This window comes from Burkholderia stagnalis (genome assembly GCF_902830275.1).
In the GTDB taxonomy this organism is placed as follows: domain Bacteria; phylum Pseudomonadota; class Gammaproteobacteria; order Burkholderiales; family Burkholderiaceae; genus Burkholderia; species Burkholderia stagnalis.
In genome coordinates, this window is the sequence record NZ_CADESW010000001.1 from 115344 (window position 1) to 171982 (window position 56639).

The 56639-nt window shown below is 68.5% G+C and carries 49 protein-coding genes and 1 pseudogene (1 of these 50 only partly in view); 24 read left to right on the top strand and 26 right to left on the bottom strand.

Features of this window, described 5'->3' with window-relative positions:
- The first annotated feature begins 543 nt into the window (after nucleotides 1–543).
- The 9 genes from HWY45_RS00485 to HWY45_RS00525 all read left to right on the top strand — a co-directional run bounded on the left by HWY45_RS00485 (nucleotide 544) and on the right by HWY45_RS00525 (nucleotide 13065).
- Nucleotides 544–1533, top strand: coding sequence for a LysR substrate-binding domain-containing protein (locus HWY45_RS00485; protein ID WP_059808222.1), 990 nt, complete (start codon nucleotides 544–546; stop codon nucleotides 1531–1533).
- A gap of 785 nt (nucleotides 1534–2318) precedes the next feature.
- Nucleotides 2319–2732 (top strand): hypothetical protein, encoded by a 414-nt coding sequence (locus HWY45_RS00490; protein WP_059883145.1) that lies wholly within the window; start codon nucleotides 2319–2321, stop codon nucleotides 2730–2732.
- 30 nt (nucleotides 2733–2762) lie between these two features.
- Complete coding sequence (locus HWY45_RS00495; RefSeq protein ID WP_155634914.1) at nucleotides 2763–3635, top strand: hypothetical protein; 873 nt, start codon at nucleotides 2763–2765, stop codon at nucleotides 3633–3635.
- Between the two features lie 177 nt (nucleotides 3636–3812).
- A complete protein-coding gene (gene pgaA / locus HWY45_RS00500) occupies nucleotides 3813–5810 on the top strand; it encodes a poly-beta-1,6 N-acetyl-D-glucosamine export porin PgaA (RefSeq protein ID WP_175038320.1) in 1998 nt (665 codons plus the stop codon).
- A gap of 17 nt (nucleotides 5811–5827) precedes the next feature.
- Nucleotides 5828–7918: a poly-beta-1,6-N-acetyl-D-glucosamine N-deacetylase PgaB gene (gene pgaB / locus HWY45_RS00505; protein ID WP_059883106.1), complete on the top strand. Its 2091-nt coding sequence runs from the start codon at nucleotides 5828–5830 to the stop codon at nucleotides 7916–7918.
- Nucleotides 7915–9186, top strand: coding sequence for a poly-beta-1,6-N-acetyl-D-glucosamine synthase (gene pgaC, locus HWY45_RS00510; RefSeq protein WP_059883108.1), 1272 nt, complete (start codon nucleotides 7915–7917; stop codon nucleotides 9184–9186). Before pgaB ends, pgaC begins: the two co-directional genes overlap by 4 nt.
- On the top strand, nucleotides 9164–9715 hold the full coding sequence (locus tag HWY45_RS00515) for a Biofilm PGA synthesis auxiliary protein PgaD (protein ID WP_167361399.1): 552 nt from the start codon (nucleotides 9164–9166) through the stop codon (nucleotides 9713–9715). Before pgaC ends, HWY45_RS00515 begins: the two co-directional genes overlap by 23 nt.
- Before the next feature lie 264 nt (nucleotides 9716–9979).
- Nucleotides 9980–11803: a glutamine--fructose-6-phosphate transaminase (isomerizing) gene (gene glmS / locus HWY45_RS00520; RefSeq protein ID WP_059883110.1), complete on the top strand. Its 1824-nt coding sequence runs from the start codon at nucleotides 9980–9982 to the stop codon at nucleotides 11801–11803.
- Nucleotides 11803–13065: a hypothetical protein gene (locus HWY45_RS00525; protein WP_059883147.1), complete on the top strand. Its 1263-nt coding sequence runs from the start codon at nucleotides 11803–11805 to the stop codon at nucleotides 13063–13065. The genes glmS and HWY45_RS00525 overlap by 1 nt, the downstream gene beginning before the upstream one ends.
- Before the next feature lie 21 nt (nucleotides 13066–13086).
- On the opposite strand, the gene HWY45_RS00530 is transcribed toward HWY45_RS00525, so the two are convergent.
- Genes HWY45_RS00530 through HWY45_RS00540 form a run of 3 tightly spaced genes read right to left on the bottom strand, consistent with a single transcriptional unit; the run spans nucleotide 13087 to nucleotide 16077 of the window.
- The gene (locus tag HWY45_RS00530; RefSeq protein ID WP_059561518.1) at nucleotides 13087–14346 is read right to left on the bottom strand and encodes a Zn-dependent hydrolase; all 1260 of its coding nucleotides are present in this window, start codon (nucleotides 14344–14346) and stop codon (nucleotides 13087–13089) included.
- The gene (locus tag HWY45_RS00535) at nucleotides 14336–14878 is read right to left on the bottom strand and encodes an L-2-amino-thiazoline-4-carboxylic acid hydrolase (RefSeq protein WP_059808244.1); all 543 of its coding nucleotides are present in this window, start codon (nucleotides 14876–14878) and stop codon (nucleotides 14336–14338) included. The genes HWY45_RS00530 and HWY45_RS00535 overlap by 11 nt, the downstream gene beginning before the upstream one ends.
- 32 nt (nucleotides 14879–14910) lie before the next feature.
- Nucleotides 14911–16077 carry a branched-chain amino acid ABC transporter substrate-binding protein gene (locus HWY45_RS00540; RefSeq protein WP_059883112.1) on the bottom strand — a complete coding sequence of 389 codons (1167 nt, stop codon included), beginning with the start codon at nucleotides 16075–16077 and terminating at the stop codon, nucleotides 14911–14913.
- Nucleotides 16078–16254: 177 nt separating this feature from the next.
- Between HWY45_RS00540 and HWY45_RS00545 the strand changes: the two genes are divergently transcribed.
- From HWY45_RS00545 to ahpF, 3 genes are all read left to right on the top strand, one after another.
- On the top strand, nucleotides 16255–17151 hold the full coding sequence (locus HWY45_RS00545) for a LysR substrate-binding domain-containing protein (RefSeq protein ID WP_059808250.1): 897 nt from the start codon (nucleotides 16255–16257) through the stop codon (nucleotides 17149–17151).
- 126 nt (nucleotides 17152–17277) lie between these two features.
- Nucleotides 17278–17841 (top strand): alkyl hydroperoxide reductase subunit C, encoded by a 564-nt coding sequence (gene ahpC / locus HWY45_RS00550; RefSeq protein ID WP_010089952.1) that lies wholly within the window; start codon nucleotides 17278–17280, stop codon nucleotides 17839–17841.
- 119 nt (nucleotides 17842–17960) lie between these two features.
- The gene (gene ahpF, locus HWY45_RS00555) at nucleotides 17961–19556 is read left to right on the top strand and encodes an alkyl hydroperoxide reductase subunit F (protein WP_059883114.1); all 1596 of its coding nucleotides are present in this window, start codon (nucleotides 17961–17963) and stop codon (nucleotides 19554–19556) included.
- 97 nt (nucleotides 19557–19653) lie between these two features.
- Here ahpF and HWY45_RS00560 read toward each other — a convergent pair whose 3' ends face one another.
- Entirely contained in the window at nucleotides 19654–20076 is a 423-nt protein-coding gene (locus tag HWY45_RS00560) for a VOC family protein (protein WP_059883116.1), read from the bottom strand.
- 108 nt (nucleotides 20077–20184) lie between these two features.
- Nucleotides 20185–20739, bottom strand: coding sequence for a carboxymuconolactone decarboxylase family protein (locus HWY45_RS00565; protein ID WP_059883118.1), 555 nt, complete (start codon nucleotides 20737–20739; stop codon nucleotides 20185–20187).
- 116 nt (nucleotides 20740–20855) lie between these two features.
- On the opposite strand from HWY45_RS00565, the gene HWY45_RS00570 reads away from it, so the two are divergent.
- Nucleotides 20856–21908, top strand: coding sequence for an RNA-guided endonuclease InsQ/TnpB family protein (locus HWY45_RS00570; RefSeq protein ID WP_060080839.1), 1053 nt, complete (start codon nucleotides 20856–20858; stop codon nucleotides 21906–21908).
- 40 nt (nucleotides 21909–21948) lie between these two features.
- Here the strand turns inward: HWY45_RS00570 and HWY45_RS00575 are convergent, their stop codons facing one another.
- The 6 genes from HWY45_RS00575 to HWY45_RS00600 form a co-directional block, all read right to left on the bottom strand.
- Nucleotides 21949–23283 carry an aspartate aminotransferase family protein gene (locus HWY45_RS00575; protein WP_059884199.1) on the bottom strand — a complete coding sequence of 445 codons (1335 nt, stop codon included), beginning with the start codon at nucleotides 23281–23283 and terminating at the stop codon, nucleotides 21949–21951.
- A gap of 8 nt (nucleotides 23284–23291) precedes the next feature.
- A complete protein-coding gene (locus HWY45_RS00580) occupies nucleotides 23292–24353 on the bottom strand; it encodes a C45 family autoproteolytic acyltransferase/hydrolase (RefSeq protein ID WP_059884200.1) in 1062 nt (353 codons plus the stop codon).
- A 17-nt stretch (nucleotides 24354–24370) separates the two neighbouring features.
- Complete coding sequence (gene glnQ / locus HWY45_RS00585) at nucleotides 24371–25099, bottom strand: glutamine ABC transporter ATP-binding protein GlnQ (protein ID WP_059884201.1); 729 nt, start codon at nucleotides 25097–25099, stop codon at nucleotides 24371–24373.
- Complete coding sequence (gene glnP / locus HWY45_RS00590; RefSeq protein ID WP_230942283.1) at nucleotides 25096–25803, bottom strand: glutamine ABC transporter permease GlnP; 708 nt, start codon at nucleotides 25801–25803, stop codon at nucleotides 25096–25098. The genes glnQ and glnP overlap by 4 nt, the downstream gene beginning before the upstream one ends.
- Before the next feature lie 15 nt (nucleotides 25804–25818).
- Nucleotides 25819–26571, bottom strand: a complete 753-nt coding sequence (glnH, locus tag HWY45_RS00595) for a glutamine ABC transporter substrate-binding protein GlnH (protein WP_059884202.1) — start codon at nucleotides 26569–26571, stop codon at nucleotides 25819–25821.
- A 343-nt stretch (nucleotides 26572–26914) separates the two neighbouring features.
- On the bottom strand, nucleotides 26915–30451 hold the full coding sequence (locus HWY45_RS00600; RefSeq protein ID WP_059884203.1) for an ABC transporter ATP-binding protein/permease: 3537 nt from the start codon (nucleotides 30449–30451) through the stop codon (nucleotides 26915–26917).
- 120 nt (nucleotides 30452–30571) lie between these two features.
- Here HWY45_RS00600 and HWY45_RS00605 point away from each other — a divergent pair, with 120 nt between their 5' ends.
- Nucleotides 30572–31522 carry a LysR family transcriptional regulator gene (locus tag HWY45_RS00605; protein ID WP_059561574.1) on the top strand — a complete coding sequence of 317 codons (951 nt, stop codon included), beginning with the start codon at nucleotides 30572–30574 and terminating at the stop codon, nucleotides 31520–31522.
- 68 nt (nucleotides 31523–31590) lie between these two features.
- On the opposite strand, the gene HWY45_RS00610 is transcribed toward HWY45_RS00605, so the two are convergent.
- Complete coding sequence (locus HWY45_RS00610) at nucleotides 31591–31962, bottom strand: MAPEG family protein (RefSeq protein WP_059808276.1); 372 nt, start codon at nucleotides 31960–31962, stop codon at nucleotides 31591–31593.
- Between the two features lie 309 nt (nucleotides 31963–32271).
- Between HWY45_RS00610 and alr the strand changes: the two genes are divergently transcribed.
- Nucleotides 32272–33387, top strand: coding sequence for an alanine racemase (alr, locus tag HWY45_RS00615; RefSeq protein ID WP_059884204.1), 1116 nt, complete (start codon nucleotides 32272–32274; stop codon nucleotides 33385–33387).
- Nucleotides 33388–33451: 64 nt separating this feature from the next.
- Here alr and HWY45_RS00620 read toward each other — a convergent pair whose 3' ends face one another.
- The 8 genes from HWY45_RS00620 to HWY45_RS00655 all read right to left on the bottom strand — a co-directional run bounded on the left by HWY45_RS00620 (nucleotide 33452) and on the right by HWY45_RS00655 (nucleotide 40461).
- On the bottom strand, nucleotides 33452–34246 hold the full coding sequence (locus tag HWY45_RS00620; RefSeq protein WP_059808281.1) for an enoyl-CoA hydratase: 795 nt from the start codon (nucleotides 34244–34246) through the stop codon (nucleotides 33452–33454).
- A 105-nt stretch (nucleotides 34247–34351) separates the two neighbouring features.
- Nucleotides 34352–34717, bottom strand: a complete 366-nt coding sequence (locus tag HWY45_RS00625) for a response regulator (protein ID WP_017329799.1) — start codon at nucleotides 34715–34717, stop codon at nucleotides 34352–34354.
- Between the two features lie 29 nt (nucleotides 34718–34746).
- Nucleotides 34747–35706 (bottom strand): chemotaxis protein CheX, encoded by a 960-nt coding sequence (locus HWY45_RS00630; RefSeq protein ID WP_059884205.1) that lies wholly within the window; start codon nucleotides 35704–35706, stop codon nucleotides 34747–34749.
- 49 nt (nucleotides 35707–35755) lie between these two features.
- On the bottom strand, nucleotides 35756–36304 hold the full coding sequence (locus HWY45_RS00635; protein WP_059884206.1) for a hypothetical protein: 549 nt from the start codon (nucleotides 36302–36304) through the stop codon (nucleotides 35756–35758).
- Nucleotides 36301–37038 carry a methyl-accepting chemotaxis protein gene (locus tag HWY45_RS00640; RefSeq protein ID WP_081063255.1) on the bottom strand — a complete coding sequence of 246 codons (738 nt, stop codon included), beginning with the start codon at nucleotides 37036–37038 and terminating at the stop codon, nucleotides 36301–36303. The genes HWY45_RS00635 and HWY45_RS00640 overlap by 4 nt, the downstream gene beginning before the upstream one ends.
- A 2-nt stretch (nucleotides 37039–37040) precedes the next feature.
- Entirely contained in the window at nucleotides 37041–39440 is a 2400-nt protein-coding gene (locus HWY45_RS00645) for an ATP-binding protein (RefSeq protein WP_059884207.1), read from the bottom strand.
- Nucleotides 39441–39820: 380 nt separating this feature from the next.
- Complete coding sequence (locus HWY45_RS00650; protein WP_059884209.1) at nucleotides 39821–40222, bottom strand: type II toxin-antitoxin system VapC family toxin; 402 nt, start codon at nucleotides 40220–40222, stop codon at nucleotides 39821–39823.
- A complete protein-coding gene (locus tag HWY45_RS00655) occupies nucleotides 40219–40461 on the bottom strand; it encodes an antitoxin (RefSeq protein WP_059884210.1) in 243 nt (80 codons plus the stop codon). The genes HWY45_RS00650 and HWY45_RS00655 overlap by 4 nt, the downstream gene beginning before the upstream one ends.
- Before the next feature lie 212 nt (nucleotides 40462–40673).
- On the opposite strand from HWY45_RS00655, the gene HWY45_RS00660 reads away from it, so the two are divergent.
- On the top strand, nucleotides 40674–41354 hold the full coding sequence (locus HWY45_RS00660; protein WP_059884211.1) for an alpha/beta hydrolase: 681 nt from the start codon (nucleotides 40674–40676) through the stop codon (nucleotides 41352–41354).
- 39 nt (nucleotides 41355–41393) lie between these two features.
- On the opposite strand, the gene HWY45_RS00665 is transcribed toward HWY45_RS00660, so the two are convergent.
- Together HWY45_RS00665 and HWY45_RS00670 are read right to left on the bottom strand one after the other, a co-directional pair.
- Nucleotides 41394–42902, bottom strand: coding sequence for an amino acid permease (locus HWY45_RS00665; RefSeq protein ID WP_059808296.1), 1509 nt, complete (start codon nucleotides 42900–42902; stop codon nucleotides 41394–41396).
- 72 nt (nucleotides 42903–42974) lie between these two features.
- The gene (locus HWY45_RS00670) at nucleotides 42975–44381 is read right to left on the bottom strand and encodes an aspartate ammonia-lyase (protein ID WP_059884212.1); all 1407 of its coding nucleotides are present in this window, start codon (nucleotides 44379–44381) and stop codon (nucleotides 42975–42977) included.
- Between the two features lie 209 nt (nucleotides 44382–44590).
- Between HWY45_RS00670 and HWY45_RS00675 the strand changes: the two genes are divergently transcribed.
- Complete coding sequence (locus HWY45_RS00675; RefSeq protein WP_059884213.1) at nucleotides 44591–45565, top strand: LysR family transcriptional regulator; 975 nt, start codon at nucleotides 44591–44593, stop codon at nucleotides 45563–45565.
- A 42-nt stretch (nucleotides 45566–45607) separates the two neighbouring features.
- Here HWY45_RS00675 and HWY45_RS00680 read toward each other — a convergent pair whose 3' ends face one another.
- The 3 genes and pseudogenes from HWY45_RS00680 to HWY45_RS37380 all read right to left on the bottom strand — a co-directional run.
- Entirely contained in the window at nucleotides 45608–46675 is a 1068-nt protein-coding gene (locus tag HWY45_RS00680; RefSeq protein WP_059884214.1) for an asparaginase, read from the bottom strand.
- 253 nt (nucleotides 46676–46928) lie between these two features.
- Entirely contained in the window at nucleotides 46929–47951 is a 1023-nt protein-coding gene (locus HWY45_RS00685; RefSeq protein WP_059884483.1) for a DUF2891 domain-containing protein, read from the bottom strand.
- 105 nt (nucleotides 47952–48056) lie between these two features.
- Nucleotides 48057–48182 (bottom strand): annotated as a pseudogene (locus HWY45_RS37380) (hypothetical protein); the annotation flags it as partial.
- Nucleotides 48183–48242: 60 nt separating this feature from the next.
- On the opposite strand from HWY45_RS37380, the gene HWY45_RS00690 reads away from it, so the two are divergent.
- Entirely contained in the window at nucleotides 48243–48467 is a 225-nt protein-coding gene (locus HWY45_RS00690) for a hypothetical protein (RefSeq protein WP_017329817.1), read from the top strand.
- 183 nt (nucleotides 48468–48650) lie between these two features.
- Here HWY45_RS00690 and HWY45_RS00695 read toward each other — a convergent pair whose 3' ends face one another.
- A complete protein-coding gene (locus HWY45_RS00695) occupies nucleotides 48651–48995 on the bottom strand; it encodes a hypothetical protein (protein WP_150998764.1) in 345 nt (114 codons plus the stop codon).
- A gap of 55 nt (nucleotides 48996–49050) precedes the next feature.
- Between HWY45_RS00695 and HWY45_RS00700 the strand changes: the two genes are divergently transcribed.
- The 6 genes in view from HWY45_RS00700 to cheB are tightly spaced (at most 14 nt apart) and all read left to right on the top strand, a layout consistent with a single transcriptional unit that may run on beyond the window.
- On the top strand, nucleotides 49051–50727 hold the full coding sequence (locus tag HWY45_RS00700) for a methyl-accepting chemotaxis protein (RefSeq protein WP_059884215.1): 1677 nt from the start codon (nucleotides 49051–49053) through the stop codon (nucleotides 50725–50727).
- A gap of 14 nt (nucleotides 50728–50741) precedes the next feature.
- A complete protein-coding gene (locus HWY45_RS00705) occupies nucleotides 50742–51242 on the top strand; it encodes a chemotaxis protein CheW (RefSeq protein WP_059884216.1) in 501 nt (166 codons plus the stop codon).
- A gap of 8 nt (nucleotides 51243–51250) precedes the next feature.
- A complete protein-coding gene (locus HWY45_RS00710) occupies nucleotides 51251–52687 on the top strand; it encodes a CheR family methyltransferase (protein WP_059884484.1) in 1437 nt (478 codons plus the stop codon).
- Entirely contained in the window at nucleotides 52668–53372 is a 705-nt protein-coding gene (locus HWY45_RS00715) for a chemotaxis protein CheW (RefSeq protein WP_059884217.1), read from the top strand. Before HWY45_RS00710 ends, HWY45_RS00715 begins: the two co-directional genes overlap by 20 nt.
- Nucleotides 53369–55762 carry a hybrid sensor histidine kinase/response regulator gene (locus tag HWY45_RS00720; RefSeq protein ID WP_059884218.1) on the top strand — a complete coding sequence of 798 codons (2394 nt, stop codon included), beginning with the start codon at nucleotides 53369–53371 and terminating at the stop codon, nucleotides 55760–55762. Before HWY45_RS00715 ends, HWY45_RS00720 begins: the two co-directional genes overlap by 4 nt.
- On the top strand, nucleotides 55759–56639 hold the 5' portion of the coding sequence (gene cheB / locus HWY45_RS00725; protein ID WP_059884219.1) for a chemotaxis response regulator protein-glutamate methylesterase. Its footprint extends 127 nt past the window's final position; the window shows 881 of its 1008 coding nt (coding positions 1–881); it begins with the start codon at nucleotides 55759–55761; its stop codon lies beyond the right edge, outside the window. The genes HWY45_RS00720 and cheB overlap by 4 nt, the downstream gene beginning before the upstream one ends.

Genomic DNA, 56639 nt, shown 5'->3' on the forward strand with positions numbered 1-56639 from the left:
ACATGCCGCACCACGGCGGTGCACTGCGCGGCGCGATTCGCGTCATCGGCGCGCCAGCGCCACGCACCGATGTTGTGCCGCACCTGTCGAACATACTTCTCCCGCGTGTCACGAATGCGCAAGCTGCACCGCAACATGCGTGACCGGCCGGCAAGCCGCCCTCGTCCCCCGCGCCGCGGCACCGGCGCGATGCGCCGCACACGGGATTGCTGCGGCGCGTCAACGAACGGGCGCGCGCCGGCCGCCCGCCTCCGGCGGGAGAAGCGGGCCCGACACGCGCAGCGCGCGGCCGAGCCCGGGGGGAAGTACCGTCCACGGCGGCGGGAAAGTTCAGACGCGAAGTGAACTAACCGGTTAGCCTTGTCCGGCATGACAACGTTAAGCAGCCGAATTTCTCGCGACAACGCTCATGCATATTTCGACTGATACCCATCGAAAAAAAACATCGGTATGCTCGAAGCCAGGCGCGGTACGCTAAAAGGTTCGTGCAACGAAACGGCGCCGGCAACGGCCAGGCGCCCGACTATAAAGAAGACGATCGATATGGAAGCAAAGTGGCTGGAAGATTTCCTGAGCCTTGCGGATACCAGGAGCTTTTCCCGGGCGGCGCGTAACCGGCATCTGACGCAATCGGCATTCAGCAGGCGGATCGCCGCGCTCGAAACCTGGATGGACGCGAAGCTGGTCGATCGCAGCATCACCCCGATCGTGCTCACCCCGGCCGGACAGATGTTTCGCGGGCTGGCCGCGGACATCCTGCGCAGCATGTATGCGGCGCGCAACCTGGTGAACGGCTACGACCAGTTCGCGGCGAGCGATCAGGTCGTGCGCTTCGCGGTCGCGCATACGCTCGTGTTTACCCTGTTCCCGGAATGGCTGAAGCAGCTCAACGGCGAAGTCGGCCACGTGACCGCCCGCGTCAACGCCGTGAACGTGCCGGAAGGCGTGCAGCAGCTCGTCGAAGGCGAATGCGACCTGCTGCTCGGCTATCACCATCCGCAGTTGCCGATCGTGCTCGATCCGAACCACTTCCCGTTCGTGGGCCTCGGCGTCGAACGGATCCTCCCCGTGTCGATTCCCGACGCGAACGGCAAGCCTCTGTTCAGGCTGCCGGGCGCGCAGGGCGCGCCGCTGCCGCTGCTCGCGTATTCGTCGGGCGCGTTCCTCGGCAACGTCGTCGAGATGCTGCTGCTGAATGCCGCCGAGCCGTATGCGCTGCATCGCTGCTTCGAGACGCACATGTCCGAAGCGCTCAAGGGAATGGTGGTGGCCGGGCACGGCATCGGCTGGCTGCCGGAAAGCTGCATCGCGAAGGAGCTGGCGGACGGCGCGCTCGTGTGCGCCGGGTCGGCGGACTGGATCACCGAGCTCGAAATCCGGCTGTATCGGTCCGCCCGCAAGCGCGGGCTGGCGGCCGAGCAGCTGTGGGCCTACCTGATGAACCGTCCGCGCAACGCGGCCGCGGGAACGGCCGAGCAAGCCGCACCGGCGATGCGGATCGCGAGACGGACGGCGGGCGGCAGCGGGCGATAAGTCCGGAACGGGAGCGCGCGGCGCCGCTCCCGACCATTATTCAGTCGATATTCACACCCCGTGAGTAAATACCCGGGGTGGCGTTATCACCGATATTCTCCGCCCGATGAAAATATGACTCAGGCGCGAATATTCCATTTTCATAAAAATGACAGCGCATTTTATTCAGCCCTGCATTTCACGACGCCTTCACAAATATAAATAACCGACGCCACGAATATCAGACATGAAACACCCGGCCTGTAAAAACGTTTCCCTTTTGAAACCACGCACCTCCACTCAATCCGGCACCCCGGCCGCACAAAATACAATCGGCCCAATCATTTGAAAATCCGTTTGTCACGTGACGGAAAATTTTCGATTCATCAGCCGTTTAGAATTACGCAAATCAACTGCAACCCCAATATCGAACCCCGCGCTACCGCCCTGTCGTGCGATGCAAGGCCCTGCACGAATGCAGGAAAAAATTGCTTTTATCAGCCATTTACATCGGTATTTTTCCGCCTGCAACCTTCATTAGATAATATGTTCCCGGGGTATCCCGATTTCCCTGCGGCACCGCATCTCGGCGGAAATTCCGCGCTTTCCCGCCGATCACCCTGCTCACAAACCCGCTTCAATCCTACTTAAATAGTATTTTTCATAACCTCACTCACTCCCGCCGCATGCGCGGTTTTTTATTAATCACTCTCTGCGGATGAATAGCGTGTTGCGAAATTACGAATAGCCGTTGCGTTTTTTTATTCTGAATGTATGCTTGCTATCAATCACGAACGGAGGGCATGATGCATTCTTCACGTCGAAGTCATGCTCTCCCCATTACAGCCATTGCCGCATCGATACTTTGGACGAATCCGGCGGCAATCGCCCAAACCCCTGCGTCCGATCCGGCCGCACCGCGCTACGTGGTGTCATACATTTGCGGCGACGCCCGGATCGACGGGACGGCGCCGCTTCCACCCGACGGGCGCCCCTATAACCTGGGCGTGTCGTTTGCTACTCAAACCGGGAGCCCGCTCGCGAATGTCCAGGTACGGCTGAGACGCCACGGCCGCGTCCTCGTCGAGTTCAACGCCACGGGGCCGCGGTGCCTGTTCAGCGTCCCGGATGCGAGCTACCGGATCGAAGGCACCTATCAGGGCGAGATGAAATACGGAATCGTCGAGACAGGTTCGCTGAATACCGAGCTACGGTGGTGAGCGTTCCGCCTGGCGGCCTGTCGCGGATGCATGCGTCCGGATCATTCACGGCAACGGCACGGAATCGAGGAGCAATGCATGACCAGTGTGAATCGACCGAGTACCCACGCCACCAGCCAGCCGAAGCCGACCTGGGGCCCGGGAAAGAATGCGGCGCTCAGCCTCGTCGCATTCGCCGTGATCTTCGGACTATTCGCGTACCTCGAGCGCGATGCCCGGGACGAGCGCGGGAGCGCGACGCACGAAGCGTCCGGTGTCGTTGCCCGATCGATCGGTAAAGCCGAAAAATACGCGGCCGCCGCAAGCATCCGGCCGGATCTCGTTTCAACCGGAACCGCGGCCCTTGCAGCATCGACGCCCGCCATGAGATCGCCGGTGACGGTCCAGATCGAACCGGAGGCCGCGCCGCGCAGCGAGAGCCGGGCGTCGGCCGCACCTGCCGCATCCGCCGCGCATGCCGCACCTGCCGCGCCTGCTACACCCGCCGCACCTGCCGCACCTGCCGCACCTGCCGCGCCACCGCTGCCCGCGCCGCCCGTGGTCGCGGCCAACCGCGCGCCCGCCGCGCATGCCGCGCCGGCCGCCGGCCCCGTCAAGGGAAGAATGGCCGATGCGCACCGCGCCCATCCGCATCCGCGGGCGCACGAGGTGGCGAACGCAAGAAAACACGTGACCGTGGCATCGAAGCCGCATGCATCCGGCGCCGGCGCCGCGCGCATGCAGACGGCCAGCGTCACGCACCGGGAGCTGGACGGCGCGCGGGCGCTCGCACGGGCACGCCTGTGTGCGCAGCTCGACGACTGGGGATGTGTGGAACAAAACGCAAGCCGGGCGCTCGCGATCGATCCGCAGAACAGCGAATCGCGCGCACTGCTGGAGCGAGCCGTCCGGAACCGTTCCTGAGAGGTGCATTCGCATTCGGGGAAACAGCATCACGCAGTAGCTCGACGTCAGATCGAGCACAACGATCGGCACACAACCGACATAACCGTTCGAAGTGAGGACCCCGTGGCCAACATCAATAATTGCAGACTCACTGCCCTTCCGCGCAACCGGCGGATTCTTCTTCACGCCCCGCTGATGCTGCTGCTGATGGCATCCGGGACATGCGTCGCCGCCGAAGGCGATGCCGATTCGACCAAGCCGGCCGAAGTCGCCGCGACGCAGGCGCCAGCGGCCGGCCAGCCGGCCGACGCCACCGCCGTGCGCAACGAGGTGTTCGGTCTCGCCACCAGCGGCGGCGCCGTCAAGGCGCTCGACGAGGCGAAAGCCCGGCCCGACATCTTCTCGGCATTCGACCTCGCGCAGCTGGAGGAGTTGTCGATCCGCCAGCAAGTGCGCGGCGGGCGCGACAAGGCGCGCGCGATGACCAGCGCCGACCGCTTCGACGGGCTCGACGCCGCGCTGCGCGCCGCCGACGAACTCAATGCGAGATTGCCGATCACGCCCGAGTATTCGCCGGTCAGGACAGCGCTCGCCGGCGACCGCACGGTGGCCCACGCGGCCCGCGGCGACATGAGGCAGGCGGTGGCATCGTTCGAAACGATCCCGCCCGATGCCGAGGTGTCGATCGATGCGCTGGCCGGCGTCGGCGACGCCTACCTGTACCTCGGCGAGCCGGGCAAGGCCGAGGCCGTGTATCAGCGCGCGCTGAAGCAGGCGAGCACGCCGGCGCCCGACCGCGCGACGCGCGGTTATCAGTACGGCGCGCGCACGCGCCCGATCGAGCTGCGCGAAGGCCTGTTCTGGTCGTATATCGACCAGGGGCGCACGAACGATGCGACGCGCGTGGTCAACGACATCGGCCAGTCGCTGCCGCCGGCAGCGCAGATTCGCCCATTGGACCCGGCCAACGACGATTACCTGCGCTACTACCGGCTGCGCGCGCAGCTCCTGCTCAACACCGGCCGGACCGAGGAAGGGATCGCCGAGCTGGAAAAGATCGAGAAGGAAGTGCCGTTCAACTCCGAGGTCAGCGCCGCCCATGCCGACGCGATCTCGAACCAGGCGCACCCGCGCCAGGCCATTGCGATGTATCGCGGGACGCTCACCGACCACCCCGACAGCGTCGAAAACCTCGCGGGGCTCGGCCGTGCGGCGCTTGCCGCCGACGACTACGAAACCGCGCAGAAAGTCGACCAGACCGTCGACAACACGTTTCCGGACAACGGCGCGGTGCGCCAGTTCAAGCGCGACTACAACGCGTACCGCAGCCCGGTGCTGACCACGGAAATGAGCTTCGAACACGGCAACAGCGCACTGGCGGACAACAGCTTCACGTCGGATACGTATCTGTATTCGCAACCGTTCGGCAACAACTGGCGCGTGTTTTCCCATACGTTCTTCGGGCACGCGCAAACCGATGCCGGCAGCATCAGCCGCACGCGCACGGGGGTCGGCGGCGACTATCGGCACGGGCCGCTGACCGTGCTGGGCGAAGTCACGCGCTCGTTCGGCACGGACGGGCGCACCGGCGGCCGCGGCACCGTCAGCTACGACTTCAACGATTACGTGTCGGTCTCGGGCGGGGTCGACAGCAACGACAACTCGCTGCCGTGGAAGGCCTATGCCGCGCACGTGTGGGGCCGCTCCGCGAATGCCGAGGTGAAATACCGCCAGAACGATCGTCGCGAAGTCAGGCTGAACTACGGCGTGAGCCGCTACAGCGATTCGAACTTCCACCAGGAGATCTCGGCCACCGGCACGCAGCGCGTGTTCACGGGTGCCAACCAGCTCGTCAACGTGTCGCTGAATCTCGGCACCGACAGCAACACGCGGCAGGACGTCGCCTACTTCAGCCCGTCGCGCGACTACGCGGTCGCGGCAACGGTCATGCATCAATGGATGATCTGGAAGAAGAGCGACATGTCGATGCGGCAGCGCATCTCCGCGTCCGGCGGCGCATACAACCAGCGCGGCTTCGGCACCAGCGCGCTGTGGAGCGCGCGCCTCGAGCACGCGTGGACCTTCAAGCACGACATCACGCTGACCTACGGCATCGAGGTCAGCAGCCATGCATACGACGGCCAGCGGGAGCGCTCGGAAACGGGCTTCCTGGCGCTCAACGTGCCGTTCTAGAACCAGGAGCTCACCGAATGCAATCCAGACGGACCTTCATGTGTGGCTGCCTCGGCACCTTCACCGCGTGTTCGCTGTTTCCGGGCGTGACGCAGGCGAGGATGATCGACCTGCTTCCGCCGTCGGACCCCGCCGACGGCAAGACCTTCCGCGTGATCTGCATGCACGACGTGCGCGACAACCTGCTGTCGACGTTCGCGTCGGCCACGATGGTCGACCCGTATGCGATCGACACCGGCACGCTGACCGCCATTTTTTCCTGGTTGCAGACCAACAACTACCACACGATCACCGTCAAGCAGATCGAGGCGTCCCGGCACGGCGGCAAGCCGTTGCCGCCCCGCTCCGTGCTCCTCACGTTCGACGACGGCTACCGCAGCCACTTCACGAAGGTGCTGCCGCTGCTGAAGCGGTTCAAGTATCCGGCGGTGATGGGCATCGTCACCGCATGGATCGACGCCCCGATCGACACGCCGATCCGCATCAGCGACCGGGTCCAGATGCCGCGCGAATACTTCATGTCGTGGGACGAGGTGCAGCAGATCGGTTCGTCGGACCTGATCGAGCTCGCGTGCCACACGCACAACCTGCATCACGGCGCGGTGGCCAATCCGCAGGGCAACGAGTTGCCGGCGACCACGTCGCACCTCTACCTCAACGCGGAAAAGCGCTACGAAACCGATGCGGAATTCGATGCGCGGGTGCGCAGCGACCTGCAGACCTGCATCCGGCAGATTCGCCAGCGCACGGGACTCGTCGCGCGCTCGATGGTGTGGCCGTACGGCGCGGAGAACCAGCCGGTGCGCAAGATCTCGACGTCGCTCGGCATGGATATCCAGTTCAGCCTCGACGCGGGGCCGAATACGCCCGACGTGCCGCTCGATCGGCTGCGCCGGATCCTGATGATGTACGACGTCGATGTCGGCGGGTTCGAGCGCTCGATGCGCGAACCGGCGACCAATCGCGGCGAGGTCGAAGGCGCCGAGCGGATCGTGCAGGTCGATCTCGACCAGGTGTACGACCCCGACCCGGCGCAGCAGGAAAAGAACCTCGGCGTGCTCGTCGAGCGCATCTACCGGATGCAGCCGAAGTCGGTCTACCTGCAGGCATACGCCGACCCGAAGGGCACGGGCGTCGCGGAAGCCGTCTATTTTCCGAACCGGCACCTGCCGATGCGGGCCGACCTGTTCTCGCGCGCCGCGTGGCAGCTCAATACCCGCGCCAACGTGCAGGTGTATGCATGGATGCCGGTGCTGGCGTTCCGTCCGCCGCCGGACAAGCTGCGCGGCCTCGAGGCGATCAGCGCGTACAGCGGCGCGCCGGCGCGCGAGAACGGCACGCGCATGTTCCGCCTGAGCCCGTTCGATCCGAACGCACGGTTGCTGATCGAGCAGATCTACGAGGATCTCAGCAAGTACGCGTCGTTCGGCGGCATCCTGTTCGGCGACGATGCGGTGCTCGACGACTACGAGGATGCGGGCCGGCATGCGCTGCAAACCTATGCGCAATGGGGGCTGCCGCGCGACGTCGGGCAGATTCGCGCGAAACCCGAGCTGATGGATCGATGGACCCGGCAGAAGACCCGCTACCTGCTGGACCTGACGCGCCAGCTCGAGCAGATCGTCCTCGCGAACCAGAACGCCGGCGACGTGCTCACCGCGCGCAACATCTTCGCGCAGCCGGTGCTGAACCCCGCGTCCGAAGCGTGGTACGCGCAAAACTACGACGATTTCCTCAAGGCCTACGATTTCGTCGCGCTGATGGCGATGCCTTACATGGAGCAGGCGTCGGATCCGGACCGCTGGCTGGACAAGCTCGCCGACGTCGTCGCCACCAAGCCGCACGGGTTCGCGAAGACCGTGTTCGAGCTGCAGGCCTACGACTGGCACGCGCACAAGGACATTCCGGGCAGCACGCTGCGCGCGCAGATGGGGCGGCTGCGCAGCCGCGGCGCGCTGAGCTTCGGCTATTACCCGGACAATTTCCTGCACGACCAGCCGTCGCTCGCGACCATTCGCAGCGCGATGTCGCTCAAGGCGCGTCTCGACCCGACTTCGATCAATGCGCTGATGCAGGGGCAACCGAACAAAGGGGCGCCAGCAAAATGACGACACACGACATCATTCGACGGCTGCAGGATTTCGTCTTCTACTATCCGTTCTTCATGTCGTATCTGTGGATGATCGGCGGCGTCGTGCATTTCCTGCTGCTGGAGGAAGGGCGCGTGCTGTCCCGGCGCGTGCTCGCGGCGAGCGGCATGCCGAAGGTGTCGATCGTGGTGCCCTGCTTCAACGAGGAAGCGAACGTGCGCAGCGTGATCGAGCACCTGAACGCGATGGAGTATCCGAACTACGACATCATCGCGGTCAACGACGGCAGCAAGGATCGCACCGGCGAAATCCTCAACGCGCTGGCCGCCACGATGCCGCGGCTGCTCGTCATCCATCACGCGCGCAACGAAGGCAAGGCGGTGGGGCTCACCACCGCGGCGGCCGTCGCGAATGCGGAATACCTGCTGTGCATCGACGGCGATTCGCTGCTCGCGCACGACGCGATCGGCTGGATGCTCGAGCACTTCGTCACCGACCCCGGCGTCGGCGCGGTGACCGGCAACCCGCGCATCCGCACGCGCACGTCGCTGCTCGGCCGCATGCAGGTGGGCGAGTTCTCGTCGATCGTCGGCCTGATCAAGCGCACGCAACAGGTGTATGGCCGCATCTTCACGGTGTCCGGCGTCATCACGATGTTCCGCAAGACCGCGCTCGCCGATGTCGGCTTCTGGAGCACGGACATGCTGACCGAGGACATCGACGTGACCTGGAAGCTGCAGTGCCGCGACTGGTGCGTCGTGTTCGAGCCGCATGCGCTGAGCTGGATCCTGATGCCGGAGACGGTCAAGGGGCTCTACCACCAGCGGCTGCGCTGGGCCAAGGGCGGCATCCAGGTGCTGCTCAAGTACGCCGGCACGGTCGCGCGGCCCGCGATGATGATGATGTGGCCGCTGTACGTCGAGTACCTGATCGGCATCGCGTGGGCGTATTCGATGGCGTTCATCCTGCTGCTGTCGATCTTCGGCCTGTTCCATCCGCTGCCGGCGGACTGGCAGGTCTCGCTCGTCCCGCACTGGCACGGCATGCTGCTGGTCGCCACCTGCGTGCTGCAGCTGATCGTCGGCTGCATGATCGACCGCCGCTACGACGAACGGCTGCTGATGTATTTCCTGGATACCGTCTGGTATCCGGTCGCATTCTGGTTGATCAGCATGATCACCACCGTGGTCGCCCTGCCCGCCGTCGTGTTGCGCGGCCGGGGCAAACGCGCCATCTGGATCAGTCCCGACCGAGGAATTCAACATGAAGAACGCGCCGATTATTGACCTCTCCCTGCGCTCCCCGAACCGGATGATCGCCGATCGCGGCGTCATCGTCGGATGCACGCACATCGCGTGGTTTCGCTTCATCCGGCCAGCGCTGGTCGGCGCGGTGTGGGCGTCGATCTGCATCTATACGTACCGCTACCTGCTGCCGATCAACGATGCCGAGATGCCGATCGAACAACTGTTCTTCTATGTGACCTGCATCGCGGTGATGGGCGGCTCGCTCCTCGCATGGCTGATCGCCGCGCGCGTCGTGCACCCGCTCACCAATCGATGGCACGTGACGAAGATGCTGCGGCGCTCGGCCAGCCTCCGGTCGAAATCGGAGCCGACGACGGCGCTGGCCGAAACCGCGCAGCCCGACGACGAACAGGCCGCGCGCATTCTCATCGCATCGCACGACGCGAACGGATCGATATCCGCGATCGAGTGGACGACCCACGCCGCGCCGCCGGCACGCGAACGGCCCGCCAGGAAAACCGGCGGGCCCGTCTGGCGTGGCGTCGGCCCGACGCGCCACGGCACCTGATGCCGACATCCATCGCACGCGCGGCGCGCGTGCGGCAATCGCGCCGGCGCAGCCGCCGGGCGCCCCGGCGTGTCGCGCATCGCGCGGGGCCGTCCGCGATCGCGGTCTGGCTCGGCCGCCCCGCGCGGCACCGCGCATGCCGCGACCGGCGCTGAACGGGATTCGCGAATCCTCCACCGATGCCGCGCGGGCGACAGCGCCTGCATTCGATTGCGCTGCCGCGCCGCCGGGCATTCCGATTACTTCTTCTGGGCGAGGTGAACCATGTGCGGAATCGTCGGAGCAAGCGGCCAGAACAACCAGGTGCCGCAACTGGTCAAGGCGTTGAGCCGGCTCGAATATCGCGGCTACGATTCATGCGGGATCGCGCTGCAAAGCGGCGGACACATCCGCAGCGAACGCACGCTGCGCCGTGTGACGGACCTGCAGGAACGCGTGACGACGCTCGGCCTCGAAGCGGGAACCTGCATCGCGCACACGCGCTGGGCCACCCACGGCGCGCCGTCCGAGACCAACGCCCACCCGATCATGTCGGGCGACACGATCGCGGTCGTGCACAACGGCATCATCGAGAACCACGACGCGCTCAGGGCCGAGCTGAAGCAGCGCGGCTATACGTTCCGCGGCGAAACCGACACCGAGGTAATCGCCCACCTGATTCACAGCGAGTACCGCGACGACCTGTTCGACGCCGTGACGCGCGCGGTCAAGCGCCTGCGCGGCGCCTATGCGGTCGCGGTGCTGAGCGCGCGCGAACCGCAGCGCCTGGTGGCCGCGCGCGCCGGCTCGCCGCTCGTGATCGGCATCGGCGCGCAGCAGAACTACCTCGCGTCCGACTGCGCGGCCCTCGGCGACCTGACCGACCGCTTCATCTACCTGGAGGACGGCGATATCGCGCTGATCACGCCGGAGCGCATTCAGATGGTCGACGCGATGGGGCGCGAAGCGAAACGCCCGCTGTGCCAGATCAAGGCGCGCGACGCCGAGGCCGGCCTCGGCCCGTACCAGCACTTCATGCAGAAGGAGATCTTCGAACAGCCGACGGCGATCGACAACACGCTGGCCGGCATCGATGCGATCTCCCCCGCATTGTTCGGCGCCGCGCGGGACGCGCACGCGCTGCTGTCGCGCGTGCGAAGCGTGCTGCTGCTCGGTTGCGGCACCAGCTATTACGCGGGGCTCACCGCGAAATACTGGCTCGAGGGCATCGCGGGCATCCCCGCGCAGGTCGAGATCGCGAGCGAATACCGTTACCGGGAATCCGTCGCGGATCCGCACACGCTGGTGGTCGGCATTTCGCAATCGGGCGAGACCGCCGACACGATCGGCGCGATCGAGCACGCGCGCGGCCTCGGCCAGGATCTGTCGCTGGCGATCTGCAACGTCGCGACGAGCTCGATCGCACGCGGCGCGTCGCTGCGCTTCCTGACGCAGGCCGGCACCGAGCTGGGCGTGGCATCGACCAAGGCGTTCACGACGCAGCTGGTCGCGCTGTTCCTGCTGACGCTGACGCTCGCACAATTGCGCGGCCGGCTCGACGCGGCGCGCGCGGCGGTCTACCTGCGGCAGTTGCGTGAGCTGCCCCCGCGCATCGGCCACGCGCTGGCGCTCGAGACGCAGGTCATGGGCTGGGCCGCCGATTTCATGCAGATGGAGAACGCGCTGTTCCTGGGCCGCGGCATTCATTTTCCGATCGCGATGGAAGGCGCGCTGAAGCTCAAGGAGGTGTCGTACATCCACGCCGAGGGCTACCCGGCCGGCGAGCTGAAGCACGGCCCGCTCGCGCTCGTGACCAGCACGATGCCGGTCGTCACGATCGCGCCGGACGACGGCCTGTTCCAGAAGCTGAAATCCAACATGGCCGAAGTGCGCGCGCGCGGCGGGCGACTCTACGTGCTGGCGGGCAGCCAGCTCGAAATCGACGACGCCGACGACACGCGCGTGATCCGCCTGCGCGAACCCGGCGACGCGCTGTCGCCGATCATGCACGTGGTGCCGTTGCAACTGCTCGCCTATCACGTCGGTTGCGCACGCGGCGCCGACGTCGACAAGCCGCGCAACCTCGCCAAATCGGTGACCGTCGAATGATGCGGCGGGCAGTGCGGATCGCTGCTGCTGCGGCCTGCGTCGGCGGCTGTCTCGCCGCGGCGTCGGGCCTCGCGCCGCAACACGCGCTCGCCGGCGCGGCCACGCCGCACAAGGCGGCGCCCCGCCCGGCGCCCCAGCAGAAGGACAGCGGCGATCCGCGGCGCTTCATGCACGGCATCGGCATGGCCAACGCCGGCAACGGCAAGCGCTGGGTTTTCTTCAGCAGCTCCGGCCTCCCGCCGCATGGCGCGCTGCCGAACGGCAACTGGCCGCACGACGTGTACGTCGGCGAATGGTCACCCGGCAGCGCGCATCTCGCGCATGTGCGCGTCTTCATCCGGCGGCCCGAGGCGCAGGAGCCCGTATCGATCGCGCAGAACGCGCGCGGCGACATCTTCGTCACGTTCGAGGACGGCTGGAACGCGCCGCAGGAAGTGAGCCAGCGGTACGGCGTGTATCGGCGCGACCTGACGCCGGTGAAGCCCTACCCGAACGACGTCGAATCGGGCGGCCATTCGGGGCACGCGGCCACGGCCGGCGAGCGCTTCGTGGTGTTCTATTCCGCCGACTGGGTCGACGGCGGCGGCGTCGACAACCTCGGCACCGGCGGCGGCGTCTATCTGAAGACCTACGACGCCGCCGGGCGGCTGCTGAACCGCGTCGCCGTCGCGCCGCACAGCCGCGAGTGGTGGCCCGTGATTGCCGGCTCGCCGCACCGCGCGTTGCTGGTCTGGCAGAAATACATCGAGGGCAGCACGAACGCGAAGCTCGAATACGCGCTGTTCGATCCCGAAACGGCCAGGCTGGAGAAACTTGGCGAATTGAGCGACGCGATTCGGTACTACGTGTACGCCGCGGCCTATGTGCCCGCGATCGACCGCTTCATCGTCGTCGCCACGACGGCGAACGACCGCGGCGTCGCGATGCTGATCGATCCGGACGGCCGCCGCACGGCGAGCCGGGATTGCCTGCCGGCCACGGTGCGCGAATCGGGCGTGGCCGTCGCCGGCGCCAGCGCGTATGTGCCGACGCAGGACGGGCGGCTGCTGGCGCTCGCGCTTGCGCCCGAACAGATCACCGCGCGTGGCGCGCAGCGCGCGCCGATTCCGTGGGGCACCACCGGCATCGTCGGCTTTCCGGCCAGCGACACGGCGCTGCACTTCGTGTCGCTGACGCCGTCGGGCGTGCGGGAAGCCGATGTCGAACCGGCGCGGGAAACCGCGCTCGAAAAGCCCGACGAACCGTGCGCCGCCCGTCAATGACGGCGCGTCGCCGGGCCCTCGTCAGGCGCCCGGCTCCTGCGCGCTGCGCAGCACCGCACGCAGCAGCACGTCCGCCCCCGCCGTCGCCCATTCGGGCGTGATCGCCTCGGCTTCGTTGTGGCTCAGCCCGTCGACGCACGGCACGAAGATCATCCCGGCCGGCGCCACGCGCGCGAGATAGCACGTGTCGTGGCCCGCGCCGGACACGATGTCCATGTGCGGCAGCCCGAGCGCGTCGGCCGCGTCGCGCACCGCGTCGATGCAGCGCGGCGCGAACGGTATCGGCGGATACGTGAAGATCTGCTCGATCTGCGCGCCGAGGCCCGCGTCGGCCGCCACGCGCGCGAGTTCCGCGCGCAGCGCCGCATCCAGCGCATCGAGCACCGCGTCGTCCGGATGCCGGAATTCGACCGTGAAGAAGCAGCCGCCCGGCACCGTGTTGCGCGAGTTCGGCCGCGCCTCGATCATCCCGACCGTCGCGCGCGCATGCGGCGCGTGGCGGCGCCCGAGCGCATCGACGAACTCGATCATCCGCGCCGCGCCGACCAGCGCGTCGCGGCGGAATGCCATCGGCGTCGTGCCGGCGTGCGCGTCGACGCCGCTCAGCGTCACCTCGTACCAGCGCTGCCCCTGCCCGCCCGTGACGACGCCGATCGTTTTCCCGGCGCGCTCGAGAATCGCACCCTGCTCGATGTGCAGCTCGTACACCGCGTGCACCGGATAGCCGCCGACGGGCTCGCTGCCCGCATAGCCGATCCGCGCCAGTTCCGCGCCGATCGTCCTGCCCGCGGTGTCGGTGCGCGACAGCCCGTAGTCGAGCGTATAGACGCCCGCGAACACGCCGGCCGAGACCATCGCCGGCGCGAAGCGCGAGCCTTCCTCGTTGGTCCAGATCACGACGTCGATCGGCCGCTCGGTCTCGACGCCCGCGTCGTTCAGCGCGCGCACCACTTCGAGCCCGCCGAGCACGCCGTAGATGCCGTCGTAGCGGCCGCCGGTGGGCTGCGAATCGGCGTGCGAGCCGGTCATCACCGGCGCGGCGCCGGGGTTGCGGCCCGCGCGGCGCGCGAACACGTTGCCCATCCGGTCCACCCGCACCGTGCAGCCGGCGTCGCGCGCCCATTGCACGAACAGGTCGCGCGATTCGCGGTCGAGGTCGGTCAGCGCGAGCCGGCACACGCCGCCCTTCGGCGTCGCGCCGATCTGCGCCATCCGCTCGAGCGAAGCCCACAGACGTTCGCCGTCGACGCGCGGCACGCTCATGGTGTCGTCACGCCGCATCGCCCGCTCCTTGCGTGCCGGCCTGCGCGGTTTCCTGCAGCCGATAGCGGAAATCGCAGCGCTGGCCGCCCTGCATGATCGTGCTGGTGCGCGTGAGCGCGATGCGCGGGTCGTAGCCCTGGATGAAATAGCTGTCGCGCGCGCAGCTCAGCAGGTGGCCGATCTCGCCGAGCCCCATCGCGTGATACATCTCCGCGTAGCTGCAGCGGTGCACGTCGTAGTCGTAGTGCGCGTCGTCCACGCGCTGCACCTCGACGTCGAGCGCATCGTCCTTCTCCCACAGCACCTGCAGCGCAACGAACGACTTCACGCTCGTGCCGTCGGGTTCCTGCGCGGCGAACGTGCGGCCGGCGTCGACGGCCGCGCCGCGCACCGCTTCCGCGATCACGGCCTGCGCGCGCTCGGCGCCGAATTCGCGCTTCATGATCTCGTAGATCGGCTTGATGATTTCCGCTTCGATGCGGCGCCGCGCGAGAATGCCGAGGCGCGCGTCCTCCGTGGTGGCGGCCTGGGCCTGGGTCGGTTCGGTCATGGGGATCGTCTCCTGCAAGGCAGTCGTTTCGTTTACTTCGTCGCGGTGCGCGTGCCGCCGAGCACGTCGACGACGGTCCACTTGCCGCCGCGCACCTGGTAGATCGTGAAGGCCGGGTTCTTCAGGTTGCCCGCTTCGTCGAACGCGATCGCGCCGGTCACGCCGGATCGATTGATCGCATGCACCGCCGCGACCAGCTTCGCGGGCTGCGTCGTGCCGGCCTGTTGCGTGGCCGCGATCAGCGTCGCCGCCGCGTCGTAGGCGAACGGCGCGTGCAGCTCGATCGGCTGGCGGTAGCGCGCCCGGTACTGCGCGTCGAACGCGCCGCCGCCCGGCATCCGCGCGAGCGGCAGGCCCGGTTCGAGCGCGGTCACGCCGTCGCCGTCCTTGCCCGCGAGCGACAGGAAGGTCTGGCTCACGAAGCCGCCCGCGCCGAGCAGCGGCGCGTTCACGCCGAGCTGGCGCATCCGGCGCGCGATCGGCGCGGCCTGCGCGTCGAGCCCGCCGAAGAACACCAGATCCGCGCGCTTGCCCTTGATCGCGGTCAGCACGCCGCTGAAATCGGTGGTCTTGTCGTTCACGTACTGGCGATCGACGATCGTGCCGCCGTTCGCCTCGACGCCCTTGATGAACTGCGTGGCGAGGCCCGAGCCGAACGACGTGCGATCGTCGATCACCGCGATGCGCTTCGCCTTCAGCGTCTTCACCGCATAGGCGCCCGTGTACATGCCGCCCGCGTCATCGTGGCCCATGATGCGGAACGCCGTCGTGTAGCCTTGCTGCGTGTACTGGTGGCCGGTGGACGCGGGTGCGATCTGCGGAATGCCCGCGTCGCGATAGACGCGCGACGCCGGCACGCTGCAGCCCGTGTTCCAGTGGCCGACGACGCCGGCCACGTGCTGGTCGACGAGCTGCTGCGCGACCGTGACGGCCGTGCGCGGATCGGATTGATCGTCGGCCGCGACCAGCTTGTAGACGACCGGCTTGCCGCCGACGCTCGGGTGCTTCGCGTTCGCGTCGTCGATCGCGAGCTGCGCGCCGTTGCGCAGATCCTGGCCGATCCGCGCGGACGGGCCGGTCAGCGGCGCGGCAAGGCCGATCAGGATCGTCTGCGGCGCGGCTTGCGCGAGGGCGGGCGCGGAAGCGATCAGCGCGGCGGCGGACAGCGCGAGGCTGGCGGGAACGAAGGAGATTTTCATGTGGAGGATCGGGGGAATCGAATCAAAACATGAAAAATATTAAAGAGTTGATGCCTGCACCCCAAATATCCAATTGTTGGATGCTTATGCCATTCCCGACACAATAGCTCAAACGCCTGTAAACACAAGATATTTTATGTTTGCCGCCCGCCTCGACTTTTCGATAAAATTCCATACATGAAAAATATCGAACAATTGCCACATGATCCGCCGCTGCGCGCGGTCCGCGCGTTCGAGGCGTTCGCGCGCCTCGGGTCGGTCACCGCGGCGGCGGCCGAACTCGACATTACGCCGTCGGCGGTCAGCCACCAGCTGCAATTGCTGGAGGCGTTCATCCAGACGCCGCTGACGGTGCGCGAGGGGCGCTTGCTCGCGCTCACCGACGAAGGGCGCGACTATTACCGCTCGATCAGCGCCGCGTTCTCGGTGCTGCGCAGCGCGACGCGCTTCGTGCGCGACCGCTCGTCGCTGCGGCAAATCACGATCAGCCTGATACCGCTGTTCGGCATCGGCTGGTTCATCCCGCGCCTGCACGGGTTTCTCGCGGACAACGCCGACGTCGACGTGACGGTGCTGTACGCGAACCATCGCTACTATCGCAGCGACGCATCGGATCTCTCGATCCGCTTCGGCACCGGCGACTGGCCCGGCTACCGCTGCGAGCGGCTGCTGCCGGGCGCGATGGCGCCGATGTGCAGCCCGTCGTTCCTGCAGCGCCACGGGCCGTTCCGCACGCCGGCCGATCTCGCGCACGCGCCGCTCGTGCACGACGAGGATCGCAGCACGTGGGTCAACTGGCTGCAGGGCGCGGGCGTGTCGCACGTATCTCACGCGGTCGGGCCGATGTTCGAGGACGGGCAGCTGACGCTGAGCGCGGCGCGCGCGGATCTCGGCGTCGCGCTGCTGCGGCCGCCGCTCGTCGAACGCGAACTCGCGAGCGGCGCGCTCGTGCGGCTGTTCGAGCACGCGCTCGACGACGGGCGCGACTACTACCTGTGCACGCGCGACGATGCGGACTTGCCGGATGGCGCGCAGCGGCTGGCGGCGTGGTTGCGGAGGATGGCGGCGGAATGACGCACCCCCACCGGCACGCATAGAAATTCCCGATGCCGCGGATTGAAACAAGCAATTTCACAAACTCAGGGTGAACCCGGATACTGGCGTCACTCCATTCACTCCCGACGCAAAGGAAATCACAAGATGCCGATCATCAACACCCAAATCAAACCGTTCAAGGCAACCGCATACCACAACGGCGATTTCGTGCCCGTCTCCGACGAGAACTTCAAGGGCAAGTGGTCCGTCGTCGTGTTCTACCCGGCCGACTTCACGTTCGTCTGCCCGACCGAGCTGGGCGACCTCGCCGACCGTTACGCGGAATTCCAGAAGCTGGGTGTCGAAATCTACGCGGTGTCGACCGACACGCATTTCACGCACAAGGCATGGCACGACACGTCGGACACGATCGGCAAGATCAAGTACCCGATGATCGGCGACCCGACGCTCACGCTGTCGCGCAACTTCGACGTGCTGATCGAGGAAGAAGGGATGGCGCTGCGCGGCACGTTCGTGATCAACCCGGAAGGCGAGATCAAGCTGTGCGAGATCCACGACAACGGCATCGGCCGCGACGCGGGCGAACTGCTGCGCAAGGTGCAGGCTGCGCAATACATCGCGGCGCATCCGGGTGAAGTGTGCCCGGCCAAGTGGACCCCGGGCGCGGAAACGCTGACCCCGTCGCTCGACCTGATCGGCAAGATCTGACGATCGCCCCGCGCGCCCCACACGAGGCGCGCAGCGGCGGGCTGCCGCATCGCGCAGCCCGCCCGCCCCTTCGGCACGACGTGCCCGACCATAATCATTAATACGGAATCCGAATCGCCATGCTCGACGCCAATCTCAAGAACCAACTCAAAGCGTACCTCGAAAAGATCACGCGCCCGATCGAACTCGTCGCGTCGCTGGACGACAGCGCGAAGTCGCAGGAGCTGTTTGCGCTGCTGAACGAGATTGCGTCGCTGACGGCTCGCGTGACCGTCGTCGAACGCCGCGGCGATGCCGAGCGCACGCCGTCGTTCACGATCGGCGAACCGGGCAAGCCGGCCGGCATCCGTTTCGCCGGCATCCCGATGGGCCACGAATTCACGTCGCTCGTGCTCGCGCTGCTGCAGACGGGCGGCCACCCGATCAAGCTCGACGACGACGTGATCGAGCAGATCCGCGCGCTCGACGGCGATTACGCGTTCGAGACGTATTTCTCGCTGTCGTGCCAGAACTGCCCGGAAGTCGTGCAGGCGCTGAACGTGATGTCGCTGATCAACCCGCGCATCCGTCACGTCGCGATCGACGGCGCGCTGTTCCAGGATGAAGTCGAGGCGCGCCAGATCATGGCGGTGCCGACCATGTTCCTGAACGGCGAAACGTTCGGCCAGGGCCGCAGCAGCGTGAAGGAAATCCTCGCGAAGCTCGACACGGGCGCCGGCGCCCGCGCCGCGAAGTCGCTCGAGAACAAGCCCGTGTTCGACACGCTGATCGTCGGCGGCGGCCCGGCCGGTGCGGCGGCCGCGATCTACTCGGCGCGCAAGGGCATTGCGACGGGCGTCGTGGCCGAGCGTTTCGGCGGCCAGGTGCTCGACACGATGGCGATCGAGAACTTCGTGTCGGTGCAGGAAACCGAAGGGCCGACGTTCGCGACGGCGCTCGAGCAGCACGTGAAGCAATACGACGTCGACATCATGGACGTGCAGCGCGCCGAGGCACTGATTCCCGGCGACGTGCACCAGATCCGCCTCGCGAACGGCGCCGTGCTGAAGGCGAAGACGATCGTGCTCGCTACCGGCGCGCGCTGGCGCGAAATCAACGTGCCGGGCGAGCGCGAATACCGCAACCGCGGTGTCGCGTACTGCCCGCACTGCGACGGCCCGCTGTTCAAGGGCAAGCGCGTCGCGGTGGTCGGCGGCGGCAACTCGGGCGTGGAAGCCGCGATCGACCTGGCCGGCATCGTGAAGGAAGTCACGCTGGTCGAATACGGCGCGCAACTGCGCGCGGACGAAGTGCTGCAGCGCAAGCTGCGCAGCCTGCCGAACGTGACCGTCGTCACGCAGGCCCAGACGACCGAGCTGACCGGCGACGGCAGCAAGCTGAACGGCCTCGTCTACACGGATCGTCAAACGGGCGACGTGAAGCGCATCGAGCTCGAAGGCGTGTTCGTGCAGATCGGCCTCGTGCCGAACACCGAATGGCTGAAGGGCACGATCGAACTGTCGAAGCACGGCGAGATCGTCGTCGATGCGCGCGGCGCGACGTCGGTGCCCGGCGTGTTCGCGGCCGGCGACGTGACGACGGTGCCGTTCAAGCAGATCGTGATCGCGGTCGGCGAAGGCGCGAAGGCCTCGCTCGGCGCGTTCGATCACCTGATCCGGCAGGATGTCGCGGCGGCCGCGCCGCAGCCGCGGGCCGAGGAAGCCGTGGCCGCGTAATACACAAGGTGTCTCTCTTGGCCCCGCATGCCCTGGTCGGTGTGCGGGGTCCTTTTTTTATCGATTTTTACCTGCTCACCGCGCGAACGGGCGGCGCTCAATCCTCGGGAACGAAGGCGGGATTGAACACGATCTCCCACAGATGGCCGTCGGGATCCTGGAAATAGCCGGCGTAGCCGCCCCAGAACGTCTTGCCGGCCGGCTTCACGAGCCGCGCGCCGGCGGCGAGCGCCTGCCGCATCACGTCGTCGACTTCCTGGGTGCTGCCGACGTTGTGGCCGATCGTGAACTCCGTCGCGCTGCGCGCGGCAACCGGCAGTCCGCTGTCGTGCGCGATGTCGTGACGACCAAAGAGCGCCAGCTTCAGGCCGCTCTGGAGATCGAAGAACGCGACCGCGCCATGTTCGAATTCCGTGCCGATGATGCCGTCCGTCGCCAGGCCCAGGCCGTCGCGATAAAACCGCACGGCCGCGTCGAGATCGTCGACGCCGATTGTCAGCACGCTGATTCTGGGTTTCATTTCCCCGCCTCCGATGTCCGATGCCGCCCGTTCGATGCGGAAACGGGCGCCGAACGCGCATCGTAATCGATCGCCGAAGTCGCTGCCCGCCACGCGGTGCCGCGGCGATCACTCCGGAAACGGCAACTCCGTCTGCCCTTCCGCGCGCATGCCGAACGTGTTGAGCGTCATCGCCACGAGCGCGTAATAGCCGAGCAGCGCGACGAGGTTGACCACGACCGCGTGCCCGAAGCGCTCCTCCGCGCGTGCGAACGTCGCATCGCTGACGCGCCGCGTGTCGTACAGCTCGTTCGCGAACGCGTAGACCAGCGCATCGTCGTCGGACTCGAACCCGGGCTCGACGCCGTCGCGGATCGCTTCCGCGGTCGCGGCCGGCAGGCCGGCGTCGAGCGCGATCGGATGATGGATGTGCCATTCCGCCTGCGAGCGCCAGCGCGCGGCGGTGACGAGGATCGCCAGCTCCGACAGGCGCAGCGGCAAGCCGGTGCGATACCGGCAGAATGCACCGAGGCGCTGCGCGTGCTGCGCGAGCTCGGGGCTCGCGATCCAGCCGAGGAACGGGCCGTTCAGGTTGCCGCGCGGGCCGCTGAGGATTTCGTCGAGCACGGCCTTCTGCGCATCGGTCGCCGATGCCGCGTCGAACGGGGGGAGTCTGTCGGTCATCAGTTGCTCTGAGAAACCTCGCCATTTCCATCAAGGGGACTTCCTTCGGGGCGCATGGCGGGGAGGAAAGGAGCGCGCTTGACAGGCAGCTTCTTCCATTGGTTAGGATAGCCGGCATGATCCTTGTTTACCGCTACCGGGTGAAGTCGCTCAACGGACTGCTGAACCAGCAGAGCCGAGCGGTGAACTACGTGTGGAACTTCTGCAACGACACGCAGAAGCACGCGCTCAAGTGGCGCAAGAAATGGCCGACGGGGTTCGACCTGAACGTGCTGACGACCGGCAGCAGCAAGGCACTCGGCATCCACTCCGGCACGGTCAACGCGACGTGCGAGCAATACGCGAAGTCGCGCAGCCAGCGTCGTCGCCCGTACCTGCGCTATCGCGGCCGGAAGTCGCTCGGCTGGGTGCCGCTGAAGGGCCGTGACCTGAAGCGCGAGGGCAACGCGTTTCGCTTTGCCGGCCACACCTTCCGCGTGTTCAGCAGCCGCCCGCTTCCCGACGGCAAGATCAAGGACGGCACCAACTTCGCGCAGGATGCGCGCGGCCACTGGTTCCTCAACATCGTGATCGAGATACCGGATGTTCCGGCCCGCCCGATCCGTTCCGGCGTCGGTATCGATCTCGGCCTGAAAGACTTCGCCACACTTTCGACCGGCGAAAAACTGCCTAATGACCAGTTCGGCCGGCGCGCGGCCGACAAGCTGGCGAAAGCGCAGCGGGCACGCAAGCACAAGCGGCATATCGCGAAGCTGCACGCCAAAGTGGCGAATGCCCGCGCCGACTTCCAGCACAAGCTCGCGCTCGATCTGGTGCGGCGATTCGATTACATCGCGGTCGGAAATGTGTCGGCCTCGAAACTCGCCGAAACCAGGATGGCGAAGAGCATCTACGACGCATCCTGGTCGTCCTTCCGAAACAAGCTCCGTTACAAGGCGATCGCGCACGGAGCCACGTTCGAGGAAGTGGACGAAAGCGGTTCGACCCAGTCCTGTTCGGCGTGCGGGTCGAAAGACAGCACGACGCGGCCGAAAGGTATCGCGGGACTGCGAACAAGAGAGTGGGCCTGCGATGGCTGTGGTGTCGTGCATGATCGTGATACCAACGCTGCGTTGAACATTCTCCGATGCGGACGTGCATCGCCAGTGGTGGGAATCGCCCGCATTTAGGCGGGCGAGGACGTCAAGAAATTTCCGTCTGCTGATTCCGTCATGCGCGAACCGACGCGATCGCCGCGTCGACCGCCGCCGCAAGACGCTCGACGATGGTCTCGATCTGCCGCGCCGTGCAGATGAACGGCGGCGCGATCAGCACGTGATCGCCCTGCCGCCCGTCGATCGTACCGCCCATCGGATACACCATCAAGCCGCGCTGCATCGCCTCGCGCTTGATCACCGCGTTCAGCTTCAGCGCCGGATCGAATGCCGCCTTGCTGTCGCGGTCGCGCACGAATTCGACGCCGACGAACAGCCCCCGCCCGCGCACGTCGCCGACGTGGGGATGCGCGGCATAACGCTCGCGCAACGACGCGCGCAACTGCTCGCCGCGCGCCTGCACGTTGTCGAGCAGCTTCTCGTCGGCGATCACGCGCTGCACTTCGAGCGCGGCCGCGCAGGCCGTCGCATGGCCGATGTACGTGTGGCCATGCTGGAAGAAGCCCGACCCGCCGACGATCGTCCGGTAGATCTCGTCGCTGACAAGCGTCGCGCCGATCGGCTGGTAGCCCGCGCCGAGCCCCTTCGCGATCGTCAGCAGGTCCGGCGCGACGCCGTCCTCCTCGCAGGCGAACAGGTAGCCGGTGCGCCCCATCCCCGACATGATCTCGTCGAGGATCAGCAGCACGCCGTACTTGTCGCACACCGCGCGAATCTTCTTCAGGTAGGTGCGCACCGGCGGCACCGCGCCGGCCGTCGCGCCGACCACCGTCTCCGCGACGAACGCGGCGACGCTGTCCGCGCCGAGCGCGAGGATCTTCCGTTCGAGTTCGTCCGCAAGACGCTGCGCGAACGCTTCCTCGGTTTCGTCCGCGCGCTGCTCGCGATACGCGTAGCACGGGCTCACGTGATGCGCTTCGATCAGGATCGGCAGGAACGGCTCGCGCCGCCACGCGTTGCCGCCGATCGCGAGCGCGCCGAGCGTGTTGCCGTGGTAGCTCTGGCGGCGCGCGATGAAGTGGCGCCGCTGCGGCTCGCCCTTCTCGACGAAATACTGGCGCGCGAGCTTGAGCGCCGCCTCGATCGCCTCGGAGCCGCCCGACACGAAGTACACGTGATCGAGCCCGGCCGGCGCGGCGTCGACGAGCCGGTCGGCCAGTTCCTCGGCCACGTCGGTCGTGAAGAACGACGTGTGCGCGTACGGCAGCTGCTGCGCCTGCCGCTTGATCGCATCGATCACGCGCTGGTTGCTGTGCCCGAGGCACGACACGGCCGCGCCGCCGCATGCGTCGATGTAACGCTTGCCGGTGGAATCGATGATCTCGATGCCGTCGCCGGCCACGGCGACAGGCAGGGTCGCGCGGGGCGCGCGATGGAAAACGGTAGTCATGCGTTGCCTCATTGAATGGATCGGGACGCGTCTGCCGCGCGTCTGTCCGGCACGATGCGCGTCGCGAAGCGCTGCGTGCCGTGTTGATGAACCGTCATGTCGATGCCCGCGTCGCGGATCGCGAACACCGCGGTGGCGAGCGTGTTCTCGTCGTCGGGATCGTGCGGATCGTCGCGATAGATCGGCAGGCCTTCCGGCGCGCGATCGCCGAGCACGCGCAACAGCGCGGCTTCGTCGATCGCATCGATGCCGGGCGCGAGCGCGTCGACGCGCCGCTGGCGATCCGCCGACGACTGCGTGACGATCTGCGCTTCCGCGTCGCAGCCCGCATGCACCATGTGATTCGCATGGCCGGACAGCCGCGCGACGTCGATCACCGAGCAGCGCGCGACGCTCGCCTCGATGCTCAGCAGCCGCGCGTCGCCGGTCGCACCGAGCGTGTGATGAAAGCCGCTCGCCCGCGCATGCGTGCGCAGCACGTCCACGGCCGCATCGAGCGACGCGGCGTCGAGCACCGCGCGCGCGAGGATCATGCGCGGCACGCCAACAGCCGGCGCCTTGATGCGCAGGTTGTTGATCGCCTGCGCGATGCCCGCGCGATTCGCGGCAAACGTGTGGCCCGGCAGCGAGCCCGGGTAATAGAAGCTGATGAAACCGGGCTTGCCGGTGGGCCGCACGTCGACGAGCAGGCAGCGCTCGCGCAGGTACGGATCGCCGTCCTCGTTGTGCGCGATCCAGCGCGCGCCGTCGGCGCCGCGCGCGGCCAGCGTCGTGCAGCCGTCCGGCGCGTTATGGATCAGCTCGCCGCGGCAATTCCACAGAAAAACGTCTTCCGCCGGCCAGCCGAGACCGGCCGCCATGCCGTCGAGCTCCGCGACGAGATCGGGATACGCGGCGAGCGCCGCCTGCCGCAGCGCCTGCACGAACGGACGGCCGCGCCAGCGGCTGACCGCCTGCCACGCGCTGCTCTGCTGCATGTACGCGTCGAACACCGGGCGCGCGAGTTCGCCGAGGCGCACGCCGATGTCGAACGGCGTGCCGGCGATGACGGGAGAAAGGGAAAGCGGCATGTCGAACGTTGGCGTGCTCAGGACACGTGTTTCAGGAATTCCTTCAGGCGCGGCGTCGGCGGCCGGTCGATCAGGTCGGCCGGGTGGCCGTCCTCGGCGATGCCGCCCTGATCCATGAACAGCAGCCGCGTGCCGACCCGCTTCGCGAAGCCGATCTCGTGCGTGACGACGATCATCGTCATCCCCTCGTTCGCGAGATCCTGCATCACTTTCAGCACTTCGTGGCGCAGTTCCGGATCGAGCGCGGAGGTCGGCTCGTCGAACAGCATCAGCCGGGGCCGGATCGCGAGCGCGCGCGCGATCGCGACGCGCTGCTGCTGGCCGCCCGACAGCTCCGACGGGTAATGATTCGCGCGCGATTCGAGGCCGACCTTGTCGAGCAGCGCCATCGCCTGGTCGCGCGCGTCGGCGCGCGACGCGCCGCGCACCTGCATCGGCCCGAACATCACGTTCTCGAGCGCGGTCATCTGCGGAAACAGGTTGAACTGCTGGAACACCATGCCGGCCTCGAGGCGGATGTTGCGGATCGTCGCCGCGTTGCCGCGCACGCTCTGGCCGTCGACGAGCAGCTCGCCGCCCGTGATCTTCTCGAGCGCGTTGATACAGCGCAGCATCGTCGACTTGCCCGAGCCCGACGGGCCGATCACGACCACGACCTCGCCCGCGTCGATCTTCAGGTCGATGTGATTCAGCACCGGCACGTGGCCGAAGCTCTTCGACACGTTCTGGAATTCGATCATGCTCATAGGATCCTCATCCGCTTCTCGACCACACGCAGCGTCAGCGTCATCGCGCCCGTCAGCATCAGGTAGATGGCCGCCACCGCAGTCCAGATCTCGACCGCCTGGAAATTGCCCGCGATGATCTCCTGCCCCTTGCGCGTCAGCTCGCCGACGCCGATCACGATGAACAGCGACGTATCCTTCAGGCTCACGATGCACTGGTTGCCGAGCGGCGGAATCAGCCGCCGGAACGCCAGCGGCCCGACCACCTTCAGCAGCACGCGCGGCATCGACAGCCCCATCGCGAGCCCCGCTTCCGTCAATCCCTTCGGGATCGACAGCAGCGCGCCGCGCACCACTTCCGCGAGATACGCGCCGGAGTTCACGGTGATCGCGATGATCGCGGCCGTCAGCCCGTCGATGCGGATGTGCGCGAGCAGCGGCAGCGCGAAATACAGGAACATCACCTGCACGACGATCGGCGTGCCGCGGATCAGCTCGATGTACACCTGCGCGAGCACGTTCATGAACTTCGGCCCGTACGCGCGGAACATGCCCGCGACCATCCCCACGACGAAGCCGCCCAATAACCCGAACAACGCGATGAACACCGTCAGCCGGACCCCTTCCATCAGGTCCGGCAGCGCCGCCCAGATCGCTGACCAATCGAAATTCACTTGCCGCTCCCCATTCGATTCAAGACCGGCGCGGCCCGAGGGCCGCGCCACCGTGCGCCGTCACGCTCACATCTTCGGCGGCTCGGCGCCGAACCATTTCTTGTAGATCTGCGCGTAGCGGCCGTCGGACTTGATCTTCACGAGCGACGCGTTGACCTTCGGCACGAGCGGGCTGCCCTTCGGGAAGCCGATCCCGTACTTGTCGCCGCTCACCGGCTGGCCCGCGACCTTCACCTTGCCCTTGCCTTCGTTGTTCACGAAGAACAGCACGTTCGGCGTGTCGTGCATGGCGGCGTCGACGCGGCCGGCCTCGAGCGCGAGGTACGCCTGGTCGATATTCGGAAACTGGCGGAGCTCCTTCGGCTTCAGGTGCGCCTTGATCCAGTCGATCGTTGCGGTGCCCGTCTTCGCGGCGATCACCTTGCCGTTCAGGTCGTCGATCGACTTGATCGCCGTGTTGTCCGTCTGCACCATCGCCGCGAGGCCGCTGTCGTAGTACGGCGCGGAGAAGTCGATCGCCTTCCTGCGCTCTTCCTTGATCGTCATCCCCGACAGCGCGACGTCGATGTTCTGCGTCTGCAGCGCTGGAATCAGGCCCGCGAAATCCATCGGCTGGATCGTGTATTTCCAGCCCTGGTCCTTCGCGATCTCCGCCCACAGGTCGAGATCGAAGCCGACGTACTTGTCGCCCTGCTTGAATTCGAACGGCATGAACGACGTGTCGGTGCCCACGACGAGCGTTTTCGTGTCGGCATGGGCAAGGCCCGCGCCGAGCATCGCGACGACCACGGCAGTTTTCAGGAAGGAACGGCGACTCATGGCATTTCTCCGCATTGATTGGCGATGGGCCCGGCACCTCGGCCGGGTGAAGCGACGAACAGCAAGCCGCACCGCAACATGCGATGTCGAATTAGAACGTAGTGCAACATGTGTTGTCAACGCCGATACTACGACAACAAAAAAATGTGCAACAGGCAAATGCATGGAGACAAACCCGAACCGGGTTGATCGGAGGAATGGGCGGTATGGCGGGAGAAAGGCGTCCGGGGCGGGCCGGGCGGGAATGGGTCGGGCGGGAATGGGCCCGGCGGCAGCACGCCGGGCGGGCGCGCGCACGGGTGAAGCGAGGACGCCGGCCGGCGGCGCCCCCATGGTGTTGCGATCAGGCCGCGATCCCGCTCGCCTGATGCGCGACGAGGCGGGCATACGCGCCCTGCCGCGCCATCAATTCCGCGTGGCGGCCGGCCTCGACGACCTTGCCGTGCTCGATGACGAGGATCAGGTCCGCGTTCCGGACGGTCGACAGCCTGTGCGCAATGATGATCGACGTCCGCTGCGCCATCAGGCCCTCCAGCGCCGCGCGAATCTGCTGCTCGCTGATCGTATCGAGGTGCGAAGTCGCCTCGTCGAGAATCAGCACCGGCGCATCCTTCAGGAATGCGCGGGCGATCGCCACGCGCTGGCGCTGGCCGCCCGACAGCTGCACGCCGCGCTCGCCGACGCGCGTCGCGAGCCCGTCCGGCAGCCGCGCGACGAACTCGCCGAGCGCCGCGTGGTCGATCGCGCGCTGCACGTCCGCTGCCGATGCATCGTTCGCGGCGAGCCGGATGTTGGCTTCGAGCGTGTCGTTGAACAGATAGGTATCCTGCGCGACGAGCGCGATGTGCTGCCGCAGATCGTCCAGCCTCAAGTCGCGCAAGTCGACGCCGCCGAGCGTCACGCGCCCGTGCTGCGGATCCCAGAAGCGCAGCAGCAGGCTCGCCACCGTCGATTTGCCTGCGCCCGACGGGCCCACCAGCGCAACCGTGCTGCCGGGCGGCACGTCGAAGCTCACCCGGTCGATCGCGGGCACGCCGCGGCCCGGATACGTGAAGCGCGTTTCCTCGAAGCGCACCGTTGGATGGCCGGGCATCGCCTGCGTGCCGTCGACGACCGTCACCGGTTCCTTCTCGAGCGCGCGCAGCCGCCGCGTCGACGCGATCGTGTCGGCGAGCTGGCGCGCGACCTGGCCGATCTCAGCCACCGGCATGAACGCGGCCACCGCGACCAGCACCAGCAGCGGCAACGCTTCGCGCGGGAACCCGCCGTGCGCGCACAGCAGCGCACCGAGCGCCGCGATGGCCAGCCCGCCGAGCCCGCTCGCGATTTCGAGCGCGGCGCTTTGCGCCGACAGATCGTCGAGCAGCTTCGCACGCTGCTTGCCGTACGCGTCGACCTCGGCCACGAACGCTTCCCTGCGGCGGGCGAGCGCCTGGAACGCGGTGAGCTCCGCAAGCCCCTGGATCGTTTCGGTCAGGTGCGCGCCGAGCTGGCCGAGCGCGTCGCGCGCACGGCTGCCGAGGCGGTCGACGTCGCGACGCGCCAGCACCGGCGCGAGCCCGGCCCACAGCAGGAACGGCAGCAGCACGAGCGCAAGCGGCCACGCCACCGACGCGAGCAGCGCCAGCACGCCGGCCGGCACGAGCAGCGCGACGAAGGCCGGCGCGAGCGTGTGCGCATAGAAATACTCGACGGTCTCCACGTCCTGCGTCGCCAGCGCGACCAGGTCGCCGGAACGGCGGCGCAACAGCCCGGCCGGCGCGAGGCGTTCGAGCGTCGCGAACAGCGCGATGCGCATCTCCGCGAGCAGCCGGTAGGCCATGTCGTGCGCGAGCCACGATTCGAGCCAGTGCAGCACGGCGGCGAGCGGCGCGACGGCCAGCAGCGCCGCGACGAGCGCCGCGCTCGGCTGCCCCGCCGACACGGCCCCGACCACCCGCGCCCCGATCACGCCGACGCCGATGAACCCGAGCACCCGGCCGATTCCGCACAGCACGGTCAGCGCGACCTTGCCCTTCCACGGGCGCACGAAGCGCAGCAGCGTCCGCAGCGTTTCCGGCCAGCCGATCGTCGCGGCATCGTCGTCCAGCGGCCGGACCTGCGGGCCCGCCGATGCGCGCGCGGCGGCGCCGGCCGTCGCCGCCGCGCCGACGGCGTCGGCCGCCGCCTCGAGCTGCGGCCCCATCAGCCGGCAATAAGGGCCGTCGCGCGCGATCAGCGCCGCGTGCGTGCCCGTGTCGACCACCTGCCCCTGGTCGAGCACCAGGATGCGGTCGGCGCCGATCACGCTCGACAGCCGATGCGCGAGCACGAGCGTCGTGCGGCCGCGCGTGAGCCGGTCGAGCGCCTGCTGGATCAGCGCTTCGTTTTCCGCATCGACGGACGACAGCGCCTCGTCGAGCAACAGGATCGGCGCGTCGCGCAGCAGCGCGCGGGCGATCGCGATGCGCTGGCGCTGGCCGCCCGACAGCATCAGCCCGCGTTCGCCGATGCGCGTCGCGTAGCCGTCGGGCAGCGCCATGATGAAATCGTGCGCGTTGGCGGCGCGCGCGGCCGCGATCATGTCGGCGTCGCTCGCATCGGGCCGGCCGAGCCGCAGGTTGTCGGCGACGCTGCCGTCGAACAGCGTCGCATCCTGCGCGACGACCGCGATCATCTCGCGCACCTGGTCGGGGTCGAGCGCGCGCACGTCGTGGCCGCCGATGCGGATCGCGCCGCCCTGCGCATCGTGCTGGCGCAGCAGCAGCCGCACGATGGTCGACTTGCCCGCGCCGCTCGGGCCGACGATCGCGACGGTCTCGCCTTCGCGCACGGCGAAGCTCAGCGCCGCGTGCGCATCCGCGCGCCGCCCCGGATAGGCGAAGCGCACGCCGTCGAAGACGAGCTCCGGCCGCAGGCCCGTCACGCGCGGCGCGGCGGCGGGTGCCGTGCCGGGCGCGTCGAGCAGCGCGTGGATCGCGTTCGCCGCCGACTGGCCGATCATGCCCTGATGCAGGACGCCGCGCAGGTCGCGCAGCGGCCGGAAGATTTCGCTGCCCGCCATCAGCACGATCAGCAGCGCCTCGAGGCTCATGTCGCCGTGCCGCACGCGCCATGCGCCGACCGCGATGGCCGCGGCCGCGCCGAGCCCCGTGCCGAGATCGGTGAAGAAGCGCGTCAGCAGGCCGAGCGCGAGCACCCAGAAGGTGCTGTCGGACAGCGCGCGCGCCTTGCGCGCCAGCTTCTCGCCGAACGCGGCGCCCTGCCCGAACGCCTTCAGCGTCGGCAGGCCCTGCACCGCGTCGAGGAACTCCTCGCCGAACGCGTTGAACGCTGCCGAGCGTGCGAGCGCCGCGCGCCGGTCGGCGCGATGCACGAGCTGCGGCAGCGCGAGCGTGACGAGCGCACCGGCCAGCAGGATCGCGGCCGTCGGCACGTCCCACCATGCGAGCACCGCGAAGATCATCACGGGTGCGCACGCGGCGATCACGAGCTGCGGCAGGTAAACGCCGAAGAAGGTCTGCAGCTGCTCGACGCCGTCGACGACGGCGAGCATCACGCCGCCCGTGCGTTCGCCGCTGAACCACGCGGGGCCGAGCGCGGCGATCCGGTCGAACAGCCGCGCGCGCAGCCGGGCCTGCACCTGCCCGGCCGTGTGCTGCGCCAGCACCGTGCGGCGATGGTCGAGCCATGCGCGCAGCAGCACGCAGGCCGCCGTCGCCGCAGCGGCCCCGGCGATGCTGCGCACCGGCGCGCCGTTGAAGACGAGCGCCAGCATGCGCCCGAGAAAGACGAAACGGAGGATGCCGACACCCATCGCCACGAGCCCGAGCGCGACCGCCGCGGCCACCCGCCAGCGCACCCCCGCCATCATCGCCCATAGTCGTCCATCGAAATACATGCGTGCCCTCCGGTCGGTTTTCGTTACGGTTTTTCTTGACCGGACAGAGGCTACGCGCGCCGTCGCCACGCGGCAAAAGATGATTTTTCAAGGGGTGTTGAGTCAACTACAATACCCCGCATGTCGCAGCACCTCCCTCCCCTTGGCGCACTGCGTGCCTTCGAAGCGGCCGTCCGCCTCGGCGGTTTCGCACGCGCGGCGGCCGAGCTGAACGTGTCGACCAGCGCGGTCAGCCACCAGATCCGTGCGCTCGAGGAAGCGCTCGGCGCGCGGCTGCTCGAACGCAGCACGGGGCTCGGCGGCATTGGCCTCACGCCGGCCGGCGCGCGCCTGCTGCCAGCCGTCAGCGACGCGCTGTCGCGCCTCACCGACGCCTGCGCGGAGATTCGCGGCACCGCGCACCGGTTGACGGTGTCCGCCAACGCGCCGTTTTCGTCAATGTGGCTTGCGCGCCGCCTCGCGGAATTTTCATCCCTTCATCCCGAAACGCCGCTGCATGCGGTCGTGCTCGACGACGAGCCCGATTTCGCACGCGGCAGCGTCGATCTGGCGATCGTGCACGTGCCGGCGCACCGGCTGACGGCCGACGACGACGTGCTGTTGCAGGAGAGCGTGTTTCCGGTGTGCAGCCCCGAGCTGTATCCGTTCGCGTCGGGGGCCGTGTGCCGCTGCCGGCTGCTGCAGGAAATGCACGAGAACAGCCCCGAGATCGACTGGCGCAACTGGTCGGCGGAGTTCGGCCTGCCGGGCGACTTCGAGACGAAAATCGTCCGTTACAGCAGCTTCAGCCAGGTGATCGGCGCCGCCGTCGGCGGCGCGGGCATCGCGCTCGGCCGCGCGCCGCTCATCGAGCCGGAATTGCGCAGCGGGCGTCTCGTGCCGCTCGTGCGGGGCCTGGAGCGCGCCGCGTCATGGCGTTTCGTGCTGCGGCGCAATCCGTCCACGCGGCATCGGCTGCTCGATCCGCTCGTCGCATTCCTGCGACAGGAAGCGGCGGCGACGCCGGTCGCCGCCACGATGGTTGCGCCCGCATCCAATGATGCGCATGCGAGAAACGCGGGCGGCGCATAACGCGCGACCGGCCCGCCAATGAAGGAAGCCGGCGCGGGCGATACCGCCCTGCCGCCGGCCCCGCGCGGTCACGGCGCGGCGAAGAACAACCCGACGACGCAGGCCATGCCGGCAAACCAGGTGAGCGAGCGCAGCGCGGCCCAGTTCAGCAGATACAGCAGCGAGTAAACCACACGGATCACGACGAACGCGATCGCGAGCTGGTCGACGCGATGCGCGTTCGCGCCTGACTGCCATGCAATGACGAGGCCGGCCGTGAACAGCGCGAGCGCCTCCCATCCATTGTGGTGCGCGGCCGCCGCGCGGGCGCGCCAGCCTTCGAGCTTCGCGAGGTAGTCGCGCGGCGCGTGGTTGTCGTAGCCCTTGTTCGCCTTCGCGAGCAACGTCAGCGGGAACGGCAGCACCGCCACGATGAACAGGCACAGCTGGGACGTGGTCATCTAAGCCTCCTCCTTTTGTTTACATCGTTCAATGACAAGATCGCCGAGAGCTTAGCATCGCGCCGCCGCAATCGCGCACCGGTTTTCTAGACGGGGGACTCTGCCGGACGGCCGCCGGCCCTGCTTCTCCGGCCATGCGCCGCAAAAACTTCCACCAAATTGCCGACAAATACGTTAATTAAAACTGGTCATTCCCCAATACCATAGCGCTCGACACTGGCCGGATGCGCTCCGACGCCAGACCTGCTCACCCGCGCGGCGCGCCATCGCGGCGCTGCGCTTCGATCGACATCCGCCCGAGCCCACGCCATGCCCCGTCCCATCGTCGCCCATATTCGTCCCGACGCCGTCCGCCACAACCTCGAATTCATCCGCCGCACCGCTGCGCAGTCGCGCGTGTGGGCCGTCGTCAAGGCCAACGCGTACGGCCACGGCATCGAGCGGATCTATCCGGGCCTCGCGCCGGCCGACGGCATCGCGCTGCTCGATCTCGACGAAGCGGTGCGCGTGCGCGCGCTCGGCTGGGACAAGCCCGTGCTGCTGCTCGAAGGGATCTTCGAGCCGGACGACGTCGAGCTGGCCGAGCGCCACGAGCTCACGGTGACCGTCCACTGCGACGAACAGCTCGACCTGCTGATCGCCGCGAAGCCGCGGCGGCCGATCGACATCCAGCTCAAGATGAATTCCGGCATGAACCGGCTCGGTTTCCGCCCGGCCGCGTTCCGCGCCGCGTGGGAGCGCGCGGCGGGCGCGCCGTCGATCGGCAGGATCACGCTGATGACGCACTTCGCGAACGCCGACGAGGGCGAGATCGACTGGCAGCTCGACCAGTTCGACGCGGCGGCGGCCGGCATCCCGGGCGAGCGCTCGGTGTCGAACTCGGCCGCCGTGCTGTGGCACCCGCGCGCGCACCGCGACTGGGTGCGCCCCGGCACGATCCTGTACGGCGCGTCGCCAACCGGCGCAGCGCGGCACATCGCCGACACGCCGCTGCTGCCCTCGATGACGCTGACCAGCAAGCTGATCGGCGTGCAGACGCTCGCGCCGCAGGAAACTGTCGGCTACGGCCGCCGCTTCACGGTCGAGCAGCCGATGCGCGTCGGCGTGGTCGCGTGCGGCTATGCGGACGGCTACCCGCGCCACGCGCCGGCCGGCACGCCGATCGCGGTGGACGGCGTGCCGACGCGCGTCGTCGGCCGCGTGTCGATGGACATGCTGACCGTCGACCTCACGCCCTGTCCGAATGCCGGCATCGGTTCGCACGTCGAGCTGTGGGGCGACCAGGTGAAGGTCGATGACGTCGCCGAAGCGAGCGGCACGATCGGCTACGAGCTGATGTGCGCAGTTGCACCGCGCGTGCCGGTCGTGGTCGTGCCACCGGGCGCGTCGGCGGCGCCGCTGCGCACCGGCAGCTACGGGCGGTAAGTCGGACGTCGGACGTCGCAGCGCTACGCAGCGCCGCGACGGCCCGCTTCATGCGCCGCGCGCGTCAGCTGCGCCAGCGCGGCGCGCGTTTCTCGAGGAACGCGTCGATGCCTTCGCCCGCATCCTCTTCCATCATGTTGCGCGCCATCACGTCGCCCGCGTACGCATACGCGTCGTCGAGCGTCATCTCGCGCTGCCGGTAGAACATCGTCTTGCCGTAGCGCACCGCGGCCGGGCTCTTCGCGACGATCTCCGCGACCTTGCGCGCGACGGCCGCATCGAGCGCATCTTCCGGCACCGATTCATTCACGAGGCCCCATGCGGCGGCCGTCGGCGCATCGACGAAGCGCCCCGTCACGAGCATGTCGAACGCGCGCTTCGCCGTCACGTTGCGGCTCAGCGCGACGGCCGGCGTCGAGCAGAACAGCCCCACGTTGATGCCGGACACCGCGAAGCGTGCCGTGTCGGCCGCGATCGCGAGATCGCACGCGGCGACGAGCTGGCAGCCCGCGGCCGTCGCGATGCCGTGCACGCGCGCGATCACGGGCACCGGCAACGCGCGCATTGCGAGCATCACGCGGCTGCATTGCGCGAACAGCGCGCGGTAGTAGTCGAGGTCGGGCTTGCCGCGCATCTCGCGCAGGTCGTGACCCGCGCAGAACGCCTTGCCTTCGGCCGCGAGCACGACGCAGCGCACGTGCGGATCGGCGGCGAGCGATTCGAATGCGTCGTGCAGGCTCGCGAGCATCGCCTCGGACAACGCGTTGAATTGCCGGGGCCGGTTCAGCCGCAGCGTGACGACGCCGTCGTGGGCTTCGCGCAGCAGGATGGGGTCCGACGAAGAGGGATTCGCTTCCATGATGGGTCCACCTGATTGAAATCGATCGCGGTGCGCTAACGGATCAATATAGTCCAATCGGGGCCCCGGTGGAGGCTGCCGCTTCAGCGCGGCAGCTACGCGCCCTCACCCCGCCAGCTTCTTCAGCGCCTCCACCACCGCATCGCCCTTGAACGGCTTCACGATCCAGCCCTTCACGCCGGCCGCCTTGCCGCGCTCCTTCATCGCCGGGCTGCTTTCCGTGGTCAGCATCACGACGTTGACCGCCGCGTTCGCGAGCTCGCCGCGAATCTTCTCGACCATCGTCAGGCCGTCCATGTTCGGCATGTTGACGTCGCTGATCACGAGCCGGATGCCGGGCGTCGCCTTCAGCTTCGCGAGCCCGTCCTTGCCGTCCACCGCCGTCGCAACATCCAGCCCGTGATTGCGCAGGAAGCCCGCGACCTCGTCGCGCACCGTGCCCGAATCGTCCACCACCAGAATCTTTGCCATGCGAGTTTCCCCTTCTCTTGCTTGAATGCCTAGAACAATTCGAGTTCGCCGGACTCGACCATCGGGCCGACGTCCTGCACCGATTCACGAAAATCCTCCGGCGACCAGCTCAGGCTGAACACGAAACGCTGGTCGATGCACACCGCCTGCCCCGTTGCCGGATCGGTCATCCAGTACTTGAAGCAGAGCTGCGGGCAGTCGCCGCCGAACGAGATGAATTTCTGCTTGTGATTGACGAGCAGCGGCACTTCCGCCTGATGGCGCGCGAGCGCCTCCGCGTCGCCGAGGTAGCGGTTCTTGAACGCGCCCCACACGAGGTTGGTCAGCTCGCCGAGCACGCCGTTCACGTCGCGGAAATCCGGCGTGCGGCCGTCGGCGCGCACGCCGCCGAGCCTGTCGAGCAGCGGCTGCTCGCTCGTCTGCAGCATCATGTAGCCGCGGCACCACGCGCTCTCCAGCGCGATCAGGCTGAACACCTCGCCGAAGATGATCTGGTCGCGCACGATGCACGGCGTGTCGCAGCGGATCGTCATGCCCGGAAACAGGCCGTCGAGCCGCGCCTCGGTGATCTCCGCGATGCCGCGCACGAGTGCGTTCGGATAGTCGCGGCTGAAGATGAATTCGTCGATCACGCGCCGCAGCGGCGTCATGTCGTCGGCGACGTAGGTCGCGCACGCGACGCGCGCGAGCGCGTCCGGCAGGCCGTCGCGCGACGCGTGCGCATCGCGGCGCAGGATGATCGGCAGCTCCGGGCGCAGCGCGTCGATCTGCGTCGCGACGATCGCGCTCTCTGCGCACGAGCCGCCGTAATCCTCGGCGAGCAGGATCGCGCCGAGATCGATGTTCGAGCGCAGCACCTGCAGCAGCCGGTTGCGGCGCACCGTCAGGCCGATCAGGTTGTGGTCGTCGCAGAAGCGCTTGATCGCGTCCGCGTGCGCGCGGCTGTCATCGAGCACGAGCACCTTGCTGACGGGTTTGCCTTCGGTCATGGCGCGGATTCCTTGGGTTCGGTTTCGTCGACCGGTGCGGTCAAAACAGTCAAAACAGTTCGAGTTCGCCGCCGGTATCCACCGCCGCCGCTTCCGGCGCGTGGAAATCGAACGGCGCGTTCGCGCACACGCACAGCGTCGCGCCGATCCGCACGCCGTCGTCGAGCGTCACGTCGAACGCGGCAACGTGATCGGGGTTGAGCGCGGCGAAGTAGCCCATGCTCGCGTCGGTCAGCAGGTATGGCGTCGACATGCCGAGATCCGGGAAGTACGCGGTCAGCGCCTGGTTCATCGCGCCGCAGCACAGGTTCGCGACTTCCATGAACGCTTCCTGCAGCGGCAGTTGCGCGGCGCCGGCGAAGTAGCGGCGCGTCGCATCGTCGTCGCTGAAGCGCAGCGCGAGCAGCAGCCGGAAATCCAGCGCGGAGATCGTCAGCACGGCGACCTGCGCGGCCGGCTTCGAGCGCGGGCGGCGCTCGACCTGCGGCTCGCCCGCGGCCGGCGCGATGTCGCACGCGCCGCCGCCGGACGCCAGCCGCGTATGCGCCGCGTCGAAGAAGATCCGCTCGAAGCTCGCCTTCGCCTGCGCGCCGATCACGCCGCCGCCCCTTCCAGCCGCGCATGCAGCTGCCCGGCCAGCGTCTCGACGGTCGCGAGCGCGGCGGTGATCATCTTGCCGCCCGCCTGGATGTCCTGGAACGTCGCCGCCGTCACGAGATCGTTGCGGTTCAGGCTGTCGCGATAGCTGTTCGACAGTTCCTGCGAGCGTGCGGCGAGCCCGCGCACCTCGCTCGCGACGATCGAGAAGCCGCGGCCGGCCGTGCCGGCGCGCGCGGCCTCGATCGACGCGTTCAGCGACACGATCGACACGTGCGCGACGATCGCGGACAGCTCCAGGTTCTTCGCGCGCATGTCCTGGTTCTGCGTGGTCAGCGACGTCATCTGCTCGTGCCAGCGCTCGAACGTGCCGGCGAGGCCGCGCAGGCGCGCCGCCTCGTGCACGATCTTCTCGGCCTGCTGCGTGAGCGCGCCTTTCTGCGCGAGCGCCGCCTGCCGTGCGTCGCGCTGCGCGTCGGCCTCGGCCGCCTGCCGCGCGAGCGATTCGGCGAACCCGGCTTCCTTTTCCGCCCAGGCATCGGCCTGCGCGCGGTGTGCCGCGTCGATTTCGCCGGCGCGCGTCTGCGCAAGCTCGAGCGCATCGCGCAATGCATCCGCATCGGCGGCCATCCGCGCGACGAGCCGCGCGCGCTGCATCCGGAACACGATCGCCGCGACGATCCCCGCCACGAGGGCGCCGGCCAGCGCGGCGCCGATAAGCATCCATGCCTGCACGATCACTCCGCTGCGCCGGCGTCCGCCATGCCGGCGCGCACGCGCGCGCGGTCGGCCGACGCGTCGATGCCGGCGCCGTCCACCGCGAACGTGTCCGGCAGCGACACGATCGTGCGGAACGCGCGATAGGCCGCCCCGCGCCGGTCGTCGGTGAAGCTCAGCCGGATGTCGCCGCCTTCGCGCTTCAGGAAGCTGCGCACCGCGTCCATCCCGACGCCGCGCCCCGACACCTCGGTCACCGCGTGCGCGGTCGAGAAGCCCGGCCGGAAGATCAGCTCGGCGACCGCTTCGTCGGTCAGCGCGTGCTCGGTATCCGCATCGAGCCAGCCGCGTTCGCGCGCGATGCCGCGAATCCGGTCGAGCGCGAGACCGCGGCCGTCGTCGCTCAGCACGAACTGCAGCCTGCCGCCGTCGACGCCGACCGCGAGGTCGATCGTGCCGACCGCCGCCTTGCCGGCCGCGCGGCGCTCATCCGGCGATTCGATGCCGTGGTCGATCGCGTTGCGCAGCAGGTGCATGAACACGTTCTTCAGCGTGCCGCCGATCTCGCTGCGCACGCGGTGGCCGTGGCTGTCGATCCGCACGGCGGGCGCCGCCTTGCCGAGTTCCGCCGCGAGCGACGGCAGCGATTCCATCACGCCGCCGAGCACGTCGCCGATGCTTTCGGTGCCGAGCACGCTCAGCATGCGGCGCACCGCGTCGCGCGCGGCGTGCCAGTCGGCCGCGTTCGCGGGATCGGCGCCGTCGAGCATGCGCAGGCTCTCGCTGATGTGCGCGCGCTCGACCATCAGGTAGTGGCCGTGCGCGCGCGGCGCGGCGTCGCCGTTGCGGCCGAGCGTTTCGGTACTGATCGTCGCGTAGTGCTCGACCGCGTCGCGCACCCGCGCGAGATCGTCCATCAGCGCGTCGCGGTTCCACTCGGGGCCCGCGTCCGCGCGGCGCAGCGCGTCGTACGCCTGTTCCGCCTCGTGGACGATGTTGGTCAGGTGCTGCAGGCTGTACGTGCGCGCGTTGCCCTTGATCGTATGCATGTTGCGGAACAGCGCCGCGATGATCGAATGGTCCGCGCGCTCGTGCTGGCGGATCATCCGTTCGTTCTCGCTGAGGAAGCCCTTCGCGCTGTTCACGAACTGGTGGAACTTGTCCTGGCTGATCGACAGGATCTCGCCGATCATCTCGAGCCGGCGCTGCTGCTCGCCGGCCTGCGCGGTCAGCGCGCGCAGCTCGGTCACGTCGCGCACGCACAGCATCAGGCGCACGATCGTGTCGGTCTCGTCGGTGATCGCCGACCAGCTCAGGTCGAGCCACTTCTCGCGGCCGTCCGGCATGCGCTTCGCGACTTCGTTGACGAGCAGGTGCGCGTTGAATTCGAAGTTCATGCTGTCCTCGCCGAGGCACGCATGCACGGCGGCGTCGACCTGCGCGCGCGCATCGGAGCCGAGGTTCGAATCGTCGAACACCAGCGCCATCATGTCGCGGCCGGCGATGTCCTGCGTCTCGAAGATCGTCTCGAGGTAGGCCGAGTATTCCGCGTGCACGACCCCGCCGCCGACGACGGTCAGGATGCCCTGCGGCATGTTCTGCAGCATCGCCTGGATGTCGGCGGTCTTCTGCTTGAGCTGCGCGGCGTTCTCCTGGATCTTCTCGATCATCCCGTTGAACGCGACGATCGAATGGCCGATCTCGTCCATGCGGCCCACCGGCACGCGGCGCGTGAAATCCTGGCTCGTCGCGATCTCGCTCATCATCGTCTGCATCCGGCTCAGCGGGCGCGTGATCTGGCGGTACAGCACGAAGCCGAGCGCGGTCAGCAGCACGATCACGGTGCCGGCGACGCCCGCGATCGCGGTCGCCGTCGTGGCCAGCATTCCGTTCAGCGCGCGGATCGCGTCGTCCTTCTGGCGGTTCTTCTCGACGCGCAGCGTGTCGACGATGCTCTCGAGCTCGTCGCGATACTGCGCGACGTTCGCGAACAGGAACGCCTGGGCCATCTCGGTCTTGCCGTCGGCCTTCATCTTCACGGTGTCGTCGATCGCCGAGAAGTAGTTCGTCGCGCTGTCCTTCGCCTGCGACACGAGCCCTTCCTGCGCGTGGCCCGCGGCCGACTTCGCCTGCGCGTCGAGCGCCGCGCGCAGCGCCGCCTGCTTCGCCTTCAGCTCGTCGCGCGCCTGCGCGGCGGTGTTCGCGTCCGGCGCGTAGATCAGCGTCATCGTCGCGATCTGGATGTTTTTCACGTCGGATACGAGATCGGCGGACGCGAGCGCGCTCGGCACGATCCCCTGCGTGACCTGCCGCACCTCGGACGCGCTCTTGCGCGTCTGGACCACGGCATAGACGCCGATCGCCGACAAGGCGAGAAACGTCAGGACGACAAGCAACGTAATGCGATGACGGATGGTCATGTGTACAACTCCCCGTAGCGATCCGGCGTCAACCGCTCGCGCGTTCTCATTGAAAGAATGTCGAGCGCCGAATTATCGGGGATGCTTTATGACGGTCCGATGAACCTTAATCAAACGATTATTTTGAAAATCGGAATGATTAATTGTCTGACGATAATCCTAAAGTTCTTTGAGCGGATGCCGTTAACTGTCGGCCCAGCCTCGCTGGGGAAGGCTTTTCGTGCAGGCCGAGCGATGCATGAGACGTATGCTGCGCGCGAATTATTTTTGATGATGCGCGCATTCGGATAATGCGTCGTCACAATGTAAAACGTTTGCGCATTATTGCCGAATGAATCCGGCTCAATCGGAATTTTTCTATTGAATTGCGAGCGCGCGCATTACGGCGCTGCCGCGTGCCAGTCTTCGACCTGCAGGCCGGCGACTCGCACGAACTCGCGCATGTTGTGTGTGATGAGCACCAACTGCCGGGCACGCGCCTGCCCGGCGATCAGCACGTCATAAGGGCCAATCGGCGTGCCGGCGGCCGCGAGCTGTGCGCGGATCTCGCCTGCATGCTGCGCGTCCTCCGCATCGAACGCGACCACCTCGAACTGCAGCGCCTCGACGCGCGCCAGATTCGCGGCCGCCCGCTGACTTTTGTATGCACCGTCATAGAGTTCGTGCGCAACGATCGACGGCAGTCCGAAATCGGCGGGCTGATGGGTGCGCAAGCGCGCCAGCATCGCGGGCTCGCCCTTGAGGATGGCGATGATCGCGTTGGCATCCAGCAGGTATTTCATTCGAACAGATCCAGTCCGGGGCGATCCTGCTCGCCCGGTTGCGTGGTGGCCGCGGCCTCGAAATCGGCGTCGACCGGACCGATCAGCGGCGTCAACCATGTCCAATCCTGAGGGATGGGCTCCAGGATCACCGCGGCGCCGTGCCGCCGGATGCGAACCTCGGCGGTCTCGAAGCGGAAATCCTTCGGAAGCCGCACGGCCTGTGACCCGCCGTGCTTGAAGATCTTGGCGGTATCCATCTACGCCCCCTTTGTATCTACAATTTGTAGACACTCTAGCAGGGATGCCCGAGTCGACGCCGTCCGAACCGCGTGCGCCGGCACGGTAAGCAACGGCCTGCGCATCGAATATTGCCTCTCGCCAGGAAACAATCAAACTCAGCCAATCGCTATATCCCCCAAACGGAACACCCTAGACTGTAGCCTTCTCCCCGCTCCCGACATCCCCCGCCATGACCGACGTCCTGCCCCTGACCGACGAACCCGCATCGGGCCTCGCCTACCGCCTGCGCCCGGCGACGCCGCGGCCGATCGCCCGGCTCCTGCTGCTGCACGGCGTGGGCGGCAACGAAACCAACCTGCTGAACGTCGCCGACGCGATCGATCCGCGTATCGAGATCGCCTTCGTGCGCGGCCCGCTCACGTTCGGCCCCGGGCAGCACGCATGGTTTCCGGTGAGGTTCGGCCCGCGCGGCCCGGAAATCGACGCGCAGCAAGCGGAAGCGAGCCGCGCGAAGCTGCTGGCAATGGTGCGCGCATTCCGCGCACTCGACGGCGCGGCCGCGTTGCCGACCGTGATCGCCGGCTTCAGCCAGGGCGGCATCATGAGCGCGAGCGTCGGCCTGACCTCGCCCGCCGACGTCGCCGCGTTCGCGGTGCTGTGCGGGCGCATCCTGCCCGAGATCGATCCGCTGATCGCGCCGCGCGATGCGCTCCGCACGCTGCATGCGCTGATCGCGCACGGCCGCCTCGACGACAAACTGCCCGTGTCGTGGGCCGAAACCGCCGACGCGAAGCTCGCCGCGCTCGGCGTCGCGCACGACACGCGGCTGTACCCGGCCGGGCACGCACTGACCGACGACATGATCGGCGACTTCAGCCGCTGGCTCGACGCGCGTGCCGGGCTGAACTAGCCGCGAAGCAAACACGCGCCCGGCGCGGGCAGCCCGGCGTCACGCGTTGTTCGGGCGCTCCGCGAGGCCACCGCTCCCGGCGGCCCGTGCCCGCGCCCGCGCATCGCCGAGCTTCACGAGCACCCAGCCGACCGTCAGCGCGAGCGCGATGAGCGGAATCGTCGCGATGGTCCACGTGCCGCCCGGATAGTCGAACGCCATCAATACCAGCACGCCGAGCAGGAACGCGAGCGTGAGCCAGGACGTGAACGGCGCGCCGGGCATCCGGAACGCGACGTCGTTCAGCTCGCCGCGCGCGACCTTGCGGCGGAACAGGATCTGGCACATCACGATGAAGCCCCACGTCGCGATGATGCCGAGCGACGCCATGTTCAGCACGATCTCGAACGCCTGCGCCGGCACGAGGTAGTTCAGCGGCACGCCGATCGCGTTGATCGCGACCGTGATCAGGATCCCGCCGTACGGCACGCCGCGTGCGTTCATGCGCGCCATGAAGCGCGGCGCGGAGCCGCCCATCGCCAGCGAACGCAGCACGCGCCCCGTCGAATACAGCCCGGAATTCAGGCTCGACAGCGCCGCCGTGAGCACCACGACGTTCATCACGGTGCCGACGTACGGCACGCCCAGCTTGCCGAAGAAGGTCACGAACGGGCTTTCGTGCGCGCTGTACGCGGTCCACGGCAGCAGCGTGATCAGCAGCAGCACCGAGCCCACGTAGAACAGCGCAATGCGCCACATCACGCTGTTGATCGCCTTCGGCAACACCTTGCGCGCATCGGCGGTTTCGCCGGCCGCGACCCCGACGAGCTCGATGCTCGCATACGCGAACACGACGCCCTGCACGATCAGCACCGCGGGCAGCACGCCGTGCGGAAAGATCCCGCCGCTTTCGGCGATCAGGTGCAGCCCCGGCATGTGCCCGCCGACCGGATGGCCGCTCGCGAGGAACAGGCTGCCGACCAGCAGGAACACGCTCAGCGCGCCCACCTTGACGAGCGAGAACCAGAACTCCATCTCGCCGAACACCTTCACGCCGATCATGTTCATCGTCGACACGATCGCGAGCGCGCCGAGCGCGAACACCCATTGCGGCACGTCCGAGAACACGGCCCAGTACTTCATGTAGATCGCGACCGCGGTGATGTCGACGATGCCGGTGGTCGCCCAGTTCAGGTAGTACATCCAGCCGGCGACGAACGACGCCCGCTCGCCCATGAACTCCCGCGCGTACGACACGAAGCTGCCGCTGGTCGGGCGGTGCATCACGAGCTCGCCGAGCGCGCGCATGATCAGGAAGGCGAACACGCCGCACACGAGGTACACGAGCGCCAGCGCGGGCCCCGCGTGCTGCAGGCGGCCGCCGGCGCCGAGGAACAGCCCCGTGCCGATCGCGCCGCCCATCGCGATCATCTGCACGTGCCTGGGTTTCAGTTGCTTCGCATAGCCGGTTTCGTGCGACGCGAACAGCGCGTCCCGGTCGGCGTGATGCGGGTGACGAGGATCGGCGCCGCCGGCCGTGTCGGCCGGGCGCTCGCTGGCGTGCTTCATGAGGTGTCTCCGATGTGATTGGATGTGCCGCGCGCCGGTGGCGGCGCGGCCGCGGGCTCAGGGGCGCCGCATTCAGTAGACGCGCGGCTGGACCAGCGCTTCGGGCCGCAGCGCCTCGTCGAGCTGCGCCTCGGTCATCAGCGCGCGGCCGAGCACGATCTCGCGGATGGTCTTGCCGCTTGCGTGCGCCTCGGCGGCCACCGACGTCGCGCTCTTGTAGCCGATGTACGGATTGAGCGCGGTGGCGAGCGCGACCGAGCGCTCCATCGTGTCGCGCAGGCGCTCGGGGTTCGCGGTGATGCCCTTCACGCACTTGTCGGCGAGCGTCGTGCACGCGGCCGTCAGGTGGCCGAAGCTGCGGAACAGCGCGCTCGCGATCACCGGCTCGAATGCGTTGAGCTGAAGCTGGCCGGCCTCGGCGGCGAAGGTCACCGTCAGGTCGTTGCCGAACACTTCGAACGCGACCTGGTTGACCACCTCCGGAATCACCGGATTCACCTTGCCGGGCATGATCGACGAGCCGGCCTGCATCGGCGGCAGGTTGATCTCGCCGAAGCCGGCACGCGGGCCGCTCGACAGCAGCCGCAAGTCGTTGCAGGTCTTCGACAGCTTCACCGCGATCCGCTTGAGCACGCCCGAGATCTGCACGAATGCGCCGCAATCCTGCGTCGCCTCGATCAGGTTCGGCGCCGTGCTCAGGTCGAGGCCGGTGATGCGGCGCAGCGCCGCGAGCGCCTTGGCCGCGTAATCCGGATGCGCGGTGATGCCCGTGCCGATCGCGGTCGCGCCCAGGTTGATCTCGCGGATCAGCGCGCTCGCCTCCTGCAGGCGCGCGATGTCTTCCGTCAGCATCACCGCGTAGGTGGAGAATTCCTGGCCGAGCGTCATCGGCACCGCGTCCTGCAGCTGCGTGCGGCCGAGCTTCAGCATGCCCGCGAAGGCCTCGGCCTTTTCGCCGAACGCGTCGCGCAGCCGGACCATCGCCTCGAGCAGGTGCTCGATCGCGAAGCAGGTCGCGACCCGGATCGCGGTCGGATAGACGTCGTTGGTGCTCTGCGCGAGATTGACGTGCTCGTTCGGGTGCAGGTACGCATACTCGCCGCGCGCATGGCCCATGAGCTCCAGCGCGCGATTGCAGATCACCTCGTTCGCGTTCATGTTGGTCGACGTGCCCGCGCCGCCCTGGATGATGTCGACGACGAACTGGTCGTGCAGATGGCCTTCGCGGATCTCGACGCAGGCGGCCGCGATCGCGTCCCGGTACGACTGCGGCAGCAGCCCGAGTTCGCAGTTGGCGTCGGCTGCCGCTTCCTTCACGGCCGCCAGCGCGATGATCAGGTACGGGAACGACGCGATGCTGCGGCCTGAAATATCGAAGTTCTCTTTCGCGCGCAGCGTATGGACGCCGTAGTACGCGCTCGCCGGAATATTTCGTTTGCCTAAAAGATCGGTCTCGACGCGGAAATCGCTGCCTGCCATCGTGTCTCTCCAGATGTGTCTCGGATGTGTATCGTGACGCCGGGCCGGCCGGCGTCAGAAGGGCCCTCGGTGCATGCGTCGCGTTGCGGAACCGGTCTTCGCCGGCCTGCCGCCCGCGCAGCGCGTTCGCATTCTATGCCTTTGCAAAAACATGCTCCTTTCTTTATTATCGAAAGCGGTTTTGCGTCGGATGCAACAGCGAGGAACGGATGAGCAAGCGGCCGAGAGAAGTAGGCGTCGATCACCTGGGCGCGATGCGCGCGTTCGTGCGGGTCGTCGAAACGGGGAGTTTTTCTGCCGTCGCGAAGGAAATGCACGTGTCGACGTCCACCGTCGCGCGCAAGGTGTCGGCGATCGAGGATGCGCTCGGCGTGCCGCTGCTGCACCGCTCCACGCACAGCGTGACGCTGACCGAAGCGGGCGCCATCTATCTCGAACGGGCCGTCACGCTGATCGCGGATCTCGACGACACGCTGCGCGTCGTCGCCGAGCTGAACGCGCGGCCGAGCGGGCCGCTCAAGCTCACCGCGCCGGTGGCGTTCGGCCGGCGCCATCTCGCGCCGCTGATCGCGCCGTTTCTCGCGCGCTACCCGACGATCCAGCTCGATGTCCGGCTGACCGACAACCACAACGACCTCGTCGCCGGCGGCTTCGATCTCGACATCCACGAAGGCGAGAACTACCTCGACAACCTGGTCGTGCAGAAGCTGTCGCGCAACGACAGCATCCTGTGCGCGGCGCCCGCGTATCTCGATCGCCACGGCCGCCCGGCCGAGCCGCGCGCGCTCGCGCATCACAATTGCCTGCGCTACGTCCACCCGGAAGGCGACCCGCGCTGGGAACTGACCGACGGCGACGCGCGGCACAGCCTGCTGCCGGCCGGCAACCTGGTCACGGACCACTCGGAACTGCTGCTCGAGGCGACCACCGCCGGGCTCGGCATCGCCGAGTTCGAAATCTGGCTGGTGCGGGACAAGCTGGCGAGCGGCCAGCTCGAGGTCGTGCTGCCGCGCTATCGGCTGCAGAACAAGCTGACCGGCGAGTTCATCTACATGGCGTATCTGGCGAACCGGCGCAGCTCGGCGAAACTGCGGGTGCTGCGGGATTTCCTGGCGGAGCACCTCGCCCATATCGGCGAGCTGTCCGAAGCGGAACTGCGGAAGATTCGCGGCGGCCGACGCTGAGCGCCGTCGGTCCGCCGCGCGGCGGGTTGTGCGCGCGGCCGGTCAGGCCGGCAGCAGTTCGAACGGGAACGTCGCGCGGCCGACCTCGACGCCCTGCGTGTTCAGCATCCGCGGCCGATGGAACGCCGCCAGTTGCCCGCGCTGCTCCACCGTGCCGATCCGCAGCCGTTCGAGGATTTCGCTGACGAGCATGTACAGCACGTCGGTATTGCCGTCCTCGACCTTGACCGAAATGCCCAGCGCGCCGACGGCGCCGAGGCGCCGGGTCTGTTCGGACGCGCGCACGCCGATCCCGTAGCACGCATCCGCGCCGACCTTGCCGACCACCTGCCCGCCGAACGCCCGCATCAGCACGGTGCAATAGCGGCCGTCGCCGGCGACGAGCTCCGGATGGCGCGTCATCGCGTGATGGAGCCGCGCGAGCGCGCGAACCCGGTCGGTGTGCTCACTGTCGCCACCGGCTTGCACCGCATCCGCGCCATCGGCAAGCCCGGCATAGATGCGCGCCAGGCGATCGAGCGGGAAAGCCGGCGTCGGCAGGTTGCAGCCGTCGATCCCCCACTCGACTTCGTCGTCGCGCAGGCCGCACGCCTCGGCAACGACCCGCATCACCTGCACCTGCATCGGATGGGCCGGCAGATGGTAGTCGGCGATCGCGGCGCCGATCGCCTGTGCGCCCGCCAGCATCCCGACGTGCTTGCCCGAGCAGTTGCTGCATACGCCGGTCGGATTGAAATCGCGCTTGATCCACGACCGCAGCACCGCGTCGGACAACGGCGCGTGCCCGCCGCAGCGGAGGTCCGATTCCTGCACGCGCACCTTGGCGAGCATCGCGCGCGTGCGCTCGATGTGCCGCTCCTCGCTGCTGTGCGACGCGCACATCAGCGCCACGTCCGCCTCGTCGAAGCCGAACCGGTCGGGGCCGCCCGTCTCGAGCACGGCCAGCGCCTGCGCGGGCTTGGCCGCCGATCGCGCGAGCGTCATGCGCCGCGGGTCGCCCAGCCGGTACAGCAGCCTGCCCCGCGCATCCACCACCGCGGCGTGGGCGACGTGCGTATTCTCGATCGCGTTGCCACGGTACGTGACGACGGCTGCGCCATTCGTTCTCATTCTCTCCCTGTCTCCATGCTCGGGGCCACATCATCGGGCCGGGTCAAACCGGAGGGGAAGTGTATCGAGTCGGCCCCGCGTTGCGCGGCGCCGCGGATGGAAAGCGGTGTTGCGCGCGGCGCAAAGGCAAATCAGTGATGCCGGCGAGACCTTCATCGACCTCCACGCGCCGCCCGGTTTGATCGAACTCGCCGGGTGGGCGGTGCATCCCGCCGCCAGCGCGCATGACCTTGCCGGCAACGGGTTTCGCGCATCAAGCCTCCAGCGCCAGCGTCGCGAACGTCGCGAGCCAGTGCTCGCCCATATAGTCGCCCGCCACATGCGCAAGCGCGCTGTCCAGATGCCGGCCGGCCGCATCGAGCAGTTTCGCGCGGCGTGCATCGCCTTCCGGCAGCGCGCCGGCAAGCGAGCGCTGGCACCACGCACGGCTCAGGTTCAGCCCGTCCAGATGCGCGATCTTGCCGTCGCTGCGGTCGCTCACCGTCGCCGGCTCGAACAGCGTCGCGGGCTCGCCTCGCGCGAGATCGGGCAGGAAACGCGCGAACCAGCCGTCGAATTCGGCGGCCGGCAGCACGCGCCGCATCAGCTCGGCCTCCATCAGCGCGGGCGACAGGAATTCATCGCCCGACGGCTCCCACGCCTGGCACGCGGCGTCATTCAGATGCCAGCGCCGCGCGGTATCGGCGATCAGCGCGGCCAGCCCGTCGCGCCGCGTTTCCCGCGCGAAATCGAGGGCCAGCGCGAGCGCGAACGCGGTGTTGAAATGCGCGCCGACGCGCAGCGGATAGGTCGCCTTCGGCAGGAAGGTCTCGAAGCGCGCGACGAACAGGTCGGTGAGCGGCGCGAACGTCTTCGCCCAGCGCGCGGCCTGCGGCAGCGTGCCGTTCAGCGCAAGCCGCTCGAGCTGCGCCGCGAGCGCGAGCAGCCAGGCCCAGCCGTACGGCCGCTCGAAGCCGCTGTTGTGCGGCAGCGCGAGATACGCGCGCTCGCCGGCGACATTCGCGTCGGTGACGTGCGCGTCGACCACCGCGACGATGCGCGCCGCCTCCGGCAACGACGGGAAGCGTTCGAGCAGATGCAGCACGAGCCAGTAGCCGTGCACGCACGAATGCCAGTCGTAGCTGCCGTAGAAGATCGGGTGCAGCGCGCGCGGCCCCTGGATGTCCTGCGGGCCGGCAAGCGAATGCGTGAGCCGGTTCGGGTATTCGCGCGTCAGGTGCGCGAGCGCGAGCGACGCGAATTTCGACGCGATGTCGGGTGTGAGTCGGGCGGTCATGAGCCTCTCTTCAAGTCGTCGGTAACGGAGCGCGAACACGGGCATCGGCCGCGCGCCGGCTGAAAGGAGCAGGCGCGCGGCCGGCACGACGCAGAGGTTCGCGGCCATCGGCGGCATCAGCGTACCGCAGAAGCCCGTCCGGCATCCCGGTCGCGCCTTGACGCGCACGATGACGGCCGCCGTTTCGTCGGACGAATCGGCGCGGGCGGGCTTGCCGGCGCCCGCCCGCATGGCGGCGCCCCCGCGCAGCAACTACACTGAAAGGCATCCGCAACACACGGGAGAGCCGCCATGATTGACGTATTCGAGACCATCGGCAGCCGCGCGTTCTCCGCTCACCTGGCGAAGGACGGCATGGTCACGCTGATGGAACAGCGACACGAAGTCGACCGCGTGACGCTCGCCACCGCCTATGCCGCGCTCGTCGAGGACGTCGAGCAGGAACAGGACCTGCGCGAAGCGACGGTCGAAGGCATGATGCGGGCGCTGATCCAGGGGTATGCGCGCAGCCACTGAGCCGCGCCCGTGCCTGGATGCGTTTGCCTGAACCTGCTTCACCCGTGACCGCGGCGCGCGTCGGCGCAGGCTGACGCGCCGCCCCTCCCGTCCCGCTTCCCCATCGCGCTTCCCCGCGCCATTCCGGCCGCGCGGAACACCACGTCGACCGCCGCGTAAATCTGCGCTTCGACCCAGCGTTTTTCACGGTGCGCCCGACCGGAAAATCGATATCCGCCCGTCGTCGCGCACACGCCCGCTTTTCAATCCGGTTTCAAAAGATTTGCGATCGCCGTTCGAATCCGCGCGCGATCGCGGCGCGCTGCCGATCCGTCGCGGCCGCCCGGCCGGCGGCGTCGCCGGGCATGCGATTTTCGACAGGCGGCGGCCCATTGACCTATCTTTAATAGGATGAAAAAAGCGCGGCGCAATGCGCAGAAAATTCGATTGCCGGCGAACGCGCCCCATGACAGCATGCGGGGCGTCGGCAACCGGGCAGAACCGGCGCCATCCGGCCGTTCGGCGGGGTCCGGGATCGCCCCGTTTCATGCCGCATGCCGCTCCGCCGGACCCAACCACGACCCACGCTCTCCGGGAGACTGACATGGCTACTGCGACGCCCCGCGCCGGCATCCCCCTCCTGCCCGCCCCGCTGCGCGGCGGCCGGTACATGCTCGGCACGCGCATCGTGCTCAGCTTCGGCGCGATCTTCGTGCTGATGCTGGCCATGGCCGCCATTTCATACATCCGTTTGACGGCGATCGACGACGAGGCCAACAGCCTGCAGCGCGATTCCGTGCCGGGCCAGTATCTGTCGATGGCGCTGCGCGCGACGTCCAACGAGACCTACGCGATCGTCGAGCGCGCGCTGTTCGTCGACAACGATGCCGACGGCATGAAACGGGATCTCGGCCGGCTGCCCGACGCGCTGCGCCGTCTCGACCAGACCGCGAGCCAGTACGAGACCACGCTGTTCCGCGACGACGACAAGGCGCAATTTCGCGCCTTCCGTTCCGCATACGACCAGTACCTGCCGCTGCTGAACGACGCCGCCCGCGCCGCGCCCGACGACCGCACGGCCGGGCGGGCCGCCTTCGCGCGCCTGGCCCCGGCATGGGAGGCGCTGATCCGCGCGAACGACAAGCTGGTCGTCGAGAACCGCAACCAGGCCGACGAATCGGCGCGGCTGATCCGCGGCTCGGTGACCAGCGCGGAAGCGACGCTCGCCACGGCGCTGAGCGTCGTGCTGCTGGCCGCGCTCGGGCTCGGCTATGCGCTGTATCGCGCGATCACGGCGCCGATGGCGCGGCTCGTCGAAGTGCACGACGCGATGCGCACCGGCAACCTGACGCAGCGCCTCGCGCTGAACCGGCGCGACGAATTCGGCACGCTGCAGGACGGTTTCAACCGGATGACCGAGGAGTTCGCCAGCCTCGTCTCGCAGGCGCAGCAGTCGTCGCTGCAGGTGACGACGTCGGTCGCCGAGATTGCCGCGACGTCGAAGGAGCAGCAGGCCACCGCCAGCGAGACCGCGGCCACCACCACCGAGATCGGCGCGACGTCGCGCGAGATCCTCGCGACCTCGCGCGACCTGCTGCACACGATGAACGAAGTGGCGGGCGTGGCCGAGCAGTCGGCGGCGCTCGCCGGCGCGAGCCAGAGCGGGCTCACGCACATGGAGGAAATGATGCGCAGCGTGATGGAGGCGGCCGGCTCGGTGAACGCGAAGCTCGCGATCCTCAACGAGAAGGCGGTCAACATCAACCAGGTCGTCGCGACGATCACCAAGGTGGCCGACCAGACCAACCTGCTGTCGCTGAACGCGGCAATCGAGGCCGAGAAGGCCGGCGAATACGGCCGCGGCTTCGCGGTGGTCGCGACCGAGATCCGCCGGCTCGCCGATCAGACCGCCGTGGCGACCTACGACATCGAGCAGACGGTGAAGGAAATCCAGTCGGCCGTGTCGGCCGGCGTGATGGGCATGGACAAGTTCTCGGAGGAAGTGCGCCGCGGGATGCGCGACATCCAGCAGGTGGGCGGCCAGCTGTCGCAGATCATCACCGAGGTGCAGACGCTCGCGCCGCGCTTCCAGATGGTCAACGAAGGGATGCAGACGCAGGCGACCGGCGCGGAACAGATCACGCAGGCGCTGTCGCAGCTGTCGGAAGCCGCGCAGCAGACGGCCGAATCGCTGCGCCAGTCGTCGCAGGCGATCGACGACCTGACGCTCGTCGCGAACCAGCTGCGCACCGGCGTGTCGCGCTTCAAGATCGAAGGCTGACGCCGGACCACGCGATGCTCTTCCTTCTTTTCGAACTCGACGGCGAGCGCTATGCGCTCGATGCGGCGCAGATCGTCGAAGTGCGCGCGCTCGCGCCGGTGAAGGCGATTCCCGGCGCGCCGCCGTGGATCGCCGGCGCGATCGACCAGCGCGGCGAGCCGGTGCCGGTGATCGACGTCGCGCAGCTCGCGCTCGGGCGCGCCGCGCGGCGGCTGCGCTCGACGCGGCTCGTCGTCGTGCGCTATCGCCGGCACGATGCGCAACCCGATGCGGGCGACAGCGCCGAACGCATGCTCGGGCTGATCGTCGAACACGCGACGCAGACGTGCCGGATCGATCCCGCGCGGTTCGCCGACAGCGGGATCGCCACGCCGCACGCGCGCTGGCTCGGGCCGGTTGCCGGCGACGCGTCGGGGTTCGTGCAGTGGGTCGACGTGCGGCGCATGCTCGACGACGATGCACGCGCGCTGCTGTTCCCGCCCGCGCAGCCGCTGCCGCAGGCGGTCTCCGGATGACGGCCGCGATGAACGCCGACGACGCCCGTTTCGACGCATGGCTGATGCGCGAGACCGGCATGGACGCCGCCACGCTCGGCCACCAGGCGCTCGCGCGCGCCGTCGCCGAACGCGCGCGCGTCGCGCTGGGCGAACCGTCGACGCCGGATGCCGCCAGCGCCGACGGCGCGATCGACGCGTACTGGCAGTTGCTGAACACGTCGGCGGACGAACGGCAGGCGCTGATCGAAACGCTGGTGGTGCCGGAAACCTGGTTCTTCCGCGACCGCGAGGCGTTCGTCGCGCTCGCGCGGCTCGCCGACGCACGGCTCGTGCGCGAGCCGGCGCGCGTGCTGCGGGTGCTGAGCGCGCCGTGCTCGACCGGCGAGGAGCCCTATTCGATCGCGATGGCGCTGCTCGACGCCGGCATCGGCCCCGCGCGCTTCAGCATCGACGCGATCGATATCAGCGCGCGCGCGATCGAACGGGCCCGCGAAGGCGTCTATGGCCGCAATTCGTTTCGCGGCCACCCGCTCGAATTCCGCGACCGCCATTTCAGCGAGACGGCCGGCGGCTGGCGGCTCGACCCGCGCGTGCGCGAGCCGGTCCGGTTCGTGCGGGCGAGCCTGTTCGACCTGCCGCTCGATACCGGCGCGCGCTACGACTTCATCTTCTGCCGCAACGTGCTGATCTATTTCAACCGGGATGCGCAGGACCAGTCGATCCGGCTGCTCGACCAGCAGCTCGCGGACGGCGGCACGATTTTCGTCGGCCCGGCCGAGACCGGGCTGATGATGCGCCACGCGCTGGCGCCCGCGCGCATTCCGCTCGCGTTTGCGTTCCATCGCGCGCCGGCGGGTGCGGCCGGTGCGGCGGCCGTCGCGACGCCGGGCAGCGCGCCGCCGCCCCCCGCGCGGCCGCAGGCGGCCGGCCCGGCCATGCGGCCGCCGGCGCTGCCCGAGCCGACCCGGCGCCCCGCCGTCGCGCGTGCGCCGGCCGCGCCCGCGTCGCGGGCCGCCGCGCCTGGCGCGTGGCCGCCCCGTGCCATGCCCGCCGCACCCGGCCAGCCCGATGCGCACGTCACGCCGCCCGACACGCCGGCATCGACGCTCGATCGCGCGCGCCTGCTCGCCGACACCGGCCGGCTCGACGAGGCCGAGCGCATCGCGCACGCGTTCACGCTCGCGCACGGGCCGGACGCGGACGCGTTCTACCTGCTCGGGCTGATCGCCGATGCGCGCGGCCTCGATGCCGATGCGCAGGATTTCTATCGCAAGACGCTGTACCTGCAGCCGAACCATTACGAAGCGCTCACGCATCTCGCCGCGCTGCGCGACGCGGCCGGCGACGCCGCCGGCGCGCGGCAGCTGATGTCGCGGGCGCAACGCGCGAGCGCGCTGCGCAGCGCGCCGCCGGCGGACCCGACGCAGGACCGAGGAGGAGCCGATGGTTCACGCCGCTCGTGACACGCTCGCGCCGACGCCGCACGTCGACGACTGCTGGAACCGCATCGGCACGCACGGCGACGGCTCGTGCCCGCAGCTCGCGACGCACACGCGCTGCCTGAACTGCCCGGTGTTCGAACAGGCCGCCGCGACGCTGCTCGACCGGCCGCTCGCCGACGACGATCTCGACGATGCCGCGTGCACCCCACGCGACGCGTCGCACGCGAACACCGAAGACGACGCGGACGCCCTGCACTCCACCCTCGCCTTCCGCATCGCCGACGAATGGCTCGGCCTGCCGGCCGCCGCGCTGCGCCAGATCGACGGGCCACGGCCGATCCATGCGCTGCCGCACCGGCGCAACGGCGTGGTGCTCGGGCTCGTCAACGTGCGCGGCGCGCTGACGATCGCCGCGTCGCTCGGCGCGCTGCTGGGCCTCGAGCGGGACGCCGCCGGCCGCCATGCGCCGCGCAGCGCATACGCGCGGATGCTGGTGGTCGAGCATCGCGGCGAATCCGCCGCGCTGCCCGTCGACGAGGTGGAAGGCGTGGTGCGGTTCGCCGCGTCCGCGCTGATGCCGGTGCCGACGACGCTGACCCACGCGGCCGCGATGCACACGCGCGGCCTGCTCGCGTGGCGCGACACGACGATCGGCATGCTCGACCCCGAGCGCGTGTTCGATTCGCTTGCCCGGAGCCTGCGATGAGCGTCGACGACGACCTGGCGCGCACGCCGCTGCTCGACCTGTTCCGCGAGGAAGCGCAGACCCAGGCGCAGGCGCTCGCGAGCGGCCTGCTCACGCTCGAACATGCGCCCGCCGATGCGGCCGCGCTCGAGGCGTGCATGCGCGCCGCGCATTCGCTGAAGGGCGCGGCGCGCATCATCGACCTGCCGGACGGCGTCGACGTCGCGCACGCGATGGAGGAATGCTTCGTCGCCGCGCAGCGCGGCATGCTGACGCTGACGCCCGCGCACATCGACGAATTGCTGCGCGGCGTCGATTTGCTGCTGCGCGTCGGCGAGACCGATCCCGCGACGGCGGTCGCGCGCGCGGACATCGACGCGCTGCTCGCGCGGCTGTCCGCGCCGGAGCCGGCGGCGGCGGCCGCAGCGCATCCGGTTCCGGAAGCGCCCGCCGTGGCGCCGGAACCGGAGCCGGCGGCGGCGGCCGCAACGCATCCGGTGCCGGAAGCGTCCGCCGTGGCGCCGGAACTGGCACCGGAACCAGCACCGCCGCGCGCGCCCGCCCTGCCGCCCGCCCACGCCGACGCCGACGCCCGCGCCGACGCCGACGCCCACGCCGACACGCCCCCTGCCGCGCCATCCGCGTCGCCGCCCGAAGCGCGCCACGATCCGCAGCGGATGCTGCGCGTGCGCGCCGAGCAGCTCGACCGGCTGCTGAGCCTGTCCGGCGAATCGCTGGTCGAATCGCACTGGCTCAAGCCGTTCACCGGCTCGATCCTGCGCATCAAGCGGATGCAGCGCGACGTCTCCCGCGCGCTCGACGTGCTCGTCGAAACGCTCGCGGAGCGCGTCGATCCGGCCGCGCTGGCGGCGCTCAACGACGTGCGGCAGGGGCTCGGCAACCTGCAGTTGCAGCTCGGCGCGCGCATCGACGAGCTCGACCGCTTCGACCGCCGCAGCACCCATCTCGCGCAGCAGCTGTACGACGAGGCGCTGCGCTGCCGGATGCGCCCGTTCGGCGATGCCGCGCACGCGTATCCGCGCATCGTGCGCGATCTCGCGCGCTCGCTCGGCAAGCGCGTGCAGTTCTCGATCGTCGGCGAATCGACCCAGGTCGACCGCGACATCCTCGACATGCTCGACGCGCCGCTCGGCCACCTGCTGCGCAACGCGCTCGACCACGGCGTCGAGGCGCCCGAGCAGCGCGTCGCGGCCGGCAAACCGGCCGACGCGCGCGTGACGCTCGAAGCCCGCCACAGCGCCGGCCAGCTGCAGATTTCCGTCAGCGACGACGGCGCCGGCATCGACCTCGACGCGCTGCGCACCGCCGTGGTGCGGCGGCGGCTGGCCGACGCGGACACCGCCGCGCGGCTGTCCGATCACGAGCTGCTCGACTTCCTGCTGCTGCCCGGCTTCTCGATGCGCGAGCGCGTGACCGACGTGTCCGGCCGCGGCGTCGGCCTCGACGCGGTGCACGACATGGTGAAGGCCGTGCGCGGCACCGTGCGGATCTTCACCGAGCCCGGGCGCGGCGCGCGCTTCGTGCTGCAGCTGCCGCTCACGCTGTCGATCGTGCGCAGCCTGCTCGTCGAGGTCGGCGGCGAGGCGTATGCGATTCCGCTCGCGCACGTGCGCCGCACGCTCGAACTCGCGCGCGCCGACATCGACATGCTGGAAGGCCAGCAGCACTTCCGCTTCGACGGCCGGGCCGTCGGGCTCGTCACCGCGCACCAGCTGCTCGGCACGCGCACGCCGGACGAGGCGCGCGACAGCGTCGCGACCGTCGTGATCGGCGACGAGTCGGAAACCTACGGCATCGCGGTCGACCGCTTCCTCGGCGAATGCATGCTCGTGATCCAGCCGCTTGACCGCCGGCTCGGCAAGGTCAAGGACATCGCGGCGGCCGCGCTGATGGACAATGGCGAACCGGTGCTGATCATCGACGTCGAGGATCTGCTGCGCTCGGTCGACAAGCTCGTGCGCGGCGGCCAGCTCGACCGCGTGCAGCGCACGCAGCGCGCCGCCGCCGCGCGCAGCCGGCACGTGCTGGTGGTCGACGATTCGTTGACGGTGCGGGAGCTGGAGCGCAAGCTGCTGGAAAAACGCGGCTATGCGGTGACGGTCGCCGTCGACGGGATGGACGGCTGGAACGCGCTGCGCGGCGGCGAGTTCGACCTCGTCGTGACCGACATCGACATGCCGCGCATGGACGGCATCGAGCTCGTCACGCTGATCAAGCGCGACGCGGTACTGAAGGCGCTGCCGGTGATGATCGTGTCGTACAAGGATCGCGAGGAGGATCGCCGCCGCGGGCTCGACGCCGGCGCGGACTACTATCTCGCGAAAAGCAGCTTCCACGACGAAACCCTGCTCGATGCAGTCCGAGACCTGATAGGAGAAGCCCGCCCGTGAACATCGGCATCGTCAACGACCTCCCGCTTGCCGTCGAGGCGATGCGCCGCGCGATCGCGCGGCGCGCCGATCACCGTGTGCTGTGGGTCGCGACCGACGGCGCGCAGGCCGTCGAATTCTGCGCCGCGCAGCCGCCGGACGTCGTGCTGATGGACCTGATCATGCCGAAGTTCGACGGCGTCGAGGCGACGCGGCGGATCATGGCGTCGGGCCGGCCGTGCGCGATCCTGATCGTGACGAGCAGCATCGGCGCGAACGCGTGGCGCGTGTACGAGGCGATGGGCGCCGGCGCGCTCGACGCGGTCGACACGCCGCGCCTCGGCCAGGGCGCGAACGGCGACACCACGCAGCTGCTGCTCGCGAAGATCGACCAGATCGGCCGCCTGCTCGAGCGGCCCGCGTCCGGCGCGCGGCCGGCGGGCGCGGCCGCGCGCGGCGACGGCGGGCCGCTCGTCGCGATCGGCGCCTCGGCCGGCGGCCCGACCGCGCTCGCGACGATCCTCGGCAGCCTGCCCGCCGATTTCGGCGCGTCGATCGTGATCGTGCAGCACGTCGACCAGGCATTCGCGGAAGGCATGGCGCAATGGCTCGACGGCCAGACGCCGCTCACGGTGCGCATCGCGCACGAGGGCGACCGGCCGCAGCCGTCGGTCGCGCTGCTCGCCGCGACCAACGACCACCTGCGCCTCGCGCGCGACGGCACGCTCGGCTATACGCGCGATCCGGCCGAGACGCCGTACCGGCCGTCGGTGGACGTATTCTTCAACAGCGTCACCGAGCACTGGCCCGGCGACGTGATCGGCGTGCTGCTCACCGGCATGGGCCGCGACGGCGCGATCGGCCTGAAGGCGATGCGGATGAAGGGCTACCATACGAT

What these genes read in the sequence shown, in the direction of transcription:
- HWY45_RS00695 (WP_150998764.1), bottom strand. Translation starts at nt 48,995, where the DNA reads ATGAAACGGGGCGATCCCGGACCCCGCCGAACGGCCGGATGGCGCCGG.
- HWY45_RS00685 (WP_059884483.1), bottom strand. Translation starts at nt 47,951, where the DNA reads ATGACCGCCCGACTCACACCCGACATCGCGTCGAAATTCGCGTCGCTC.
- HWY45_RS00680 (WP_059884214.1), bottom strand. Translation starts at nt 46,675, where the DNA reads ATGAGAACGAATGGCGCAGCCGTCGTCACGTACCGTGGCAACGCGATC.
- alr (WP_059884204.1), top strand. Translation starts at nt 32,272, where the DNA reads ATGCCCCGTCCCATCGTCGCCCATATTCGTCCCGACGCCGTCCGCCAC.
- pgaB (WP_059883106.1), top strand. Translation starts at nt 5,828, where the DNA reads ATGCAATCCAGACGGACCTTCATGTGTGGCTGCCTCGGCACCTTCACC.
- HWY45_RS00665 (WP_059808296.1), bottom strand. Translation starts at nt 42,902, where the DNA reads ATGAAGCACGCCAGCGAGCGCCCGGCCGACACGGCCGGCGGCGCCGAT.
- HWY45_RS00570 (WP_060080839.1), top strand. Translation starts at nt 20,856, where the DNA reads ATGATCCTTGTTTACCGCTACCGGGTGAAGTCGCTCAACGGACTGCTG.
- HWY45_RS00715 (WP_059884217.1), top strand. Translation starts at nt 52,668, where the DNA reads ATGGTTCACGCCGCTCGTGACACGCTCGCGCCGACGCCGCACGTCGAC.
- ahpF (WP_059883114.1), top strand. Translation starts at nt 17,961, where the DNA reads ATGCTCGACGCCAATCTCAAGAACCAACTCAAAGCGTACCTCGAAAAG.
- HWY45_RS00490 (WP_059883145.1), top strand. Translation starts at nt 2,319, where the DNA reads ATGCATTCTTCACGTCGAAGTCATGCTCTCCCCATTACAGCCATTGCC.
- HWY45_RS00610 (WP_059808276.1), bottom strand. Translation starts at nt 31,962, where the DNA reads ATGACCACGTCCCAGCTGTGCCTGTTCATCGTGGCGGTGCTGCCGTTC.
- glnH (WP_059884202.1), bottom strand. Translation starts at nt 26,571, where the DNA reads ATGAGTCGCCGTTCCTTCCTGAAAACTGCCGTGGTCGTCGCGATGCTC.
- glnQ (WP_059884201.1), bottom strand. Translation starts at nt 25,099, where the DNA reads ATGAGCATGATCGAATTCCAGAACGTGTCGAAGAGCTTCGGCCACGTG.
- HWY45_RS00700 (WP_059884215.1), top strand. Translation starts at nt 49,051, where the DNA reads ATGGCTACTGCGACGCCCCGCGCCGGCATCCCCCTCCTGCCCGCCCCG.
- pgaA (WP_175038320.1), top strand. Translation starts at nt 3,813, where the DNA reads ATGCTGCTGCTGATGGCATCCGGGACATGCGTCGCCGCCGAAGGCGAT.
- HWY45_RS00650 (WP_059884209.1), bottom strand. Translation starts at nt 40,222, where the DNA reads ATGAAATACCTGCTGGATGCCAACGCGATCATCGCCATCCTCAAGGGC.
- HWY45_RS00560 (WP_059883116.1), bottom strand. Translation starts at nt 20,076, where the DNA reads ATGAAACCCAGAATCAGCGTGCTGACAATCGGCGTCGACGATCTCGAC.
- HWY45_RS00720 (WP_059884218.1), top strand. Translation starts at nt 53,369, where the DNA reads ATGAGCGTCGACGACGACCTGGCGCGCACGCCGCTGCTCGACCTGTTC.
- HWY45_RS00705 (WP_059884216.1), top strand. Translation starts at nt 50,742, where the DNA reads ATGCTCTTCCTTCTTTTCGAACTCGACGGCGAGCGCTATGCGCTCGAT.
- pgaC (WP_059883108.1), top strand. Translation starts at nt 7,915, where the DNA reads ATGACGACACACGACATCATTCGACGGCTGCAGGATTTCGTCTTCTAC.
- HWY45_RS00675 (WP_059884213.1), top strand. Translation starts at nt 44,591, where the DNA reads ATGAGCAAGCGGCCGAGAGAAGTAGGCGTCGATCACCTGGGCGCGATG.
- glmS (WP_059883110.1), top strand. Translation starts at nt 9,980, where the DNA reads ATGTGCGGAATCGTCGGAGCAAGCGGCCAGAACAACCAGGTGCCGCAA.
- HWY45_RS00670 (WP_059884212.1), bottom strand. Translation starts at nt 44,381, where the DNA reads ATGGCAGGCAGCGATTTCCGCGTCGAGACCGATCTTTTAGGCAAACGA.
- HWY45_RS00525 (WP_059883147.1), top strand. Translation starts at nt 11,803, where the DNA reads ATGCGGCGGGCAGTGCGGATCGCTGCTGCTGCGGCCTGCGTCGGCGGC.
- HWY45_RS00710 (WP_059884484.1), top strand. Translation starts at nt 51,251, where the DNA reads ATGAACGCCGACGACGCCCGTTTCGACGCATGGCTGATGCGCGAGACC.
- HWY45_RS00580 (WP_059884200.1), bottom strand. Translation starts at nt 24,353, where the DNA reads ATGCCGCTTTCCCTTTCTCCCGTCATCGCCGGCACGCCGTTCGACATC.
- HWY45_RS00605 (WP_059561574.1), top strand. Translation starts at nt 30,572, where the DNA reads ATGTCGCAGCACCTCCCTCCCCTTGGCGCACTGCGTGCCTTCGAAGCG.
- HWY45_RS00575 (WP_059884199.1), bottom strand. Translation starts at nt 23,283, where the DNA reads ATGACTACCGTTTTCCATCGCGCGCCCCGCGCGACCCTGCCTGTCGCC.
- HWY45_RS00495 (WP_155634914.1), top strand. Translation starts at nt 2,763, where the DNA reads ATGCGTCCGGATCATTCACGGCAACGGCACGGAATCGAGGAGCAATGC.
- HWY45_RS00630 (WP_059884205.1), bottom strand. Translation starts at nt 35,706, where the DNA reads ATGACCGAAGGCAAACCCGTCAGCAAGGTGCTCGTGCTCGATGACAGC.
- ahpC (WP_010089952.1), top strand. Translation starts at nt 17,278, where the DNA reads ATGCCGATCATCAACACCCAAATCAAACCGTTCAAGGCAACCGCATAC.
- HWY45_RS00620 (WP_059808281.1), bottom strand. Translation starts at nt 34,246, where the DNA reads ATGGAAGCGAATCCCTCTTCGTCGGACCCCATCCTGCTGCGCGAAGCC.
- HWY45_RS00530 (WP_059561518.1), bottom strand. Translation starts at nt 14,346, where the DNA reads ATGCGGCGTGACGACACCATGAGCGTGCCGCGCGTCGACGGCGAACGT.
- HWY45_RS00645 (WP_059884207.1), bottom strand. Translation starts at nt 39,440, where the DNA reads ATGACCATCCGTCATCGCATTACGTTGCTTGTCGTCCTGACGTTTCTC.
- HWY45_RS00660 (WP_059884211.1), top strand. Translation starts at nt 40,674, where the DNA reads ATGACCGACGTCCTGCCCCTGACCGACGAACCCGCATCGGGCCTCGCC.
- HWY45_RS00655 (WP_059884210.1), bottom strand. Translation starts at nt 40,461, where the DNA reads ATGGATACCGCCAAGATCTTCAAGCACGGCGGGTCACAGGCCGTGCGG.
- HWY45_RS00625 (WP_017329799.1), bottom strand. Translation starts at nt 34,717, where the DNA reads ATGGCAAAGATTCTGGTGGTGGACGATTCGGGCACGGTGCGCGACGAG.
- HWY45_RS00600 (WP_059884203.1), bottom strand. Translation starts at nt 30,451, where the DNA reads ATGTATTTCGATGGACGACTATGGGCGATGATGGCGGGGGTGCGCTGG.
- HWY45_RS00565 (WP_059883118.1), bottom strand. Translation starts at nt 20,739, where the DNA reads ATGACCGACAGACTCCCCCCGTTCGACGCGGCATCGGCGACCGATGCG.
- HWY45_RS00515 (WP_167361399.1), top strand. Translation starts at nt 9,164, where the DNA reads ATGAAGAACGCGCCGATTATTGACCTCTCCCTGCGCTCCCCGAACCGG.
- HWY45_RS00545 (WP_059808250.1), top strand. Translation starts at nt 16,255, where the DNA reads ATGAAAAATATCGAACAATTGCCACATGATCCGCCGCTGCGCGCGGTC.
- HWY45_RS00540 (WP_059883112.1), bottom strand. Translation starts at nt 16,077, where the DNA reads ATGAAAATCTCCTTCGTTCCCGCCAGCCTCGCGCTGTCCGCCGCCGCG.
- HWY45_RS00690 (WP_017329817.1), top strand. Translation starts at nt 48,243, where the DNA reads ATGATTGACGTATTCGAGACCATCGGCAGCCGCGCGTTCTCCGCTCAC.
- HWY45_RS00535 (WP_059808244.1), bottom strand. Translation starts at nt 14,878, where the DNA reads ATGACCGAACCGACCCAGGCCCAGGCCGCCACCACGGAGGACGCGCGC.
- HWY45_RS00485 (WP_059808222.1), top strand. Translation starts at nt 544, where the DNA reads ATGGAAGCAAAGTGGCTGGAAGATTTCCTGAGCCTTGCGGATACCAGG.